General features: G+C 59.9%; 56 protein-coding genes and 1 riboswitch (2 of these 57 cut by a window edge). Of the genes, 24 read left to right on the top strand and 32 right to left on the bottom strand.

Annotation, left to right across the window (positions count from 1 at the left end; genetic code table 11):
* The 14 genes in view from cobT to btuB are tightly spaced (at most 43 nt apart) and all read right to left on the bottom strand, a layout consistent with a single transcriptional unit that may run on beyond the window.
* Window positions 1-539 carry the 5' portion of a nicotinate-nucleotide--dimethylbenzimidazole phosphoribosyltransferase gene (gene cobT, locus LN244_RS01060; RefSeq protein WP_239041015.1) on the bottom strand. It extends 499 nt beyond the left edge of the window, so only the first 539 of its 1,038 coding nucleotides appear in the window; its start codon is at window positions 537-539; the stop codon falls past the left edge of the window.
* Window positions 536-1,063, bottom strand: a complete 528-nt coding sequence (gene cobU / locus LN244_RS01055; RefSeq protein WP_239041014.1) for a bifunctional adenosylcobinamide kinase/adenosylcobinamide-phosphate guanylyltransferase — start codon at window positions 1,061-1,063, stop codon at window positions 536-538. Before cobU ends, cobT begins: the two co-directional genes overlap by 4 nt.
* A gap of 43 nt (window positions 1,064-1,106) precedes the next feature.
* Window positions 1,107-1,667 carry an LOG family protein gene (locus LN244_RS01050; protein WP_239041013.1) on the bottom strand — a complete coding sequence of 187 codons (561 nt, stop codon included), beginning with the start codon at window positions 1,665-1,667 and terminating at the stop codon, window positions 1,107-1,109.
* Complete coding sequence (gene bluB / locus LN244_RS01045; RefSeq protein WP_239041012.1) at window positions 1,664-2,341, bottom strand: 5,6-dimethylbenzimidazole synthase; 678 nt, start codon at window positions 2,339-2,341, stop codon at window positions 1,664-1,666. The genes LN244_RS01050 and bluB overlap by 4 nt, the downstream gene beginning before the upstream one ends.
* A 43-nt stretch (window positions 2,342-2,384) precedes the next feature.
* A complete protein-coding gene (locus LN244_RS01040) occupies window positions 2,385-3,116 on the bottom strand; it encodes an ABC transporter ATP-binding protein (protein WP_239041011.1) in 732 nt (243 codons plus the stop codon).
* Window positions 3,107-4,081 carry a FecCD family ABC transporter permease gene (locus tag LN244_RS01035; protein WP_239041010.1) on the bottom strand — a complete coding sequence of 325 codons (975 nt, stop codon included), beginning with the start codon at window positions 4,079-4,081 and terminating at the stop codon, window positions 3,107-3,109. Before LN244_RS01035 ends, LN244_RS01040 begins: the two co-directional genes overlap by 10 nt.
* Window positions 4,078-4,884 carry an ABC transporter substrate-binding protein gene (locus LN244_RS01030; protein WP_239041009.1) on the bottom strand — a complete coding sequence of 269 codons (807 nt, stop codon included), beginning with the start codon at window positions 4,882-4,884 and terminating at the stop codon, window positions 4,078-4,080. The genes LN244_RS01035 and LN244_RS01030 overlap by 4 nt, the downstream gene beginning before the upstream one ends.
* Window positions 4,881-6,371: a cobyric acid synthase gene (locus LN244_RS01025; RefSeq protein WP_239041008.1), complete on the bottom strand. Its 1,491-nt coding sequence runs from the start codon at window positions 6,369-6,371 to the stop codon at window positions 4,881-4,883. Before LN244_RS01025 ends, LN244_RS01030 begins: the two co-directional genes overlap by 4 nt.
* A complete protein-coding gene (cobD, locus tag LN244_RS01020) occupies window positions 6,364-7,458 on the bottom strand; it encodes a threonine-phosphate decarboxylase CobD (protein WP_239041007.1) in 1,095 nt (364 codons plus the stop codon). The genes LN244_RS01025 and cobD overlap by 8 nt, the downstream gene beginning before the upstream one ends.
* Window positions 7,458-8,354: an adenosylcobinamide-phosphate synthase CbiB gene (gene cbiB, locus LN244_RS01015; protein ID WP_239041006.1), complete on the bottom strand. Its 897-nt coding sequence runs from the start codon at window positions 8,352-8,354 to the stop codon at window positions 7,458-7,460. Before cbiB ends, cobD begins: the two co-directional genes overlap by 1 nt.
* Before the next feature lie 7 nt (window positions 8,355-8,361).
* On the bottom strand, window positions 8,362-9,663 hold the full coding sequence (locus LN244_RS01010; RefSeq protein ID WP_239041005.1) for a cobyrinate a,c-diamide synthase: 1,302 nt from the start codon (window positions 9,661-9,663) through the stop codon (window positions 8,362-8,364).
* 2 nt (window positions 9,664-9,665) lie between these two features.
* Window positions 9,666-10,274 (bottom strand): cob(I)yrinic acid a,c-diamide adenosyltransferase, encoded by a 609-nt coding sequence (cobO, locus tag LN244_RS01005; RefSeq protein WP_239041004.1) that lies wholly within the window; start codon window positions 10,272-10,274, stop codon window positions 9,666-9,668.
* On the bottom strand, window positions 10,271-10,843 hold the full coding sequence (locus LN244_RS01000; protein WP_239041003.1) for a hypothetical protein: 573 nt from the start codon (window positions 10,841-10,843) through the stop codon (window positions 10,271-10,273). Before LN244_RS01000 ends, cobO begins: the two co-directional genes overlap by 4 nt.
* 28 nt (window positions 10,844-10,871) lie before the next feature.
* On the bottom strand, window positions 10,872-12,716 hold the full coding sequence (gene btuB, locus LN244_RS00995; RefSeq protein WP_239041002.1) for a TonB-dependent vitamin B12 receptor: 1,845 nt from the start codon (window positions 12,714-12,716) through the stop codon (window positions 10,872-10,874).
* A 130-nt stretch (window positions 12,717-12,846) separates the two neighbouring features.
* Window positions 12,847-13,078: riboswitch (cobalamin riboswitch) on the bottom strand.
* A 343-nt stretch (window positions 13,079-13,421) separates the two neighbouring features.
* Between btuB and bfr (LN244_RS00990) the strand changes: the two genes are divergently transcribed.
* Together bfr (LN244_RS00990) and bfr (LN244_RS00985) are read left to right on the top strand one after the other, a co-directional pair.
* Window positions 13,422-13,895: a bacterioferritin gene (bfr, locus tag LN244_RS00990; RefSeq protein WP_239041001.1), complete on the top strand. Its 474-nt coding sequence runs from the start codon at window positions 13,422-13,424 to the stop codon at window positions 13,893-13,895.
* A 4-nt stretch (window positions 13,896-13,899) separates the two neighbouring features.
* Window positions 13,900-14,367, top strand: coding sequence for a bacterioferritin (bfr, locus tag LN244_RS00985; RefSeq protein WP_239041000.1), 468 nt, complete (start codon window positions 13,900-13,902; stop codon window positions 14,365-14,367).
* A 55-nt stretch (window positions 14,368-14,422) separates the two neighbouring features.
* Here the strand turns inward: bfr (LN244_RS00985) and LN244_RS00980 are convergent, their stop codons facing one another.
* On the bottom strand, window positions 14,423-14,842 hold the full coding sequence (locus LN244_RS00980) for a hypothetical protein (protein ID WP_239040999.1): 420 nt from the start codon (window positions 14,840-14,842) through the stop codon (window positions 14,423-14,425).
* 198 nt (window positions 14,843-15,040) lie between these two features.
* Complete coding sequence (locus LN244_RS00975) at window positions 15,041-17,335, bottom strand: TonB-dependent receptor (protein ID WP_239040998.1); 2,295 nt, start codon at window positions 17,333-17,335, stop codon at window positions 15,041-15,043.
* Window positions 17,336-17,920: 585 nt separating this feature from the next.
* Between LN244_RS00975 and LN244_RS00970 the strand changes: the two genes are divergently transcribed.
* The 4 genes from LN244_RS00970 to LN244_RS00955 all read left to right on the top strand — a co-directional run bounded on the left by LN244_RS00970 (window position 17,921) and on the right by LN244_RS00955 (window position 24,997).
* A complete protein-coding gene (locus tag LN244_RS00970) occupies window positions 17,921-21,469 on the top strand; it encodes an indolepyruvate ferredoxin oxidoreductase family protein (protein WP_338037888.1) in 3,549 nt (1,182 codons plus the stop codon).
* Between the two features lie 80 nt (window positions 21,470-21,549).
* Window positions 21,550-22,641 carry a Leu/Phe/Val dehydrogenase gene (locus LN244_RS00965; RefSeq protein ID WP_239040996.1) on the top strand — a complete coding sequence of 364 codons (1,092 nt, stop codon included), beginning with the start codon at window positions 21,550-21,552 and terminating at the stop codon, window positions 22,639-22,641.
* 105 nt (window positions 22,642-22,746) lie between these two features.
* Complete coding sequence (locus LN244_RS00960; protein WP_239040995.1) at window positions 22,747-24,153, top strand: sodium-dependent transporter; 1,407 nt, start codon at window positions 22,747-22,749, stop codon at window positions 24,151-24,153.
* Between the two features lie 94 nt (window positions 24,154-24,247).
* A complete protein-coding gene (locus LN244_RS00955; protein WP_239040994.1) occupies window positions 24,248-24,997 on the top strand; it encodes an SIR2 family NAD-dependent protein deacylase in 750 nt (249 codons plus the stop codon).
* Between the two features lie 30 nt (window positions 24,998-25,027).
* On the opposite strand, the gene LN244_RS00950 is transcribed toward LN244_RS00955, so the two are convergent.
* Both LN244_RS00950 and LN244_RS00945 read right to left on the bottom strand, forming a co-directional pair.
* The gene (locus tag LN244_RS00950) at window positions 25,028-25,390 is read right to left on the bottom strand and encodes a gamma-glutamylcyclotransferase family protein (protein WP_239040993.1); all 363 of its coding nucleotides are present in this window, start codon (window positions 25,388-25,390) and stop codon (window positions 25,028-25,030) included.
* Window positions 25,391-25,400: 10 nt separating this feature from the next.
* A complete protein-coding gene (locus tag LN244_RS00945) occupies window positions 25,401-26,204 on the bottom strand; it encodes a DODA-type extradiol aromatic ring-opening family dioxygenase (RefSeq protein ID WP_239040992.1) in 804 nt (267 codons plus the stop codon).
* A 256-nt stretch (window positions 26,205-26,460) separates the two neighbouring features.
* Here LN244_RS00945 and LN244_RS00940 point away from each other — a divergent pair, with 256 nt between their 5' ends.
* Window positions 26,461-26,973, top strand: coding sequence for a lipocalin family protein (locus LN244_RS00940; RefSeq protein ID WP_275424701.1), 513 nt, complete (start codon window positions 26,461-26,463; stop codon window positions 26,971-26,973).
* Between the two features lie 40 nt (window positions 26,974-27,013).
* Here LN244_RS00940 and metE read toward each other — a convergent pair whose 3' ends face one another.
* A complete protein-coding gene (metE, locus tag LN244_RS00935; RefSeq protein ID WP_239040991.1) occupies window positions 27,014-29,314 on the bottom strand; it encodes a 5-methyltetrahydropteroyltriglutamate--homocysteine S-methyltransferase in 2,301 nt (766 codons plus the stop codon).
* A 102-nt stretch (window positions 29,315-29,416) separates the two neighbouring features.
* On the opposite strand from metE, the gene LN244_RS00930 reads away from it, so the two are divergent.
* From LN244_RS00930 to ahpF, 8 genes are all read left to right on the top strand, one after another.
* The gene (locus tag LN244_RS00930; RefSeq protein WP_239040990.1) at window positions 29,417-30,310 is read left to right on the top strand and encodes a LysR family transcriptional regulator; all 894 of its coding nucleotides are present in this window, start codon (window positions 29,417-29,419) and stop codon (window positions 30,308-30,310) included.
* A gap of 15 nt (window positions 30,311-30,325) precedes the next feature.
* Window positions 30,326-31,165: an NAD-dependent protein deacetylase gene (locus tag LN244_RS00925; protein ID WP_239040989.1), complete on the top strand. Its 840-nt coding sequence runs from the start codon at window positions 30,326-30,328 to the stop codon at window positions 31,163-31,165.
* 81 nt (window positions 31,166-31,246) lie between these two features.
* The gene (locus LN244_RS00920) at window positions 31,247-32,050 is read left to right on the top strand and encodes a glycerophosphodiester phosphodiesterase family protein (protein WP_239040988.1); all 804 of its coding nucleotides are present in this window, start codon (window positions 31,247-31,249) and stop codon (window positions 32,048-32,050) included.
* A gap of 225 nt (window positions 32,051-32,275) precedes the next feature.
* Window positions 32,276-33,301 (top strand): threonine ammonia-lyase IlvA, encoded by a 1,026-nt coding sequence (gene ilvA, locus LN244_RS00915; RefSeq protein WP_239040987.1) that lies wholly within the window; start codon window positions 32,276-32,278, stop codon window positions 33,299-33,301.
* A gap of 784 nt (window positions 33,302-34,085) precedes the next feature.
* Window positions 34,086-34,304 carry a hypothetical protein gene (locus LN244_RS00910; protein WP_239040986.1) on the top strand — a complete coding sequence of 73 codons (219 nt, stop codon included), beginning with the start codon at window positions 34,086-34,088 and terminating at the stop codon, window positions 34,302-34,304.
* Window positions 34,305-34,335: 31 nt separating this feature from the next.
* Complete coding sequence (locus LN244_RS00905) at window positions 34,336-35,112, top strand: HNH endonuclease (protein ID WP_239040985.1); 777 nt, start codon at window positions 34,336-34,338, stop codon at window positions 35,110-35,112.
* 182 nt (window positions 35,113-35,294) lie between these two features.
* Complete coding sequence (gene ahpC, locus LN244_RS00900; RefSeq protein WP_425542800.1) at window positions 35,295-35,852, top strand: alkyl hydroperoxide reductase subunit C; 558 nt, start codon at window positions 35,295-35,297, stop codon at window positions 35,850-35,852.
* A 308-nt stretch (window positions 35,853-36,160) separates the two neighbouring features.
* A complete protein-coding gene (ahpF, locus tag LN244_RS00895; protein WP_239040983.1) occupies window positions 36,161-37,699 on the top strand; it encodes an alkyl hydroperoxide reductase subunit F in 1,539 nt (512 codons plus the stop codon).
* A gap of 60 nt (window positions 37,700-37,759) precedes the next feature.
* Here the strand turns inward: ahpF and LN244_RS00890 are convergent, their stop codons facing one another.
* On the bottom strand, window positions 37,760-38,644 hold the full coding sequence (locus tag LN244_RS00890) for a LysR family transcriptional regulator (RefSeq protein WP_239040982.1): 885 nt from the start codon (window positions 38,642-38,644) through the stop codon (window positions 37,760-37,762).
* A gap of 315 nt (window positions 38,645-38,959) precedes the next feature.
* On the opposite strand from LN244_RS00890, the gene LN244_RS00885 reads away from it, so the two are divergent.
* The 3 genes from LN244_RS00885 (at window position 38,960) to fghA (ending at window position 41,430) form a co-directional block, all read left to right on the top strand.
* Window positions 38,960-39,313 (top strand): RidA family protein, encoded by a 354-nt coding sequence (locus tag LN244_RS00885; protein WP_239040981.1) that lies wholly within the window; start codon window positions 38,960-38,962, stop codon window positions 39,311-39,313.
* A gap of 141 nt (window positions 39,314-39,454) precedes the next feature.
* Window positions 39,455-40,570 carry an S-(hydroxymethyl)glutathione dehydrogenase/class III alcohol dehydrogenase gene (locus tag LN244_RS00880; protein ID WP_239040980.1) on the top strand — a complete coding sequence of 372 codons (1,116 nt, stop codon included), beginning with the start codon at window positions 39,455-39,457 and terminating at the stop codon, window positions 40,568-40,570.
* A gap of 8 nt (window positions 40,571-40,578) precedes the next feature.
* Complete coding sequence (gene fghA / locus LN244_RS00875; protein ID WP_239040979.1) at window positions 40,579-41,430, top strand: S-formylglutathione hydrolase; 852 nt, start codon at window positions 40,579-40,581, stop codon at window positions 41,428-41,430.
* A gap of 33 nt (window positions 41,431-41,463) precedes the next feature.
* Here the strand turns inward: fghA and LN244_RS00870 are convergent, their stop codons facing one another.
* From LN244_RS00870 to LN244_RS00860, 3 genes are all read right to left on the bottom strand, one after another.
* Entirely contained in the window at window positions 41,464-42,015 is a 552-nt protein-coding gene (locus LN244_RS00870; protein ID WP_239040978.1) for a cytochrome P460 family protein, read from the bottom strand.
* Between the two features lie 189 nt (window positions 42,016-42,204).
* Entirely contained in the window at window positions 42,205-42,681 is a 477-nt protein-coding gene (locus LN244_RS00865) for a peroxiredoxin (protein ID WP_239040977.1), read from the bottom strand.
* Window positions 42,682-42,758: 77 nt separating this feature from the next.
* Entirely contained in the window at window positions 42,759-43,112 is a 354-nt protein-coding gene (locus LN244_RS00860; RefSeq protein ID WP_239040976.1) for a YacL family protein, read from the bottom strand.
* Between the two features lie 95 nt (window positions 43,113-43,207).
* Between LN244_RS00860 and LN244_RS00855 the strand changes: the two genes are divergently transcribed.
* Together LN244_RS00855 and LN244_RS00850 are read left to right on the top strand one after the other, a co-directional pair.
* A complete protein-coding gene (locus tag LN244_RS00855; protein WP_239040975.1) occupies window positions 43,208-44,551 on the top strand; it encodes an ABC1 kinase family protein in 1,344 nt (447 codons plus the stop codon).
* On the top strand, window positions 44,548-45,309 hold the full coding sequence (locus LN244_RS00850; RefSeq protein WP_239040974.1) for an SDR family NAD(P)-dependent oxidoreductase: 762 nt from the start codon (window positions 44,548-44,550) through the stop codon (window positions 45,307-45,309). The genes LN244_RS00855 and LN244_RS00850 overlap by 4 nt, the downstream gene beginning before the upstream one ends.
* Window position 45,310: 1 nt before the next feature.
* On the opposite strand, the gene LN244_RS00845 is transcribed toward LN244_RS00850, so the two are convergent.
* On the bottom strand, window positions 45,311-45,619 hold the full coding sequence (locus tag LN244_RS00845; protein WP_239040973.1) for a 3D domain-containing protein: 309 nt from the start codon (window positions 45,617-45,619) through the stop codon (window positions 45,311-45,313).
* Window positions 45,620-45,795: 176 nt separating this feature from the next.
* Here LN244_RS00845 and LN244_RS00840 point away from each other — a divergent pair, with 176 nt between their 5' ends.
* Window positions 45,796-46,458, top strand: coding sequence for a 2OG-Fe(II) oxygenase (locus LN244_RS00840; protein WP_239040972.1), 663 nt, complete (start codon window positions 45,796-45,798; stop codon window positions 46,456-46,458).
* Between the two features lie 7 nt (window positions 46,459-46,465).
* Here the strand turns inward: LN244_RS00840 and LN244_RS00835 are convergent, their stop codons facing one another.
* Window positions 46,466-47,455, bottom strand: coding sequence for a serine/threonine protein kinase (locus LN244_RS00835; RefSeq protein WP_239040971.1), 990 nt, complete (start codon window positions 47,453-47,455; stop codon window positions 46,466-46,468).
* Between the two features lie 174 nt (window positions 47,456-47,629).
* On the opposite strand from LN244_RS00835, the gene LN244_RS00830 reads away from it, so the two are divergent.
* Together LN244_RS00830 and LN244_RS00825 are read left to right on the top strand one after the other, a co-directional pair.
* Complete coding sequence (locus LN244_RS00830; RefSeq protein ID WP_239040970.1) at window positions 47,630-48,088, top strand: YbjN domain-containing protein; 459 nt, start codon at window positions 47,630-47,632, stop codon at window positions 48,086-48,088.
* Between the two features lie 210 nt (window positions 48,089-48,298).
* On the top strand, window positions 48,299-50,182 hold the full coding sequence (locus tag LN244_RS00825; RefSeq protein WP_239040969.1) for a methyl-accepting chemotaxis protein: 1,884 nt from the start codon (window positions 48,299-48,301) through the stop codon (window positions 50,180-50,182).
* Here LN244_RS00825 and gcvA read toward each other — a convergent pair.
* Window positions 50,172-51,074, bottom strand: coding sequence for a transcriptional regulator GcvA (gene gcvA / locus LN244_RS00820; RefSeq protein WP_275424714.1), 903 nt, complete (start codon window positions 51,072-51,074; stop codon window positions 50,172-50,174). The two genes, LN244_RS00825 and gcvA, sit on opposite strands and share 11 nt — an antisense overlap.
* Before the next feature lie 138 nt (window positions 51,075-51,212).
* Here gcvA and LN244_RS00815 point away from each other — a divergent pair, with 138 nt between their 5' ends.
* On the top strand, window positions 51,213-51,398 hold the full coding sequence (locus LN244_RS00815; RefSeq protein ID WP_239040968.1) for an RSP_7527 family protein: 186 nt from the start codon (window positions 51,213-51,215) through the stop codon (window positions 51,396-51,398).
* A 35-nt stretch (window positions 51,399-51,433) separates the two neighbouring features.
* Here the strand turns inward: LN244_RS00815 and LN244_RS00810 are convergent, their stop codons facing one another.
* The 6 genes from LN244_RS00810 to LN244_RS00785 form a co-directional block, all read right to left on the bottom strand.
* On the bottom strand, window positions 51,434-52,825 hold the full coding sequence (locus LN244_RS00810) for an HD-GYP domain-containing protein (RefSeq protein WP_239040967.1): 1,392 nt from the start codon (window positions 52,823-52,825) through the stop codon (window positions 51,434-51,436).
* A 58-nt stretch (window positions 52,826-52,883) separates the two neighbouring features.
* Complete coding sequence (locus LN244_RS00805; protein WP_239040966.1) at window positions 52,884-53,762, bottom strand: DMT family transporter; 879 nt, start codon at window positions 53,760-53,762, stop codon at window positions 52,884-52,886.
* A 65-nt stretch (window positions 53,763-53,827) separates the two neighbouring features.
* Entirely contained in the window at window positions 53,828-54,259 is a 432-nt protein-coding gene (locus LN244_RS00800; protein WP_239040965.1) for a YceK/YidQ family lipoprotein, read from the bottom strand.
* A gap of 9 nt (window positions 54,260-54,268) precedes the next feature.
* Window positions 54,269-54,544, bottom strand: a complete 276-nt coding sequence (locus LN244_RS00795; protein ID WP_239040964.1) for a hypothetical protein — start codon at window positions 54,542-54,544, stop codon at window positions 54,269-54,271.
* Window positions 54,545-54,847: 303 nt separating this feature from the next.
* Window positions 54,848-55,912, bottom strand: coding sequence for a class II fructose-bisphosphate aldolase (gene fba / locus LN244_RS00790; protein ID WP_239040963.1), 1,065 nt, complete (start codon window positions 55,910-55,912; stop codon window positions 54,848-54,850).
* Window positions 55,913-55,946: 34 nt separating this feature from the next.
* Window positions 55,947-56,145: the 3' end of a phosphoglycerate kinase gene (locus LN244_RS00785; protein WP_239040962.1), read on the bottom strand. It continues 968 nt past the right edge of the window; the window shows 199 of its 1,167 coding nt (coding positions 969-1,167); its start codon lies beyond the right edge, outside the window; the stop codon is at window positions 55,947-55,949.

The raw sequence follows: 56,145 nt of genomic DNA, 5'->3' as shown, positions 1-56,145 counted from the left end.
GCCGTTGCCGCCGTGGTATTGCCGATTCCCATCTCACCGCCGATAAACAGATCCGTCGGCGAACGCAGCACCGCTTCGCGCCCCGTATCCAATGCCTGCTGCAACTGAGCTCCGGTCATTGCCGGCTCATGCAACAGGTTGCTGCTCTGCGGTGCAATGATCCTGGACTCAACCCCCGGCAGCGTTTCCAGTGCCACTACAGTGCCCAGGTTCCAGACACTCAGCTCGGCACCCAATGCCCGGGCTGCTACGCTGATGGCTGCGCCACCACGGGCAAAGTTGCGAATCATTTCGGCTGTCACGGCCTGTGGATACGCGGACACGCCCTCGGCCGCGACACCGTGATCAGCGGCGAACACGGCAATACTGACCGATTCCAGCCGCGGACAAACCCTGCCCTGCATACCCGCCAGACGAATGGCGAGCTGCTCCAGCACACCCAATGCCCCTGCCGGCTTGGTTAGCTGCTGCTGGCGCTCCTGCGCCGCTCTCTCTGCAGTTCTATCGAGGGGTTTAACCGCCTGCTCAAGCCAGCTCATCGACCGACCTCCAGTGCCGGTCCCTTGATCACCATCGGAATACCCGCCACCATCAGTACCACCTGATCGGCCAGAGCCGCCACCGACTGGTTGAGCCAGCCCGCCTCGTCACTGAAACGGCGACTCAGCTCGCCCATGGGCACCACCCCCATGCCGGTTTCATTACTGACCAGAATGACCTCGCCACGCGCATTGCCAAGCGCCGCACAGAGTGCCTCCCGCTCGGCCTGAAGGTCAGCGCCATCCAACAGCTGATTGGTCACCCAGAGGGTCAGGCAGTCGATCAGCAGGCACCGATCCGGTGCCTGCTGCGCCAGTATGGTGGCCGCCAGTTCAAGCGGCTCTTCAACTGTTTGCCAGTGAACGGGACGCTCTTCACGATGACGCTCAATGCGCTGACGCATCTCGTCGTCATGGGCCTGAGCCGTGGCGATATAGAAAACGTCACGTCCGGAAGCAAGCGCGAGCTGCTCCGCCTGCCGGCTTTTACCGGAGCGTGCGCCGCCGAGGATCAGTCGAATCACAGAGTTCTCCACCGGGGTTGATTAGAGATTGGGCTGACCTGAGTCAGGACCATTTGGCGCTCGGTGCCTGATACGCCTGCAGTACTTTCAGTAATGTCTCAGGCGTGTCCACCACCTGCAACATCTCGACATGCTCCGGTTTCAGAAAGGCTTCATCCTGCATCCGCTCGACAAAAGCCAGCAGCGGATCGTAAAAACCGTTGACGTTATAGAGCACCACCGGCTTGGCATGATGGCCCAGCTGCCCCCAGGTCCAGACCTCGAACAGCTCTTCCAGCGTGCCGATACCGCCGGGCAAGGCGACAAAGGCATCCGCCAGTTCCGCCATCCGCGCCTTGCGCGCATGCATGTCCGGGACCACTTCCAGCGCCGTCAGGCTATCATGGGCCAGTTCTTTCGACTGCAGGTATTCCGGAATCACCCCATGGGCGCGGCCGCCCGCGTCCAGCACGGCATCGGCAATGGTTCCCATCAGCCCCACATGACCGCCGCCAAATACCAGTTCGATCTGCTGTTCGGCAAAGAAGCGTCCCAGCTCGACTGCAGCCTGTTGATAAACGGGGGCGGCGCCGTGACGGGCACCACAGAATACGGTAATTTTCATCTCTGGAACTCCTCCTCATTGTCCTGCTCCGGCCAGCGGTTTTCCGCCAGCAGGGCCGCCAGCGGTTGCGCCTCGGCCCACCCCTCCTGCTCCAGCATGGGACGGTCATAGAACCTGTCCACAGGGCCGATGCAGAGGATAGCGATCGCCTTGCTGCCGGCGGGCATCTGTAACAGGTCACCCAGCGCATCCGGATCGAACAGCGATACCCACCCCACGCCAACGCCTTCGGCGCGGGCCGCCAGCCAGAGGTTCTGAATGGCACAGGACACCGAGGCCAGGTCCATCTCGGGCAACGTACGGCGACCGAAAATATGTTTTTCGCGCTGATCCATCAATGCCACCACCAGCACCTCGGCGCACTTGTCCATGCCTTCCACCTTGAGGCGCAGGAATTCGGCTTCGCGTTCGTTCATCGCATCAGCCGTGGCCTGACGCTCCTGCTCCACCAGACCTCGAATGCGTTCGCGCAAACGGGTATCGGTGATGCGGATAAAGCGCCAGGGCTGCATCAGCCCTACGCTGGGGGCCTGATGGGCGGCCTGCAGCAGGCGCTTGAGAATTTCGGGGTCCAGCGGTTCGCCGCTGAAATGGCGCATGTCGCGGCGCTCACGGATGGCGCGATAAACCGCTTCCCGCTCGGCATCACTGAACTGCCAGAGATTATGACTCATCTCAGTCTCCTGTCTGGACCTGTTTCGCGGCTGCTTCCAGCCGTCATCCCAACACCCGGATCAAGGGGCGTTCGCCACTGAAATCAACCTGCGCCTCGACCTGATACACCTGCCGGATCGACTCCGGGGTCAGCACCTCCTGCGGCGTGCCCAAAGCGTGCACGCGACCGCTGTCGAGCAGCACCAGCCGATCACACCAGTGCGCTGCCAGATTCAGATCGTGAATCGACAGGATAACACTGCGCGGCCCCTGAGCATGTTGGCGCAACAGCTCCAGTACCCGCTGCTGATAATGCAGATCGAGACTGGCCAGAGGTTCGTCGGCGAGGATGATCTCAGGCTGACCGGCCAGTACCCGGGCCAGCCAGACTCGCGCCTGCTCACCGCCGGACAGATGATCGACACGGGAGTCCAGCCATTCGGCCACGCCGGTCTGCTCCGCAGCCTGTGCAATCAGCCCCGCATCTTCATCGCCCCAGGGCAAACGTCCGAGTGCGATCACATCGGCCACCTTCAACGCCCAGGCGCTCTGACACCGCTGCGGCAACAGCGCCACACGCCGTGCCCGTTTCAGGCCCTGACAACGGCTGATGTCTTCGCCGTCCAGTGCAATGCGACCGCCATAGGCCTGCAGCCCGGCGATGCATTCCAGCAACGAGGACTTGCCTGCCCCGTTGGGACCGATGACGCCCAGCAGCTCACCCGGCTTGAGGGAGAGAGTGATGCCCGCCAGACGGCTGTCCAGCTGCAGCTGTTCAATTGAAATCAGAGCCATCGTTTGCGCTCCTGCCACACCAGCCAGATAAACAGTGGCGCACCGATCAACGAGGTCAGTACCCCCAGTTTGAGCTCACGCCCCGGCGGTAAGCCTCGCACAACGATATCCGCCAGACAGACCAGAATGGCGCCGGCCAGTGCCGCCGGAATCAGAATACGATCGGGCCGGTTGCGCACCAGCGGCCGCACCAGATGGGGCACCAGCAGGCCGACAAAACCGATGGCACCCGCCACCGCCACCGAAGCACCGACCAGCAGTGCCGCGCCGAGAATGATCAGCCGGCTGCCTCGGGTGTAGGACAGTCCCATGCTCTGGGCCACCTGTTCGCCCAGACTCAAACCCAGCAGCAGACGGCGCTGACTCCAGATCAAACCGCCGCCGATCAGCAGTGCTGGCAGCAGGATACCCAGATGATCCAACCCGCGTTCGGACACGGAGCCAAGCAGCCAGAACACCAGCTCGGACAACGCAAAGGGGTTAGGGGCAAAGTTGAGCACCGCCGCCAGCAGCGAGCCGGTCAGGGTGGAAATCGCCAGCCCCGCCATGATCACCATCGCCTGTCGCGAAGGGCCCGCCAGCAGCAGCATCAGCGACATGGCGATACCGGCGCCGATCAACCCCGCCAGTGCCGGAGCTGCGGCTCCCGCCGCTGGAAAAAGGCCAAAGTAGAACACGCTGGCCGCACCCAGCGCCGCGCCCTGACTGGCCCCGGTCAGCCCCGGGTCTGCCAGCGGGTTGCGCAGCAGCCCTTGCAGTGCGGCACCGCTGAGGCCCAGCGCGGCTCCCACCGTCAGTGCCAAAAGAGTGCGCGGCAGACGGATTTCGCCAATGACGATGGCGGCGGCGCTGTCGGTGCCGTTCAGCCACTGCCAGAGTCCGTCCAGCACGGCGATATCGGTGGAGCCCACATGCAGCGATACCAGTGCGGTCAGCAGCATCAACAGGGTCAGTACGGGGGTCATCTCATCCTCTTATTGTTTGGAGGGCGTGGTAACGCTTGTTGCAACTGTTCGATCAGCTCCCAGGTCCACGGGCCGGGGCATTGCCAGCGCCAGTTTTCCTTGGGCAGCCAGTGCTCCGCCGTCAGGCTGTGGCGCAACGCCAGGTGATCGGCAAAACGGGTTGCCAGTGCTTCGGCATCCGGGCTGTGCCAGAGAATGGCATCCGGTGGGTCCGCCACCACGCGTTCCAGATCCAGCCGCTCATAGCGTACCCCGGTGAGATAATTGCGCCAGCCCGCCTGTCGGATGACCTCGTCTTCAAAGGTGTTCGGCCCGGTACCGATACCGTTGGGCCCAAGCAACAACAGGCGTGGCGCATCGGTGGCCGGTTCACGCGGCTCGGGTGCCGGCTGGGCGTCCGCGGGGTTGCGCCCGATCAGGTTCAGTACCCGGCGTTCGTAGGCTTCGATATCGCTCAGACTGCGTGGCAATGTCACCAGTTGAACCGGCTGCTGCAGGGTTTGCAAGCGCTTACGCAACATCAGCGCATTGTGCTGACCGACCAGAATCAGATCCGGTTTGAGGCTGAACACCTGCTCCAGCGAACCGTCATGGCTGGGCCAGCCTTCCAATGGCCAGGGCAACGGGAAGCGCAGGTGCATCGGTGACAGCGCGGCCACCTGCTCGCGGTCAGCATGCAGCGCCAGCATCCGGTCCATGCACAGATCCAGCGACACCACACGCTGGGGCCGTGATTCGGCCAGCACCGGCATCGCCAGCAGGCAGGCCAGTAACAGACCACCGGTGCGCAGCCACGCCGTCATGCGCCCGCCTTCTCCCGCGGCAGATCCAGCATCGCCAGCACCGCATCCAGATCCAGATGCTGCTCCAGAGTATCGGCCAGGCGGTTGATACCCTCCTCACGCAGCTGGTGATAGTCCAGCGCTTCGGCCCCCTCCAGCCCGGCCCAGCGCAACACCAGCTGAGTCACCGCAGGGGTTTCGAACAGACCATGCAAGTAAGTACCTACTACCTGCTCATCCGCGGAGCAGGCGCCATCAGGTCCATGTTGCAGATTCACCAGCACGGGGCAGCCCTCAGCCACCTCGGTCACGCCACAGTGGATCTCGTAACCGCTGACCGGCACAGTATCCCCCACCAGCGTCAGCAGGCCGGTCACGTTGCGCAGCGCCTTTTCGCCTTCAAGGGTGGTTCGGGTCGGCAGCCAGCCGAGCCCTTCGCTTTCCCCCGCTTCGCCCTCGAGCCCAAAAGGGTCGGCGATCCGCTGGCCGAGCATCTGATAGCCGCCGCAGATACCCAGCAGCTTGCCGCCGTAGCGCAAGTGGCGTTGCAGGTAGTCTTCCCAACCCTGAGACCGCAGCCAGTGCAGGTCGGGCCTGACCGCCTTGGAGCCGGGCAGAATCACCAGATCGGCAGGCGGCTTGGGCTGATCGGGACCGACAAAATGCAGCCGTACCTGCGGGTGCAGCCGCAGCGGATCGAAGTCGGTATGGTTGCTGATATGCGGCAACACCGGCACCACCACATCCAGCACCCTGTCGGCACGCTCGATATCGGGGTCTTCGCTGATGGCGTCCTCGGCTTCCAGATGCAGACCGTGCAGATAGGGCAGCACGCCCAACACCGGCTTGCCGGTATAGTCTTCCAGCCAGTCCAGACCGGACTGCAGCAGCGCAATGTCGCCACGGAAACGGTTGATGACGAAGCCCTTGATGCGCGCCTGCTCGGTCTCGCTCAGCAGCGCCAGGGTGCCGACCAGATGAGCAAAGACCCCGCCCTTGTCGATATCGGCGATCAGGATCACCGGGCAATCCACCCGCTCGGCAAAGCCCATATTGGCGATATCGCGATCACGCAGATTGATCTCCGCCGGGGAGCCGGCCCCTTCCACCAGCACCGCTTCGTAATGGTCGCACAGGCGCTGGTGCGACTCGGCCACCGCCTGCCAGGCGATGGCTTTATAGTCGTGGTAGCGCCTGGCTTCCATGTTGTCCACCGCGCGACCGTGGATGATCACCTGAGCACCGGTATCACTGCAGGGCTTGAGCAGTACCGGGTTCATATCCACATGGGGAGGTAATCCACAGGCCTGAGCCTGAACCGCCTGAGCGCGGCCAATCTCGCCCCCCTCGGCGGTGACGGCACTGTTGAGTGCCATGTTCTGCGGTTTGAACGGCGCCACCGCGATGCCACGTCGCTGCAGTACCCGGCACAGGCCGGCCACCAGAGTGCTTTTGCCGGCATCGGAGGTGGTGCCCTGCACCATCAGAGTCTTCTGTCGATCAGTCATGTCGAATCTCGTTGAGTACGCTTTCCAGCCGCTGCCATTCACCCTCATCTCCGGGCAACCCAAAGCGCAGCGCCGCCGGCTGCTCAAACCGCCTGACAAGGATACCCGCCTGAGCACAACGCTGCTCGATCAGGGGTGCCTGTTCGGTCAAGACGGTCGCAAACAGCGCCGTGCTGCTGACCGCTGCCACCTTCTCGCCCAGCGTATCGGTCAGCAGGGCCTGCAACCGCGCCTGCTGCCATGCCAGCTGTGCCCGCATGGTCTGCTGCCAGACATTATCGGCCAACGCCTGCCTTGCCAGCCAGCGAGCCGGGTGGCTGAGCGCCCAGGGGCCTATTCGATGTGCCAGCGCATCGCGCACCTCGGCATGGGCACAGACCGCACCGACCCTGAGCCCGGCCAGCCCGAAAAACTTGCCCAGTGAGCGCAGGATAATCAATCCGGCGGGCATGGGATCACTGATCAGGCTTTGCTCGGGGGTGGCATCGATGAAGGCTTCATCCACCAGCAGCCAGCCGCAGCGCTTTACCAGCCGCGCATGCCAGTCAAGCAGCTGCTGGTACGAAAAGGTCCTGCCGCTGGGGTTACAGGGGTTGATCAGTACCAGTACGTCCAGCCGGTCCAGCCGGGCCTCGATCTGCCCGGACTCCAGCAGACTGACCCTGTGCCCCGCCTGCTGCCAGCGAAAGGCGTGCTCGGCATAGCCGGGGTAGAGCACACCGACCTCGGCCCGACCCGACCGGGACAGGCGCAACTCGGGCAACGCCTGAATCGCCGCCTGGGAGCCCGGCACCAGCAGCAGGTCCCGGCTGCCATAATACTCGCTGGCCACCGACTGCAGGCCGTCGTCCTCTTCCGGCAGACGGTTGAATACCTCTGCCGGGATCGGCGGCACCGGCCAGCTCTCGGGATTGATGCCGGTGGAGAGGTCCAGCCACTGCTCGCGCGGGATACCGTACTGCGCCACCGCCGCGTTCAGGCGGCCACCATGCAGAGGCGCTGGGGATACGTTTTCGGAGTATTGTTTATCAACAGCCGCAATCGACGCAGTCCGGCTGTGCATATCTTGAATCGGTCGCTTCGTCATCACAGCCCCCCTGCCACCGACAGCAGCACTATCACGCTTATCCACAGCCCCAGTGCCCGATCGACCAGATGCAGGGCACGGGACAGATCACGCGGCTGCGCCTTGTCTCCTTCACCCAGCAACGGCTTCTCGACCCAGACACCGCGATAACAGGTCAGACCGCCCAGTTCCACACCCAACGCACCGGCCCCCGCTGCCATTACCGGACCGGCATTGGGACTGTCATGCAACGGCGCCTGTGTCCGCCAGCAATGCAATGCCCGGCGGGTGTGGCCGCACAGAGCGTAGCTCAGCGCCGTCAGCCGTGCCGGAATCAATCCGACCAGGTCATCCAGCCGTGCGGCGGCCCAGCCAAAGTGAAGAAAACGTTCGCTGCGATAGCCCCACATGGCATCCAGCGTATTGATCAGGCGGAACGCCAATGCCCCCGGCGCACCGGCAATACAGAACCAGAAAAGGGCACCGAAGACCGCATCGCTGCCATTCTCCAGCACGGACTCCACCGCGGTGCGCTCCACATCCAGCTCCGCGGCATCGCGGCTGCAGATCCAGGAGGTCAGCCGCCGCGCCTCGGGCATATCACCGCGCAACAGCGCCCGCAGGATCGGCTGGATATGCCGCTTCAGGCTTTCCAGCCCGAGCGCAAACCAGAGCACCAGCACGGCGATCCACTCACCGATAATCGGTATCTGGGTCAGCACGGCAATCAGCAGCACCGGGGGCACCACCAGCAACACCACCAGCAACAGGCCTTTCAGGCGGCGCGACTCACCGTAATTACAGCGCGCTTCCAGCCAGTTGGCACAACGGCCGAATCCCACCAGCGGATGCCAGCGGGCCGGTTCGCCAAGCCAGCGGTCAATCAGGAGAGCAGCGATCAGTTGCAGCGCCAGCATGGCAGGTTCAGGGCCGGAACAGCTGGGCCACAGCCGCCGGGTTGGAAGGGAAATAGAAGTGAATATAGGACGCAGTCAGGCGATCCAGGCGGTAGACCGGCTCGGCTGCACGGCGACCGTTGGGGCACTCGCCACGGGCAATCGGCTCCAGTTCAGTCTCGGTGACCGAATGGTGGAAGGTGTGGCCGCGCAGCTCTTGACCATCCAGCAACAGCCGCTGCAGCCCCAGCGCGGCAAAACGTTGCTGCATCCGCGCCCTGACAGGCAGCAAGCCGCAGAGTCTCGCCGACAGACCGTCCAAAGCCGTCAACTCTTCACCCAGCCAGAGCATGCCTCCGCACTCGGCCAGTATCGGCTTTCCGGCCTGATAGTGAGTCTTCACATCCGTCATCAATGCGGTATTGGCTGCCAGCGTTTGCAGATGCAGTTCAGGGTAACCACCCGGCAGCCAGAGCGCATCCACCTCGGGCAATCGCGCATCAACCAACGGCGAGAAAAAAACCAGCTCCGCGCCCAGTCGCTGCAGGGTATGCAGGTTGGCCGGATAGATGAACGAGAAGGCCGCATCACGGGCAATCCCGATACGGACACCCTGCAGCAGCGGTTCGATGGCCGCGAACGGCTGGGGCTCAAAGACGATGGCCGGAGGCAGCTCAGCGCCCGCACTCTGTTCCAGGGCCTGGGCAGCGGTTTCGATGCGCTGCTCCAGATCGGCAATTTCGTCGCCCTGCACCAGCCCCAGATGGCGGCTGGGCAGACTGACCGCCTCGTCACGCGGCAGTGCGCCGTACCAGTGCAGATGAGCGGGCAAGGCCTCGGCCAGCATCTGCCCATGGCCGACACTGCCGACCCGGTTACCCAGCACACCGCTGAACGGCAGGCCGGGACGGAAACTGGCCAGACCGTGGGCCAGCGCAGCAAACGTCTGCGCCATGCCCCCGGCATCGATCACCGCCAGCACCGGTATACCAAACAGTTCGGCCAGATCAGCACTGGACGGATTGCCGTCGAACAGCCCCATCACGCCTTCAATCAGGATCAGATCCGCTTCACCGGCCGCTTCCCAGAGCTGCTGCTTGCACAGCAGCGGCGAGCCCATGAACAGATCCAGCTGTTCAACCTCGCAGCCAGCGGCGCGGCTCAGAATCATCGGGTCGAGGAAGTCCGGGCCGGTCTTGAATACGCGGACCCGGCGGCCCCGGTTGCGGTGCAGCCGGGCCAGTGCCGCCGTCACCGTGGTCTTGCCCTGCCCCGAGGCCGGCGCGGAGATCAACAGCGCCGGACAGCGCCGCACCTCCGCCCGCTCCATGTTCACAACTCCACGCCCTTCTGGGCACGGATACCATCCTTGAACGCATGCTTGACCACCTGCATCTCGGTGACCGTATCGGCGGCCTCGATCAATGCCTGGGGCGCACCACGACCGGTCACCACCACATGCTGCATTTCAGGGCGATTGCGCAGCGCGTCCAGCAGTTCGTCCAGATCGACGTACTGGTATCTCAGTGCGATGTTGAGTTCATCCAGCACCACCAGCGATATTTCGGGGTCGGCCAGCAGCTCGCGCGCCTTGTCCCAGGCGGCTGCCGCCGCCTTGAGGTCACGTTCACGGTCCTGGGTTTCCCAGGTAAACCCTTCACCCATGACGTGGTAGCGCACCTCGGGGAAGCGACGGAAGAAGGCTTCTTCACCGGTGCTGAAGCTGCCCTTGATGAACTGTACCACCCCGACCTGCATGCCGTGACCCAGTGCCCGCGCCAGCATGCCGAAAGCGGAGCTGCTCTTGCCCTTGCCATTGCCGGTCAGTACCAGCAGTACGCCCTGATCTCGGTCGGCGCGGGCGATCGCCTGATCGACCACTGCCTTCTTGCGCTCCATCCGCGCCTTGTGGCGCTCGTCACGGGTCTGGTCATCACTCATGTGCGGATCAACTCCTGATAGGTTTTGAACTGACGGAACAGGGTATACAGCATGGCCGCCATGCCGGTATACCCCAGCAGTGCGGGCAGTTTACCCGGGAAATACTGCTCGATGCGCCCCCAGAGACCGGCCAGACTGGTGGTTTCGAAGTTGCCCGAAAAGAAGTAGTAACCGCCGCTGGAGAACAGGTTGCTGACAAAGGCTCCCACCAGCAACGTCAACAGCAGCGGCGCCAAGGTGGACAACCGATCCTGATGCAGGCGCGCATACGTACGACCGGCATACCAAAGGGTGGCGTAGGCCGGGACCAGCAGCGCATAGGCGGGAGTGATGCAGTGAGCGGCAGCGCCACTCCAGCCGTAATAGCTCACATCCAGCAGCACCGCTTCAAGAAACAGCAGTGGAAAGCTCCACAACGGACGCAGGAACACACCGGCGAGGAAAAACACCGCCCAGGACGCGCTGGGCAGGTGTTCAACCGAGGCAAAGTGATGTCCCCGCGTCAGCGCCAGCAGCAGAATCAGGCCAAGGCCGCTGACCAGTTGGGCGCGTGACGACAGGTTGATCATGATCGTTATCCTTTATCTTGGCAGGCGGTTAAGGAGCGTAATGCAACGACAGCCAGTAGGTGCGGTCCGGCTGGTTGTAGCCGCGCGCCGTCTGGTAGTCCTCGTCGAGCAGGTTTTCGACCTTGGCCTTCAGCGACCAGTCGTTCCCCAGCGCGTAACTGCCGCGCAGATCGACGGTGGTGTAGCCGGCGAGACGAACATTGGTTTTCGGATGGATCTCATCATGGCGAACACCTATAGCCTGCAGAGTGCCACCAAAGCTATAGGCTCCAAAATCTCGATCCGCAGAGAAACGGAACACCTTGCGTGCGCGGCGCAGCAGCAGATCCTTCTGCGTTGGTTCAATATCGTTGGCAAGATTTTTCGGGTCCATCAAGTCAAGACCTGCGGAAACATTCCAACCAAGCAACTGAGTCGATGCTGCAAGCTCTAAGCCACGGATACGGGCCTCACTGACATTGGCAGGTGGCCAACCACTAATCAGGCTTTCAATATCAGTCTGGTAAAGGTTTGCAAACCACTGAACTCCAGCATGGTCGCCCGACAAACCGATTTCAATCGATTCTGACTCTTCAGGTTCGAGGTCTTCATCACCCGCATTTGGCCAATACAGGTCATTAAAGGTCGGCGCACTGAACGCTGTGCCATAGCTAGCAGTTAGACGGAAATTGCGCGGCAGTTCCACACCCCAGGCAACAGAACCCGTCGTATGCTCACCAAACTGCTCGTTATTATCATGGCGCAAGCTAAAGGCTAAATCATGCTGTCCCAAATACAGCTGATAAAGACCGAATACCCCTTTGTTGTCACGGCTGGTGACATCGTAGACGGTACTCTCACTGGATACCTTATCCTGCTGATAATCTACCCCCCACGTCAGCTGACTTGTTTGCGAAATCAGGTGTTCGCTTTGCAGTGATACCGTGTCTCGCTCAGTCTCATAGTCGTATTGATAAACTCCGTGATCATAGTGCTTTTGCACATCAGTGGTACGACCGCCGGACAGTTTCACATTCCAACCATCAAGAGGCGTAAGAATCAGGCTGCCTCCCAATGACTGGACACGACTTTTATCGTTCCAGTTCGTCATTGGCTCAGCTTCAGGCGTCGAAGAATAATCATAGTAAGAGTCGTAGTCGCTATCTCCGCGACTCTGGCTCCAGTGCAACTGTGCTTCCACCATTTCATTGAAACGGTAGCCACCACTCAGGGTATAAGAACGATTATCATAGCCATCATCATCAGGTTCATGGCTTGAAATATCTGCGGTTTTAACATCGATTCCATCCGTCGAGTAATCACTCACGCCCAGGTTGTACCAGCCCTGGTCATTACCACCGGAGACACCCAACGTCACTTCGCGGCTATCATCACTGCCTGCTCCCACACTAAAGCGAGGTTTGAAGCCTTCCTTACCTTTACGGGTAAAAATCTGGATAACACCACCGACCGCTTCAGAACCGTACAGGGAAGAGCGCGGACCACGCACGATCTCGATACGTTCGATCTGATCCGGTGACAGATGCTGGAACGAAAAGCCGCCACTAGTCGCCGAACCGGCTTTAACCCCATCGATCATCACCAACAGGTGATCAGAGCTAGTACCACGTAGGAAAATAGATGTGTTTTTACCGCGACCGCCATTGTTGGTCACAACCACCCCCGGCGTCTGCGCCAGCAGTTCGGTGACGGTCTGGGCCTGCTTGCGTTCGATCTCTTCGCGATCGATCACGGTGACCGAAGCCAACGCCTGATCGGCAGTCTGCGCGGTGCGGGTTGCCGTCACCAACAGAGTATCGGGATTGGTTTGGGCCTGAACGGCCATAACGGAAGTGCCCAGCAGCAATGCGACCGGGATAGAAAGCTGTTTCATGATGTGTCTGTCTGATTCCTGTGCGCGCCCACCCGCACGCATTTCGGGTTAACGGTCACGGTGATGACACAATACAGACAGACAGCGGCTATGGAGGATGACGCCGTCAGTGCTGATCGCCCACCGCGATACCGACTGCTTGCTTCGGGCCGGTCTCCGGGCTCAGGCGGCAGGCTTGTCAGCCAGGAGGGACGACACCTTCCCATATCCGCGGATACAGTGGCCTTTTGTCGTCGCCTCACGCCTCTACCGTTGCGGGGGCAGCGTCGGCATTGCGCCGGATTCGTCTGAACCGGCTACGCACCGACTTCCCGATTAAGTCCTGAACAGCTGTTCAGCACACCGGAAGCACGCGCGGATGATAGGCAGTCACCGGGGAGAGGTCAAACGGAGACTGTTCAAGTGAAGATGAACAGAAGCGAACAGGAAAAAAAAACGCCACCCTCCGGGGGAGTGGAGAGTGGCGCCAATCACTTTGGGCACTGTCTTTTGCGTACTATCAGCCATGCCTTCAGTGAGTCAGACCTGTCAATGAACAGAACCAACTGTAAAGCGAATCATTCTTATTTGCAACACCGTATTTCAATTTCCCCTTTCAACCTGCCTCCGTCAGCAGAATCATGTATCCACGACTAGACTCTAGGTGTTTTCGAAGACGCCTGGCGCTGGCCAGCACCTCATTAACACCATGACGAGGGACCTTTCATGAAACACGATCAGACATTGGTTCAACAGTTGAACAGGGTGCTGACGCTGGAACTCACTTCCATCAACCAGTATTTCCTGCATGCCCGCATCTTCAAGAACTGGGGACTGGAAAGGCTCAACCACAAGGCCTATGGCAAGTCGATCCTGGATATGAAGCAGGCCGACCGGCTGATCGAACGCATCCTGTTTCTGGAGGGGCTGCCCAACCTGCAGCACCTTGAGCGCCTGCGTATCGGAGAGGACACCGAAGAAATGCTGCAGGGTGACCTGAGCCTGGAGCAGGAGCAGCTCAGTCTGCTTCGCGAAGTGATCGCCCAGTGCGAAACGGGCCGGGACTATGTCAGCCGCGCCCTGCTGGTGGAGATCCTGGATGAGGAAGAAGCACACGTCGACTGGATCGAAACCCAACAGCATTTGATCCGCGAGATCGGCATCCAGAACTATCTGCAATCCGCCATCGAGGAGGACTAGCACGATGAAAGGCAATCAGACGATCATCGACGCACTGAACAAGCTGCTGGCTGGCGAACTGGCGGCCATGGATCAGTACTTCATCCACTCGGAGATGTATGCCGACTGGGGGCTGCACAAGCTGCACGCACGTATCGCGCACGAATTCGAGGACGAAAAGGGCCATGCCAGGCTGATGATCGAGCGCATCCTCTTCCTCGAAGGCACGCCCAACCTGTCCAAGCGCGATCCTATCCAGGTGGGCAAGACCGTGCCGGAAATGCTGCAGCATGATCTTGATGTCGAGTACCGTGTCGCCCACAACCTCAAGCAGGTAATCGCCCTGTGCGAGCAGGAACAGGACTTCCAGACACGCGAGATGTTGCGTCAGCAGCTGGCCGACACCGAGGAAGACCACGCCTACTGGCTGGAACAGCAGCTCGGCCTGATCAATCGGGTGGGTTTGCAGAACTACCTGCAGTCACAGATGTAACCCTCTGCCTGCATCGGGGTCCACAGTGCCGGACCCCGGCAAGGCAGCCGTTCCATCAGGGGATATATTCACAGACCAGCGCCCCGAGGCTGTCACTCGCTCTGAGGCTGATCAGAATGCGCTCGACTTGAGCCTGCCCGACCGGTGGTTCCACTCTCTGCCGATGATACTGGAAGGCCGCATCGGCATTACCCATCGCCGCATATTCAAACGGCAATGTGCGTGACTGCTCAAGCCAGTATGCCTGCTGGACATTAGAAGCTGAAGCATCAATATAAAGATTTGCAAGTTCAGGCGCTTCTTCAAGTTTTTGCAAAACCCAGACATCCGGCTCATCCGTCCAGCGAAATGCAAAATGGTGCTCCAGCAATGACAATTGCAACACCCTGCCCTGAATGACCACCACGCCGCCAAGCATTTCCAGGTGCTCCACGGCGTTGCTTCGGGTCATCGGCTCAGACTCCCAGATCAGCATCTTCTTCTCCCCTGCGCGACACACCATTATACGTCAGCTCGCGTCCGGCATCCTGCAGGTGATGCATGGACCAGGGAATCCGATCACCTGTGCTGACGGCACCGATGTCTGATCAACGCAAAAAAAGACTCCCTTAAACGGATGGTTGAGCCGCAAAGGGAGTCGAGGTGGGGGTTCTGTCAAGCCACCGATGATGACTTAAAACCTGAGGCGCATGCCGATGCGACCCGTGCGGGGTTTGCCGGGACCAACGAAATAGGGATCATCAATGCCTTCATCTTCCAGCACCTCATCCGATTCGCCATACAGACCGAAAGTCTCGTATTCGCGGTCAAAGACGTTATCCACTCGCAGGAAGAATTCCAGGTCCGGGTTGACACGATAGAGGCCCCGCAGGTTCACCAGGGTGTAGCCATCCACGGTTTCGTTCAGGTTGGCTTCGTCACCTCGGAACACCCGGTCGCTTTCCCAAACCAGATCGGCTCCGAGGGACAGTGCCTGGGTGGCGCTCCAGTCCGCGCTGAGCTTGATCATATGCTCCGGCAGTCCGGGCAGGCGATCCCCCTTCTCCACCGGGATCTGACCATCGGCATTGGCAGCCGGGTTGTTCGGGCTATTGGCGATAAACGGCGTCTGGAAGGTGGCATCCAGCCAGGTATAGGATGCGGCCAGACGCAGCTGATCGATACTGGTACTCAGTGCCAGCTCTACACCCTGACGACGAGTCTTGCCGACGTTGTCGAAGTAGCCTTCGCTGCTGAGATTGCCACCGTTGATGAACAGGATGTCATCATGGTTGACGCTGCGGAACACGCCGGCGCGCCATTCTGTCGCAGAATGCTGACCACGCAGCCCCAGCTCCCAGGTCTTGGCAACCACCTGTGCCAAGGGCGGGTCGGACAGGAAGGCATTCGGCAGCTTGCAGGGGGCGTCCGGGTCAGCACAGCTCAACTCTACCGGGGGGGGCGCGCGTGAGGCTTCACTGTAGTTGGCGTACAGATTCAGTTCCGGATTGATACGGTAACGCAGACCCGCAGCCGGGTTGAAACGGCTGAAGCGGTGATCACCATCCAGTTCGGTTCCATAGCCGTCGCGCATCTGGATGCTGGTGTAATTGTATCGGCCGGCCAGGGTGGCGCTGAGTCGATCGCTCAGATCGATGGTATCACTCACGTACAGGCCGTAATGCTCAACCTGGGACCTCAAGCGTACCCGGCTTTCGTCCACCAGCAGACCACTGCCCTGCGTACCGCGATCTTCGGTCAACTCCGCCAGCTCGGTATCGGACTTGAAATCGGTCCGTGCATAGTCGACCGAAACGCCGCCACTGAGCTGGTTGGGACGACCAAAGAGGTCGCGCGTGAAGGTCAGCTGCAGTGCAGTTCCCAGCCCCGTGGTGTCGGTGGCGCTGGTGTTATTGGTGGCTGAGGGCTCCTCGCCTGAAGGCAGCGTTGCACTGGCATTGCCGCCACCGATCAACTCAACCACTTCCTCGTCCGCGCCCGGCTCTTCACACAGAAGGCCGAGGTTGGCGGCCTGCTCGCAGGCCTCGTATTCGGTGTCGTCACCGTTGAAGGTATCGATCCGGTTGCGACGATAATAGATATTGCCGGCCAACTGCAGCTCATCATCCAGCCAGGTATCCCCGTTCAGCGCCAGCAGGTTCATGCGTGTTTCGGTCTGGTCAGGATGCGTAAACACCTGATCGCGACCAAAGCGCTCGAGCAGTGTACGCGGCGCTGCACCGTTGCCCAGCAGCTGGTTGTCATTGGCCGCCAGCAACAGGTTGATACGACCGCTGTCGTGCATCCAGCTCAGGTTGGCCAGCCCCTGGCGCAACTCCGAGGGTGAGTGCTGACGCCAGCCATCCTCTTCCAGATAGTTCCCGGTCAGGTACCAGGCAAAGTTCCCTTTCGATCCGCCGGAGCTGAGGCGGGTACTGCGCAGACCGTTTTCGCCCAGCATCACTTCCAGCTCACTGCCTTCGTGGGTAAAGCCGTTTTTCAGCTGCAGAGACAGAGCGCCCCCCAGCGTATTCTGACCGAACACCGGATTCGAACCGGGAAAGAGGTTTATCGAAGCGATGGCATCATCCGGCAGCAGATCCCAGTTCACCGTGTCGCCAAAGGGTTCGTTGAAGCGGATACCCTCGACATAGACCGAGAGGCCCTGTGGCAATCCCAGCAGCGGCGAGGCGGTAAAACCACGGAAACGAATGTCCGGCTGCCAGGGGTTATTCTGCGCCTCGTTGATGGTAACGCTGCTCAGGTTGAGACGCAGGTGTTCGGCCATGCTTAACGCCTGTCCCTGCTTCAGACTCTCGGCTGACACCGTCTGTACCGGCGTGGTCAACTGGTCTCGATAGAGGCCGGGTGCATGCAGCGGCAGCGGGGCTACCACTTCAATCATGGGCTGCCTGGACACCTCGGCGGCCGATACCATCAAAGCCGGCGCCAGCAAGACCAGACCTGTCGTCTTGGGGAGAAATTTCATCGTCGTGTCTCTTGTTATTGTTCATACAGAGAAATGTCGAGCGGAAGTATCCGAGCCAGACGGGAGTGCTGTCGTCATGTACAAGTCGAATAACCGGGGTACTTTGGTACCACTTCCCGCAAAAAGAGCACTTATCCCGGCTTTATCGGGAATTTTTCCCGACATCGACATTCCTTCTTTCCCAGTGCACCCTGGTCTGCCCCCCGTTCGCGCTCACGCCACGACCTGTAAAAGTCGGCTTCACTCCCCCCTGCGCTGAATTGTATTGGTCACAAAACAGCCATTGACCCGTCATAAAAAAGTCTCTAGCTTGAGTGCCAGTTCCCTCCCCCAAGAAGGGCAGGTGGACAATGAAATCGCCCAAGCGGCCAAAATCCGTACAACAAAAACAAGAGAGAAGCTGTCAGCGCCGTGATCCGGACAGGCAGCAGAGGATTTCACCATGACAATGCTCCAGGCCTCCCCGGCCAAACTGCGCCTCGGGCGCACTCCATCCGTATCGACTCCCGATTCATCTTTTTCCCCTGGGTTCACTGGCGCACTGACGCCTGAGCATCGGATCGGCTGCATCTGATCCGTTCCTGAATCCGTTCCGACTTATTTCGGTTCTCTGTCCGGCTCGGGCATGACATTGCCTGCGCCCGGCTCATCGAGGAAAAAGGTGACCCTATGCGTGATGTCAGTCTCAACGACGTTTGGGAACGCGAATCCGGCCCGGTTTACATGACCGGCAGCCAGGCACTGGCGCGACTTCCCCTGCTGCAAGCCAAACTGGATCAGCTCCATGGTCTGAATACTGCGGGCTTCATTTCCGGTTACCGCGGCTCGCCGCTCGGCGGCTTCGATAAGGTCCTGTGGCAAGCCAAGGACTACCTCAAACAGCACCGCATTCATTTCCTGCCCGGCGTGAACGAAGACCTGGGTGCCACGGCCGTCTGGGGCTCCCAGCAGGTGAACATGTTCGAAGGCGCCGAGTATGACGGTGTCTTTGCCCTCTGGTACGGCAAGGGCCCCGGTGTCGACCGCACCGGCGATGTATTCAAGCACGCCAACGCCGCCGGGAGCTCTCGCTTTGGCGGTGTACTGGCCGTCGCCGGCGACGACCATGCCTGCAAGTCCTCCACCCTGCCGCACCAGAGTGATTACGCCTTCATGGACGCGTCCATGCCCGTACTCAACCCCAGCGGCGTGCAGGAGATTCTCGACCTGGGCCTCTACGGCTGGGCCATGTCTCGCTTCAGTGGCTGCTGGATCGGCTTCAAGGCGTTGGCCGAAGTGATGGATTCCTCCATCACCGCCAACCTGGATCTGAGCCGCATCGACATCAAGATTCCCGAGCATTTCGAGCGGCCCTCCGATGGCCTCAATGCTCGCTGGCCGGACAAGCCACTGCAGCAGGAGGAGCGCCTGCACCGCTACAAGCTCGCTGCCGCCAAGGCATTCTGCCGCGCCAACCGTCTCGACAAGATCGTTCTGAACACCAGCCAGCCCCGCCTCGGCATCGTCACCACCGGCAAGTCCTATCTGGACGTGATTCAGGCGCTGGCCGACCTGGGACTGGGCGAGGCCGAGCGCGAAGCGATCGGTCTCTGCGTCTACAAGGTCGCCATGCCCTGGCCGCTGGAGCCGGAGGGGATGTTCGAATTCGCCGCCGGACTGGAAGAGATTCTGGTGGTGGAAGAAAAACGCGGCCTGATCGAAGAACAGCTCAAGACCCAGCTTTACGGCTGGCAGGACCAGTCACGCCCGACCATCATCGGCAAATGCGATGAAAAGGGTGCTGAGCTGCTGCCGTCCGTTTCCGAACTGACCCCGGCCATGGTGGCCCGTGCCATCGCCAGCCGCATCCGCGACCGCTACTGCAGCGACAAGCTGCGCCAGCGACTCGACTTCCTCACCGAGAAGGAGTCCAGTCTGGCGCAACCGAAGGAGCGCCTGGAGCGCACACCGCACTTCTGTTCCGGCTGTCCGCACAACACTTCCACTCAGGTACCGGAAGGCAGCCGCGCCCTCGGCGGCATCGGCTGTCACTACATGGCCACCTGGATGGAACGCGGTACCGACACCTTCACCCAGATGGGCGGAGAAGGCGTGACCTGGCTGGGTCAGGCACCCTTTACCCAGCAAAAGCATGTGTTCCAGAACCTCGGGGACGGCACCTACTTCCACTCCGGCCTGCTGGCGATCCGCGCAGCCATCGCTTCCGGTGCCAATATCACCTACAAGATTCTCTACAACGACGCCGTGGCCATGACCGGTGGCCAGCCCGTCGACGGCAGTCTCAGCGTGCAGCAGATCACCCACCAGCTCTACGGCGAGGGTGTGCGCCGCATTGCCGTGGTCAGCGACGATATCGACAAGTACCCGTCCCGGGCCGACTTTGCCGACCGCACCACCTTCCACCATCGTGACGACCTGGATGCGGTACAGCGCGAGATGCGCGAGATCGAAGGCTGCTCGGTGCTGATCTACGACCAGACCTGCGCCGCCGAGAAACGCCGTCGCCGCAAGCGCGGCAGCATGGTGGACCCGGACCAGCGCGTAATGATCCACGCCGATGTCTGCGAAGGCTGCGGCGACTGCGGCATCCAGTCCAACTGCCTGTCGATCCTGCCCAAGGAAACCGAACAGGGGCGCAAGCGCAGCATCGACCAGTCTGCCTGCAACAAGGACTTCAGCTGCGTACGCGGTTTCTGTCCCAGCTTCGTCACCGTTAAGGGCGGCACGCTCAAAAAGCCTGCGGGTGTCAGTCAGGCGGTACATTTCGATGCCCTGCCGGACCCGACCTTCGTGGGCGAGCATGATCCCTACAGCATCCTGCTGACCGGCGTCGGCGGCACCGGGGTGATCACCGTCAGCGCCCTGCTCGGCATGGCGGCTCATCTGGAGGGCAAGGGCGTAGCCGTGCTGGATCAGGCCGGTCTGGCGCAGAAATTCGGTGCCGTGGTCAGTCATATCCGGATCGGCAACCGTCAGGATGACATTCACGCCGTACGTATCCCCGCCGGCGAAGCCGATCTGATGCTGGCGTTCGATCTCATGGTCGCGGCCGGTGACGAGGCGTTGGCCAAGCTGGATAACCGTTTCTCGCGCAGCGTGGTCAACACCGAAGCGGCCATGCCGGCCGCCTTTACCCGCAACCCGGACCTCGCCTATCCGGGCGAGTCGATGGAAGCCTGCATCCGCGAAGCCTGCAAGACCGATGGCAGCTGGTTCTTCGATGCCGGTGCGCTGGCCAAGGCACTGATGGGTGACGGCATGGCCGTGAACCTGTTTACCGTTGGCTTCGCCTACCAGCAGGGGCTGTTGCCACTGAAGGCCGAGTCGATTGAGCGTGCCATCGAACTGAACAACGTGGCGGTGGACAAGAACAAGCTGGCCTTCCTCTGGGGCCGTCGCGCCGCCCATGATCTGGAAGCAGTCAAGGCACTGGCCTTCCCCGCGCCCAAGGGCAGCCCGTTGCAGATTCAGGAGTCGCTGGCACAGCTGATCGAGCGCAACAAGCATCACCTGACCGAGTACCAGAACGCCCGCCTGGCCCGACGCTACACGGCACTGGTCAGCAAGGTACAGCAGGTGGCGCAGGAAAAGCTGGGGGGCGATGCCATTCTGGTCCGTGCCGTGGCCGAGAACTACGCCCGAGTGCTGGCCTACAAGGATGAGTACGAGGTCGCGCGCCTGTTCAGCAACGGCAGTTTGCGCCGCCAGCTGGACGATGAATTCGAAGGCGACTACGAGCTGGAATTCAACCTGGCCCCGCCGCTGCTAAGCCGTGGCAAGGATGGCGCCCGCCCGCGCAAGATCAAGTTCGGTCCCTGGATGGAGCAGGGCTTCAAGCTGCTGGCCGGATTCAAATTCCTGCGCGGAACACCGCTCGACCCGTTTGGCTACACGGCCGACCGTCGTCTGGAGCGCCGCCTGATTCGCGAATACGAGGCCGATGTCCACTGGCTGCTGCAGCACCTGGAACGCGACCAGCTCGAGGCGGCACGCATGCTGGCCTCTCTGCCGAGCCGAGTTCGTGGCTACGGCCCGGTCAAGGAAAAGGCCTGTGAAGCAGCGCGACAGACACGTGAACAGCTGCGCAGTGCCCTTGGCGCCGAGGCATCGGATATGAGCGGCGCGGCCGCCTGATCACGGCACAACAAGAACCCGATTCAAGCCCGGGATATGCCAGCGCGCGCATCCCGGCAACCGAACAAGAAGGCAACAACATGAACGTATTTTCTCATCCTGAATTCGATAACCACGAACAGGTTTGCTTCTTCACCGATCCCAGGACCGGCCTCAAGGCGATCGTCGCCGTGCACAACAGCTCGCGTGGCCCGGCACTGGGCGGCTGCCGCATGTTTCCCTACGCCAGCGACGAGGAAGTCCTGCGCGATGTATTGCGCCTGTCCAAGGGCATGACCTACAAGTCAGCGCTGGCCAACCTGGATCTGGGAGGCGGCAAGTCGGTGATCATCGGCGACCCCCGCCAGCACAAGACCGAAGAACTGATGGAAGCCATGGGCCGTTGTCTGGAGCAGCTGGGCGGTCGCTATATCGCGGCGGAAGATTCCGGCACCAGCGTGGCGGATCTGAAGGTGATGGGCCGCTGTACGACTCAGGTGGCGGGGGTGTCCGCCCATATCGGCTTCGACGGCAAGCCCAGCGATGGCGATCCATCCCCGGCAACCGCCTACGGCACCTTCGTCGGCCTCAAGGCCGCGGTAGAGCATAAACTGGGGCGCAGCGACCTGACCGGGCTGAAGGTTGCCGTACAGGGTATCGGTAACGTGGGCTACCGTTTGGCGCGCCATCTTCACGAAGCCGGCGCCCAGCTCTGGGTCTATGACATCCATCAGGACCAGATGGACCGTGCCGTGAAGGAGTTCGGCGCCACCCCGGTCAGCGCCGACGAGATCCTGCGCCTGCCGGTGGACGTGGTTGCACCCTGTGCCCTCGGCGCGGTGCTCAACGACGCCAGCATCCCCCAGCTGCAGGCCAAGGTGGTCGCCGGTGCCGCCAACAACCAGTTGGAACGCCCCGACCATGACGCCCTGCTGATGCAGCACGGCATTCTCTACGCTCCCGACTTCGTCATCAACGCCGGCGGCATCATCGATGTCTTCCACGGTCGCACCGGCTATGAGCCCGACAAGGTGCGTGCCCATGTCGAAACCATCGGTGACACCCTGAACGAAATCTTCTCCCGCTCCGACCGCGATGGCCGCCCCACCGGCATCATCGCCAACGCGTTGGCGGAGGAACGCTTTGATCATATCCCGACACCGGGGGAGGCAAACCTGGCGAAAGCCGGCTGACCGACCCGGGTCAAAACCTGACCACTTGAGCCGATTCCGGTCTGCCCGACAGGCCGGTTCGGCTCCTGTCCCCCGAAAACAAGAAAACTCAAGCAGGAGACAGCTATGTCCTACTCTTCTTCCGCCACCGCAACCGGCGCTCAGGAAGGCGCCCTGACCAAACGCGGCTTCTGGTCCTCACGGCTGGCCTTCATTCTGGCCGCCACCGGATCCGCCGTCGGTCTGGGTAATATCTGGAAGTTCCCCTACATCACCGGCGAAAACGGTGGCGGGGCCTTCGTGCTGGTGTATCTGATCTGCATTGCGGCAGTCGGCATCCCGATCATGATGGCGGAAGTGCTGATCGGCCGCCGTGGCGGCCATAGCCCGGTCAACAGTTTGCGGCTGATCACCGAGCGGGACAGGCTCAATCCGCTGTGGAAATGGGTCGGCGTCATCGGCGTCTTGGCCGGCTTCCTGATTCTTTCGTTCTACTCGGTGATCGGCGGCTGGGCACTGTCCTACGTCGGCACCTCGGCCTCCGGCCAGTTCAGCGGCCAGACCGCCGACACGGTGGGTGCGATCTTCTCCGGCCTGCTCAGCGATCCAATGACCCTGCTCACCTGGCATACCCTGTTCATGGCACTGGTGATGGTCGTTGTCGCCCGCGGTGTGCGCTCCGGCCTTGAGCGTGCCACCAGCATCCTCATGCCGAGTCTTTTCGTGCTGCTGCTGATCATGGTGGGCTACGCCATGACCACCGGTCATTTCGGTGAAGCCGTCAGTTTCCTGTTCCAGCCGGACTTTTCCAAGCTGACCACCTCCGGTGTACTGGTGGCACTGGGTCACGCCTTTTTCACCCTCAGTCTGGGGATGGCCGTCATGATGGCCTACGGTTCCTACCTGCCGAAAAACGTTTCCATCACCAAGGCGTCGATCACTGTATCCGTCATGGATACCGGGGTCGCCCTGCTGGCCGGTCTGGCCATCTTCCCGATTGTATTTGCCAACGGCATGGAGCCGGGCGCCGGTCCGGGCCTGATCTTCCAGACCCTGCCACTGGCCTTTGGCCAGATGCCGATGGGCAGTCTGTTCGGCACCCTGTTCTTCGTCCTGCTGGTGTTCGCGGCCTGGACCTCCGGCATCTCGCTGCTGGAGCCGCTGGTGGAATGGCTGGAAGAGCAGAAAGGAATGAACCGCACCATCAGCACCCTGATCGCCGGTTTCGCCTGCTGGGTGCTGGGCATCGCCTCCATCCTGTCGCTGAACCTCTGGTCTGACGTCACCCCGCTGGGCATGTTCGCCCTGTTCGAGGGCAAGACCATCTTCGATCTGCTGGATTACCTGACCGCCAACATCCTGCTGCCGCTGGGCGGCCTGCTGGTGGCCGTTCTGGTGGGCTGGTTCATGTCGAAGCAGGCGCTGCAGAACGAGCTGTCCCTGTCCGAAGGCAGCTTCCGCCTGTGGTACTCCACGCTGAAGTTCATCACCCCGATCGCGGTACTGGTAGTGTTCTTCTACAACCTGGCCTGATCAGGTCTAAGCCGGCGACCAGGGGTCGCCGGTGCCCCCATCCTTACGTCGGGCTGGTACACTGAACGCAGCAACAACTGCGAGATCCAGACCCATGACCAACCTCACGAACCGACGCCTGATCATCTTCACCGGAGCCGGCACCTCGGCCGAGTCCGGTGTTCCCACCTTCCGCACCGGGCCCAACGGCCTCTGGCACAACCACCGCATCGAGGATGTCTGCCATATCGACACCTTCGAACAGAACTATGAGCTGGTGCATCAGTTCTACAACGACCGCCGCACTTCGTTGCAGGGCGTGGAGCCCAATGCGGCGCACCGTGCGATCGCCGAACTGCAGCAGCGCCACGGCGACCGGGTGACACTGATGACCACCAACGTGGATGACCTGCATGAACGCGCCGGCAGCCCCGAGGTCGTCCATATCCATGGCAACCTGCTGGAGCTGGTCAATCTGGCCGAAGGCCGCGTCGAGTCGATCGGCTACGAAGCCTTTGACTACGCCGCACACCCGCCTCGCTTCAAGCCCAACGTGGTGTTCTTCGGTGAAGTGGCGCCGGTCTATCGCGACCTGTTCAACCTGATGAATTCGTTGACCCGCCACGATCTGGTACTGGTGATCGGCAGCAGCGAGTCGGTGGTGCAGTTTTGCCTGGAAGCCTATAGCGGCAGTAACGGCGCGGCGACCATTCTGTATGTGGACCCGACCGAGACCTGTCCCTATGACCGCCTGCTGGGCCCGGGGCTCAAGCCTTATACCGAGCATTTCCGCATGGGTGCGGTGGAAGCGATGCATGCGCATTCCCCGGTCAGGAAATGGATTGATCGCTGGCTGGATAGCTGAAGTCGGTTCTCCAGAGCAGGATTCCGGCGGCTAGCCGCGACTGACCCAGTTGCCCGAAGCCAGCCGCTGCCGGGGCTGTACGCTCTCGTTGTACAGGTAGAGCCAGGCAAGCCCGAAGGGTGTGTCCACCTCGATGCGATCATAGAGACCGGTTGCCGGTGCTTCGGCGCAGTAGTCTTCCAGCTCATCCAGCGCGGCAAAGGTTGGAGCGTCAACCGCGTAAACCTCGACCTGGATCTGACCCGGCTCCCGTTTTACCGCCGGCCAGGGCCCCAGATCATAGAGCGCAAAGCCTTCCAGCTGTGCGGCTCCCAAGTACTGCGCACTGGCCAGGTAGTGATGGTTGCTTTGTCCCCGCTTCAAGGTGCCATAGACGGCAACCCGTGTGTGCATCTTCTGCCCCTCAACCGAACTGATAGCCCGACAGTGTAGTCTCCAGCACACGATCGGAGAATACATGACGCCCGCGATCCTCACCGGCAGCGCCAGCCACCACCATCAGCGGGATCAAGTGCTCTTCGGCACGCGGTGGATGACAGAGTCTGGCCATCGGAGCCCGCTCCCAGTGGCTCAATGCCTGCCAGCACTGTGCCGGATCAGATTCGACCGTCTGCTTGAGCCAGTCATCAAACTGATCCGAGACGGGACCGAAGCGCGCGTCGCGATAGCCCTGCATGTTATGAAAGCTCATGCCGCTGCCGACGATCAGCACGCCCTGCTCACGCAGGGACGCCAGCGCCCGACCGGCCTGCAGGTGAGTTTCGGGGTCCATATCGTAGCGCAGCGACAGCTGTACCACCGGAATATCGGCCTCGGGGAACATCAGCTTCAGCGGAATAAACATGCCATGATCGAAACCGCGCTCGTCATCGCCTGCGGCGGTCAACCCCGCATTGCGCAACAGTTCCACCACCTGCTGCGCCAGTGCCGGTGCTCCCGGAGCCGGATAGCTCAGCTCATAGGTATGGGCCGGGAAGCCGTAATAGTCGTAGATCAGCGCGGGGCGAGGCCCACTGGTGACGCGAAATTCCTTTTCCAGCCAATGCGCGGACACCATCAGGATCGCCTTCGGCCGCTCGGGCAGCTGATCACCAATGCCTCGCAGATACGCGGCCATCTTGTCCCAGGCATCGGCGGGGTGCCACTCCATGAAAAAACAGGGGCCGGCGCCATGGGGCACGAATACGGTCGGTTGGGTGGCAGACATGCAAGATACTCCATGGAAAAAGGTTCAGCCGCTGGCAGAGAGTGATTCACACGGCTGGCGGCCTGTGTCTCATATTCCTTCAGCCGCCGGTCACCATCAACCCTGCCTGGCTGATGGGTTTGATCGAAATACTGGTGATAAACCTGCCGCAGGCGCTCGCCGGGCGAGCGCGTCACCCTGCTCCATTCGGGCATGACTGCGTACAAGGGCTAAAGTTAAACCACACGCGACCACATCAACTGATCAAGGAGATCCCATGCGCCCCTTTTTTCTCGGCCTGATGTTACTGACCCTGACGGCCTGTACCAGTCTTCCTGACAGGGTCGAACCGGTAAAGAACTTTGAGCTGAGTCGCTATCTGGGAACCTGGTACGAGATCGCCCGTCTTGATCATTCCTTCGAGCGCGGCCTCAGTCAGGTACAGGCCCAATACAGCCTGCGCGACGATGGCGGGGTGAGCGTCATCAACCGGGGCTATGATGCGGCCAAGGGTGAGTGGCGGGAAGCCGAGGGCAAGGCGTACTTCGTCGAGGACAGCAACACCGGCTACCTGAAAGTCTCCTTCTTCGGTCCCTTCTACGGTGCCTATGTGATCATGGCACTGGACCACGAGGCGTATCAGTATTCGCTGGTCAGCGGTCCGGACCGGGATTATCTGTGGATCCTTTCACGCACCCCCGAGATGGCAGCGGATACTCTGGACAGGCTGATCACCCAAGCCCGTGAGGCCGGCTACCCGGTGGATGAACTGATCGTAGTGGAACATTGATCAACCGGAATGCCCGCCTGTACGGCGGGCACTCTCAGGATCAGGCGGCAGCCGCCTGGTCCTCACGCAACACCTGAGCCGCGGTCACCATATTCTGCAGCGCCGGAATCACTTCGCTCCACTGGCGGGTTTTCAAGCCACAATCCGGATTGACCCAGAGACGCTCAGCCGGGATACGCTGCGCCGCCAGACGCATCAGTTTCACCATCTGTTCCACCGACGGGATATTGGGGCTGTGGATATCGTAGACGCCCGGGCCGATCTCGTTGGGATAGTGGAAGGCATCGAACACATCCAGCAACTCCATGTCGGAACGAGAGGTTTCGATGGTGATCACGTCTGCATCCATGAGCGCGATCGCCTCGATGATGTCGTTAAACTCCGAGTAGCACATGTGGGTGTGGATCTGGGTAGTGTCGGCCACGCCGTTGGCGCTGATACGGAAGCACTCCACCGCCCAGTTAAGATATGTGGCCCACTGGGAGCGGCGCAGCGGCAACCCTTCACGCAGTGCGGCTTCGTCGATCTGGATGATGTCGATACCGGCACGCTCCAGATCCTGCACTTCTTGGCGGATCGCCAGCGCCAGCTGCTGGCAGCTGACCGAACGCGGCTGGTCATCGCGCACGAACGACCAGTTGAGAATGGTGACCGGACCGGTGAGCATCCCTTTCATCGGCTTGTCGGTCAGCGACTGGGCATACTGAATCCAGTCAACGGTCATGGCCTCAGGGCGGCTGATATCCCCGAACAGAATCGGCGGTTTCACACAGCGCGAGCCGTAGGACTGTACCCAGCCGAACTGGCTGAAGACATAGCCCTCGAGCTGTTCGCCAAAGTATTCCACCATGTCGTTGCGCTCGGCCTCACCGTGGACCAGCACATCCAGCCCCAGCGCCTCCTGCTGCTGTACGGCAAACTCGATCTCCTGCTTCATGCGGGTTTCATAGGCAGCCGCATCCAGCTCCCCCTTCCTGAACGCCAGGCGCGCCTTTCGGATCTCATGGGTCTGCGGGAAGGAGCCGATGGTGGTGGTCGGATAGAGCGGCAGCTTTAGCGTGTCGCGCTGCACGGCAATGCGCTCCGGGTAGGCGCTCTGACGCGCTCCCAGCGTCGCATCGATGGCCGCAACGGCCTTCTGCACTTCCGGGTTGTGCACCCGGGGGGAAGTACGTCGACTGTTCAGCGCTGCCAGATTTTCCGCCAGCTCCGCCGCGACGGATGCCCGGCCGTGATTCAGAGCACTGTGGACAACCCGCAGCTCATCCAGCTTCTGCTGTGCAAACGCCAGCCAGGATCGGATCTCGGCATCCAGTTTCTGCTCGCTGTCCAGATCCACCGGTACATGCAGCAACGAGCAGGAAGGCGCAAGCCAGAGACGCTCCCTCAGCTGATGGGCAACCGGCTCCAGCCAGTCCAGCAGCGCACTGAGGTCGGTTTTCCAGATGTTGCGGCCATTCACCACGCCCAGCGACAGAACCTGCTCAGAGTCGAGTGTCGCAACGACCCTTTCCACCTCTTCACGGGCGTTGACCGCATCCAGATGCAGACCCGCTACCGGCAGGCTGCAGGCCAATTCCAGGTTTTCACGCAACTGACCAAAATAGGTGGTCAGCAGCAGTTTCACGCCACTGCCGACCAGCGCGGCATAGGCAGTCCTGAAAGCGTCCTGCCACTCCGGCGCCAGCTCGGTGACCAGTACCGGCTCATCGATCTGCACCCATTCGATGCCGTTTGCGGCAAGCTGCTGCAACAGCTCGGCGTAGACCGGCAGCAACTGCGCCAGCAGGCTCAGCGGCCGGGTTTCGTCTTTCGCCTTGCCCAACAGCAGGTAGGTGATCGGGCCGACCAGAACCGGCTTGGCACGATGTCCCTGCGCCTGAGCCTCCGAGATCTGCCCCAGCAGGCGTTCGGCATTCAGGTTGAAGCGAGTGTTCACGCTGAATTCCGGCACAATGTAGTGATAGTTGGTATCGAACCACTTGGTCATTTCACCGGCGTGGACGCAGTTGCAGTCGTGGTCACCAGCGGAGCGGCCACGGGCAACACGGAAATACTGATCCAGCTCGCTGCCATCCAATCCCTGGACACGGGCCGGCAGGTTGCCCAGGGTAAAACTCAAGTCCAGGATCTGGTCGTAAAGCGAAAAGTCGCCCACCGGCACGAAATCCAGACCGGCCTGACGCTGCCAGTTCTGCTGACGCAGATCGGCCGCCTTGGCCAGCAACTCGGTTTCGGTTGTATCCCCCTTCCAGAAGGCTTCAACGGCAAATTTCAGTTCACGACGGGCACCGATACGCGGAAAGCCCAGATTGTGCAGACGGGTTTGGTTAAGGCTCATGTCTCTCTCCCTGATTCAATTCGGAGGAGATGCTAGCCCTTATGAATGATGAAAAATAATGGCATTATCTCATCAAACCATTAACTTGATTCATGGATCGAGATGCTTGAACGCCACCACCTGATGATTCTGCGTGCCGTCGACCAGCAAGGTTCGCTGACCGCCGCCGCCGATACCCTTTGCCTGACCCAATCGGCCCTGAGCCACTCGGTGCGCAAGCTGGAGCAGCAGCTGGGCACGCCGGTGTGGCAGAAGGAAGGCCGCCGTCTGCGCCTGACCCAGGCCGGTGAATACCTGCTGCAACTGGCGGAGCGGCTGCTGCCCCAGTTCGAGCATGCCGAAGCCCTGATGCAGCAGTTCGCCGCCGGTCTGAGAGGCACCCTGCGCATCGGCATGGAGTGCCACCCCTGCTATCAATGGCTGCTGAAGGTGGTCAGTCCCTACCTGAAACAGTGGCCGGATGTGGATGTGGACGTGCGGCAAAAATTCCAGTTCGGCGGCATGGGGGCGCTTTACGGCCATGAAATCGATCTGCTGGTGACACCGGACCCGCTCTACCGCAGCGGCCTTGTTTTCGAACCGGTATTCGATTACGAACAGGTATTGGTGGTCGGTCCCGAACACCCGCTCTTCGGGCAGGAACAGGTGACGCCGGAACAGCTGGGGCAGGACACCCTGATCACCTACCCGGTGGAGCCTGACCGGCTGGATATCTTCAGCCGCTTCCTCACACCGGCCGGCTGCAGCCCCCGCCGCCACAAACAGATCGAGACCACCGACATCATGCTGCAGATGGTCGCCGCCGGACGCGGCGTGGCTGCCCTGCCCCGCTGGCTGGTGGCAGACTATCAACAGCGGCTGCCGCTGCACCCGTTGCGGCTGGGCGCTGAGGGTGTGGATAAACAGATCTTCCTTGGCCTGCGTAAGGAGGATGTGGATACTGACTACCTGAACGCTTTTGTCGAACTGGCCCGTAGCCACAACCACCTGACCTGAACGGACCCGACACCCATGCTGCCGACTGAACCTCATCACGCGCTGAGCGAGTTTATCCACAATCACCCCCGCCTGCTGATACTCACCGGCGCTGGTATCAGTACCGATTCCGGCATTCCCGACTACCGCGATCGCAACGGCGAGTGGAAGCGCAAGCAGCCGGTACAACACCCCGATTTCATGCGTTGCGAGCACACCCGCAAGCGCTACTGGGGCCGTAGTCTGGTGGGCTGGCCGGTGATGCGTGATGCCCGCCCCAATCAGGCGCACGCGGCACTGGCACAGCTGGAGCAGCACGGTCATATCGAACTGCTGGTGACCCAGAACGTGGACGGCCTGCATCAGCGTGCCGGCAGTGCACGGGTGATCGACCTGCATGGCCGCTCCGACCGGGTGATCTGCATGAGCTGTGACTTCCACTGCAGCCGCGATGACGTTCACCAGCGCAGTGCCGAACTCAATCCGGCCTTTACTCGTTTCCGTGCCGAAACCGCGCCGGACGGCGATGCCGATCTTGAGGTGGATTTCAGCGGCTTCCATATCCCGGACTGCCCCCAGTGTGGCGGCATCCTCAAGCCGGACGTGGTCTTTTTCGGCGATAACGTGCCCAAGCAGCGGGTGATCGATGCCCTGGGTGCACTGGAGAGTGCCGACGGTCTGCTGGTGATCGGCTCCTCGCTGATGGTCTACTCGGGCTTCCGCTTTTGCCGGCGCGCCAGCGAATGGAACAAGCCGATCGCGGCGCTGACGCTGGGCAAAACCCGGGCCGATGAACTGCTCAGCCTCAAACTGGATGCGCCCATCGCGCCGGTATTGCAGGCCACACTCAAGACGCTCACCTCAACGCCGGGGTAGTACTCGACAGATCGCCGGTTTTTAACCATATTCAGTCCAGACCTCTGCCGCTTCCGGCCTCTCGGTTAACGGAGTACCTGAATGAACTCTGTGGACACCCCTTTCGAGCTTCCCGCCAGCATCATGGGCCATCGCGGCATCCCCAGTCTGGCACCCGAAAACACGCTGGGCGGCTTTCGCAAGGCCTCCGAGATCGGCACCACCTGGGTCGAACTGGATGTCACCCTGCTGGCCGACAACACTCCGGTGGTCTGCCACGATCCCGCCCTGTTGCTTGAAGGCGGCCAGAAACTGTTGCTGGCACACTCGACGCTGGACCAGCTGGCCCATATCAACATGGCCGACGACCACCCCGACTGGCCCCACGAACCCCTGCCACAGCTGTATGACGTGCTGCTGTTGCTGAGAGAGCTGGGCATGGGGGTCAACCTGGAACTCAAGGATTATGGCGCGGCACCGGACATCATCGCCGCACAGGTCGAAGCCGCACTGAGGACCACCGGATTTCCCAGTGGACGAGTCCTGATCTCCAGTTTCAGCGAAGCGATTCTCCAGGCCTGTCAGCTCAGCATGCCCCGCATCCGTCGAGGCCTGTTATTCGATGATCTGCCGCTCGACTGGCAGGAGAAAGCCCGAACACTGGAGCTGTTCAGCCTGCATGTGGACTGGCGCTACCTGAACCAGGCACGCACCCTGGCGATCAAGGAAGCCGGGCTGAAGCTTTACTGCTGGACCGCCAACTCACCCGCCGATATCGCCTCGCTCTGGCACTGGGGGCTGGACGGCGTGATGACCGATCATCCTCAGCTGTTCATGGACATCCCCCTTCCCCTGAACCCGGATAATCTCCCCAAGGCCTGCACCTCGGATGAAAACGGGGGTTGACTCCCGAAGCCGGCTCCCTGATAGTAGCTGAATACTTTTTAAACAGTTTGAGCACGTCAACGCGCATGTACCGAGTGAACTCCAGCAACATCATGATGATTATTCGCACTGGCAACCGCCTGGTGGGATAGTCCGTACGCGCACTTACGACTGCAAAGAACCCGCCACTCGGCGGGTTTTTTAATACCCGCCGTCCGTGGCCACACCCAAAGGAAAGGTGAAACCATGACGACAGCCGCCTCAGCACTCCCCCCACACTCGACAACTGTCCTGCCGACCACGGCCGACATCATTGCTGCGGCTGCCCGTATGGAAGGGATTGTCCGCCATACCCCGCTGCAACGATCCGAGTTCCTGAGCCGATTTTTTGGCGCCAACATTCTGCTCAAGCGTGAAGACCTGCAACCGGTGCGCTCGTTCAAGATTCGCGGCGCTTACAACCGCATGGTGCAGCTGTCCAGGGCCGAACGACAGCGTGGCATCGTCTGCGCCAGTGCCGGCAACCACTCGCAGGGCGTCGCCTTTGCCTGTCAGGCACTCGGCATCAGCGGCACTCTGTTCATGCCCGCCAGCACACCGGCACTGAAGGTCAACAAGGCGCGCCAGTTCGGCGGCCAACAGGTGCGCGTGGTCTTGACCGGCTATACCTTCGATGACGCCTGTGCCGCCGCCCGCGAGTTCGAGCGCCAGCAGGGGGCCACCTTCATCCACCCCTTTGATGATTTCGATGTGATCTGCGGTCAGGGCACGCTGGGACTCGAAGTGCTGGCCGACCAGCCCGAGAGTATCGACTACCTGTTTATCCCGGTCGGCGGCGGCGGACTGGCCAGCGGTCTGGGCACGGTGTTCCGTGAGCAGTCGCCGGATACCCGTCTGATCGGCGTGGAGCCAGTCAATGCCGCCGCGCTGAAGCACTCGCTGGCGGCCGGCGACAATCAGACACTGGCACAGATCGATCCCTTTGTGGACGGCGCCTCAACACGGCGGATCGGGGAGCTGGGCTTTGAGATCTGTCGCCAGACGCTGGACCAGGTCGTCGCCGTGGACGATGCCGATACCTGCCGGGCACTGATCAACCTCTATCAGGAAGAAGCGATTGTTGCAGAGCTGTCCGGCTGCCTGAGCATCGCCGCACTTGAAGGGTTCAGGGAGGAGATCGCCGGCAAGACCGTGGTGTGCCTGCTCAGTGGCGGCAACAACGACTTCCATCGCTTTGCCGAAATCGCTGACCGGGCCTCCGCCCAGAGCTGAACCCCAACCGGGCAGAATGGGGAGCGGTGCAAGAGACAGACACGGCTCCCCCTGTTCCCTGGGCATCAGCGTGTCCGCGGCATACAGACCTGATCGCCGTAGTAGTTGTTAGTGTAGTTGCAGTGCTGACAACTTTGCTCCCGGGACGCTGTGGTCTGAACAGACGCCGGGCGTGCAGCAGATGCAGATGATTCAACGATGTAACGTGCGATGTGGGCCATGATGTTGTCCTCCTGTTTGATATGAGGCGAGATTAACCGGGAGAAACACTTTGTTGAAATTTATCTTTTAACTCGTATTGATTGATTTAAACAATCAATATGAGAGTCAAACCTGTCACCGACTGTCTTCCTGACGCCTTCGCCAACTCAGACAAGCGATGTTCACAATTTGCCCAGCAAAAAATCCATTAACAGGATATTACACAGGGTGCCACATGGTTACTCACAGGCTGTGAGACTCTGGCCAATACGCTAACCCACACTCAAGGTATTTTTGTTCAGGCAAATGGGTGATCGCTGACCAGTTTTCAAAAGCGCATAGTACAAGGGCTTAAGCGAGAGGTGCGGACCTGTTGTCCGGAGCTTATCCACAGAACTATTCAGGGGTTCTGGGGGTAAATTCAGTAAACTGCAATGCTCAAGAACGGAACAACACTGACACTGCAAGCAAAATACTCACAGGATTGAAAATATAAGCCCTTGTGCATAACTAGGCTGTGGAGATCGTGACAGACTCGTTCTACCTGGCTAAAGTCACGGAAAACAGTGGCAGGCACAGCCCTATGACCAACACTCAAAACCAAAACGCTGAACACCAGTGGCAAGTCTATTGCGATGCCGTTGCCTCGCTGGCTCAAAGGTTGTTCGGTTTGACACTGGACGACCTTGCAGACGAGCTGCAATTGCGGGAGGGTTTTCAAAGTAACGAAAGCCCCCGCATGCTCGTGGAGCGTTTAGGGGTAAAATATGACTTAGTGCGTATCGATAGCACCGACTGGTAAATCGACAAGTACAATCGAATGGAGCGCCACAATGTCAGGGAACTGGACACCGGAACAGGTCAAACTCGCATTCCACCTCTACTGCCAACTCCCCTTCGGACGCTTGCATCATAGTAATCCCGAAATTATCGCGCTGGCTGAATTGATCGGCCGCACACCTTCTGCGGTCGCAATGAAACTGACCAACCTCGCCAGCCTTGATCCAGCCATCATCGCTTCAGGCCGCAAGGGCCTGAGCGGAGCCTCAAATCTCGACCGTGCCATTTGGGATGAATTTCATGCCGACTGGGAAGGCCTGGTAATTGAGTGCACGCACATTCGCTCAAAATTGGAAGGCAGTCATGACTCAATGCCTGAGATTGAGCCACTCCCTATCAGCACGCCTGACGATTTCACCGGCGAGACGCGCACACAAACCGTACAACAGCGGATCAAGCAATCTTTCTTCCGCCGTGCCGTTCTGGCAAGCTATGGAAACCGTTGCTGCATTACTGGATTGTCAGAGCCTCGTTTGCTGATCGCCAGCCATATCGTGCCTTGGAGCCAGGATAAAGCGAACCGGCTCAATCCTAGTAATGGCCTGTGCTTGTCCGCGCTCTATGATCGGGCTTTCGATCAGGGACTAATGACGTTCGATGAAGATTGGCGGGTTGTTCTCTCAAGCCAACTACAACGTCAGCCACAATCCATATTTGAGCAATGGTTTAAAGCCATTGAAGGCCAGCCAATCCAGTTACCCGAGCGCTTCATGCCTGACGCTTCGTTGATGCGAAAACACCGAGAAACCCTTTTCTTGGATAACCACTAAACTTCAGGCCTCATTTTTTTGATCACTAACGGCGAATTGAGCAGGCAGACTAAATCCATCAATAGCCAAATCCTATTAACTCAATCGAAATGATCAATTTCTAAAATTCAAACCCGCTCGTTAACATCATTCTCGAATTTGAAATCAATGACTCGAACGTCAAGGAGATCCACGCAATGGGTATCGTCAACACCGAGATCAAACCGTTCAAAGCGACTGCATTCAAACAGGGTGAGTTCGTTGAAATCACCGAAGCAGACGTAAAAGGCAAGTGGGCTGTCTTCTTCTTCTACCCGGCCGACTTCACTTTTGTTTGCCCGACCGAGCTGGGTGACCTGGCTGACAAGTACGAAGAGCTGCAGAAGCTGGGCGTTGAAGTCTACTCCGTGTCCACCGACACGCACTTCACCCACAAGGCATGGCACGATACGTCCGACACCATCGGCAAGATCAACTACTACATGGTTGGCGACCAGACCGGCACCATCACCAACAACTTCGGTGTGATGCGTGAAGGCCAGGGCCTGGCAGACCGCGCGACTTTCCTGATCGACCCGGAAGGCATCATCCAGGCGGTTGAGATCACGGCCGAAGGTATCGGCCGTGACGCTGACGACCTGATGCGCAAGGTGAAAGCCGCTCAGTACGTCGCGTCTCACCCGGGTGAAGTGTGCCCGGCGAAGTGGAAAGAAGGCGAAGCCACTCTGGCACCGTCTCTGGATCTGGTTGGCAAGATCTAAGACCCACAGGTTCTCGCCGGTTGGCACTGACCGGCAAGACTGTTCGGCAGAGCGCACCTGAAAGCGACTGCCCATACGCCGCCCCTCGGGGCGGCGTTTTTGTTGGTGGCTGGGATACAACATCGGCCCAGTCAATCATTAAACAAAGCTATCAACCCATTGATTACGATTAATTTCTCACATGGAAATCCGCTCGCTAAGATAGTTCCATATTCGGAATGAGCACGACCGCCGCGACAGGAGATCCACAGGGCGGGCCGCCATTCGATCACTTTGACTGTAATTTTGGCACTGAGGGAATACTCGCTATGTTGGATGCAAACCTGAAACAGCAGCTGAACACTTACCTGCAGAACATCGTCAGCCCGATCGAGCTGACCCTGACCACTAATGACAGCGCCAAATCCAGGGAACTGGCGGATCTGACAAACGAGATCGCCGAGCTGTCTGACAAGATCAGCGTGAAGGACGGCAACGATCGCCGCGCCCCGAGCATGGCCGTGGGCGCCGCCGGTGAAGCGCCGCGCATCAACTTTGCCGGTATTCCCATGGGTCATGAGTTCACCTCGCTGGTACTGGCCCTGTTGCAGGCCGGCGGTCACCCGTCCAAGGCCGATGCCGAGCTGCAGGAACAGATCCGCAGCCTGAAGGGCGAGTTCCACTTCGAGACCTACATCTCGCTGTCGTGCCAGAACTGCCCGGACGTGGTTCAGGCGCTGAACCTGATGGCGGTGCTGAACCCGAATATCACCCACACCATGATCGACGGCGCCCTGTTTCAACAGGAAGTGGATGAACGCCAGATCATGGCCGTGCCCTCCGTGTACCTGAACGGTGAGCACTTCGGTCAGGGCCGCATGACGCTGGCCGAGATCGTCAACAAGCTGGATACCGGCGCCGCCGAGAAGAAAGCGGCTGAATTGAACGAGCGCGAGCCCTACGAAGTGCTGGTCGTCGGCGGTGGCCCGGCCGGTGCCTCTGCCGCCATCTACGCCGCGCGCAAGGGCATCCGCACCGGTGTAGTCGCCGAGCGTTTTGGTGGCCAGGTGATGGATACGGTGGGTATCGAGAACTTCATCTCCGTGCCCTACACCGAAGGCCCCAAGCTGGTCGCGAGCCTGGAGCAGCACGTCAAGGAGTACGAGGTTGAGGTCATCACCGAGCAGTCCGCAGCCAAACTGAAGAAAGGCGAACTGATCGAAGTGGAGCTGGCCAGCGGTGCGACACTGAAAAGCCGCAGCGTGATCCTGGCCACCGGTGCCCGCTGGCGTGAAATGAACGTACCAGGCGAGCAGGAATACCGCGGCAAGGGCGTGGCCTACTGCCCGCACTGTGACGGCCCGCTGTTCAAGGGCAAGCGCGTGGCGGTGATCGGTGGCGGCAACTCAGGCATCGAAGCGGCGATCGACCTGGCCGGACTCGTCAAAGACGTGACTGTACTGGAATTTGCCGACACCCTGCGCGCCGACGATGTACTGGTGAAGAAGGCCGAGTCCCTGCCCAACATCACCATCATCAAGCAGGCGATGACCACCGAAGTGCTGGGCGACGGCAACAAGGTGATCGGACTGAAGTACAAGGATCGCCGTACCGACGAGACACATGTACTGGACGTGGCCGGTATCTTCGTTCAGATCGGTCTGGTGCCGAACAGCGAATGGCTCAAGGACACGCTGGAACTGACCGAGCGTGGCGAGATCGTCATCGACGGCCACGGTGCGACCTCCATGCCGGGCGTATTTGCCGCCGGCGACGTGACCCACACGCCGTACAAGCAGATCATCATTTCGATGGGGTCAGGCGCGACCGCCGCGCTGGGTGCCTTCGATCACCTGATCCGCAACTGAAACTGACGTTTCCTCTCTCTTCCTTTTGCCGCCCTTCGGGGCGGCTTTTTTGTGCCATCGCTACCAGGGCAGACCACCCCTGAATCGCTCGATCAGAAAGTCGCACAGCAGCTGCAGGCGCGGGGAACGTTGACGCGCCTGAGGATACACCAGCCAAACACCGCTGTACGGATAACGGTACTGCTCCAGCATTGAGATCAGCTCACCCCGCTCCAGTGCAGGCTCGACGTAATAGTCTGGCAACTGGGCGATCCCCAGTCCCTTGGTGACCGCATCCAGCAACGCAGGCCCCGAGTTGGAACGCCAGTTGCCAGTGACCTTCAACTCACGGCGTTGTCCGTTCTCGCTGAACAGCCAGAAGGTGTTGGAGCCGAGCAGGCAGTTATGCCGACTCAGTTCGGGCAGTGTATGCGGCATCGGATGGCGCTGCAGATAGTCCGGGCTGGCACACAGATACTCGCGTCGGTCACAGAGCCGCCGCGCCAGCAACGAGGAGTCTTTCAGGGTACCCATGCGAACGGCCAGGTCATAGCCCTCGGCGATCAGATCGGTCTGGCGGTTGGTGAGGTGCAGATCCAGGCTGATCTTGGGGTACTGCAGCATGAAGTCGTTCAGTTGCGGCGCAAGGAAACGCTCACCGAAGGTGGTGGCGCAGGTGACCCTGAGCGTACCCGAGGGCTCGGACTGAAAGCTGGCCAGCTCCTCTTCGGCTGCCGAGAAACCGTGCAACAGTTCGCGGCAGTGCTGGTAGTAATGCTCGCCCGCTTCGCTGAGACGAAACTTGCGCGTGGTGCGATACATCAGTGGCGTGCTCAGATCGGCTTCGAGCCGGGAGACCAGCCGACTGATATGCGAAGGCGAAACCTTGAGCTTCTGCGCAGCGGCCGAAAAGCTGCCCTGCTCGACCACCTCAACAAAGGCTTCTATTGCATCCCAGTTTCTCATCACCTGCTCCCAACACCCGTGCACAATCCAGCTGGACTCTTGCCAAGCAACAACAATACTACAGGTTATTTGGCTGCGACCACGCCGATCAGAGCTGACCCCAGGACCAGAGAGTCCCTTTCACGGGCCGAACTCAGGCCACAGGCATGACATGCCAGAGCCCCGCACGATTGGAAGAATATTCTGATAATAAGGCCAAAAAAAGGATGATTTAACCTGACATTTGCTTTTGTGACAGTGGAAAATAAACAGCATCACCCCCTGTCGCCTGAAAGGGCTACTGTCCGATCAATCCGAGCTTACAAGGAGCCAAACATGTCCATTGAGCGCATCCATTCCACTGATCGCATGAGTCGTATCGTCAAGCATAACGGCACCGTTTATCTGTGTGGCCAGACTGCCGGGCAGGCCGAATGGGACATCGCCGAACAGACCCGCCAATGTCTGGCCAAGATTGAAGGCCTGCTAGAGGAGGCTGGCAGCAGCAAGGCGTCCATGCTGTCGGTGACCATCTATATTCGCGACATGAAAGACTTTGCCGCCATGAACGCCGTCTGGGATGGCTGGGTCGCCGACCTGCCCAAGCCGGCCCGAGCCTGCGTTGAAGCCCGCATGGCCCGCCCGGAAATTCTGGTCGAAATGTCGGTGATCGCGGCCGTGGAAGCCTGATTGCCGATCGGCCTGTGGTCGCTCCACAGGCCAGCCCCGCCTTATTATTGCTGCTCAGCAAAAATACTTTTCGATTGGTGCCATTATCACTGGCCTTGACCGGGTCTAGACTGTGTTCAAACCGAATACAGGAGACCCACGATGAAATCACGCGCTGCCGTTGCCTGGGAAGCAGGCAAACCGCTCACTATTGAAGAAGTCGACGTTCAGGGCCCCAAGGCGGGCGAGGTCCTGGTGCGCATCGTTGCGACCGGCGTCTGCCACACCGATGCCTTCACCCTGTCCGGTGCTGACCCGGAAGGGATCTTCCCGTCCATTCTCGGCCATGAGGGTGCGGGCGTAGTCGAAGAAGTCGGCCCGGGCGTGACCACGCTGAAACCGGGTGACCACGTAATCCCGCTGTACACCGCCGAGTGCGGCAAGTGCAAATTCTGTCTCTCCGGCAAGACCAACCTGTGCCAGGCGGTTCGCGCCACTCAGGGCCAGGGCCTGATGCCGGACGGTACCAGCCGCTTCTCCCTGAACGGCAAGACCCTCTACCACTACATGGGCACTTCGACCTTCTCCGAGTACACCGTGGTGCCGGAAATCTCGCTGGCGAAGATCAACATCGACGCCCCGCTGGAGAAGGTCTGTCTGCTGGGCTGCGGCATCACCACCGGTATCGGCGCGGTACTGAACACTGCCAAGGTTGAGCCAGGCTCTACCGTGGCGATCTTCGGTCTGGGCGGCATCGGTCTGTCCTGCATCCAGGGCGCGCGTATGGCCGGTGCCGAGCGCATCATCGCCATCGACATCAACGAAGACAAGTTCGAGATGGCTCGCCAGTTCGGCGCTACCGACTGCGTCAATCCGAAGGACTACTCCGACCCGATCCAGCAGGTGATCGTCGACATGACCGACGGTGGCGTGGATTACTCCTTTGAATGTATCGGCAATGTACAGGTGATGCGTCAGGCGCTGGAGTGCTGCCACAAGGGCTGGGGTGAGTCGATCATCATCGGCGTGGCCGGTGCCGGCGAAGAGATCTCCACCCGTCCATTCCAGCTGGTGACCGGTCGTGTCTGGAAAGGCTCTGCTTTCGGTGGCGTCAAGGGCCGCAGCCAGCTGCCCGGTTACGTGGACGATTATATGAACGGCAAGATCGAGATCGATCCGTTCATCACCCACACCATGGGGCTGGAAGACATCAACAAGGCGTTCGATCTGATGCACGAAGGCAAGAGCATCCGTTCGGTGATCCTTTTCGATCAGTGAGGTCCAGCATGTCCTATACAGCCCCCGAGCTGATCGCCAGCAACAAGTGCTTCGATGGCTGGCTCAAGCGCTACAAGCATGCTTCGACTGCGACCGGCACGGAGATGGTCTTTGCCATCTACCTGCCGCCGCAGGCACAGACGCAGCCGGTACCGGTGCTGTACTGGCTCTCCGGCCTGACCTGCACCGACGAGAACTTCATGCAGAAGGCTGGTGCTCAGCGCATCGCCGCCGAGCTGGGGATCGCCATCGTTGCTCCGGACACCAGCCCTCGCGGCACCGACTTCCCGGGCGAACATGACAGCTACGACTTCGGCTCTGGCGCCGGGTTCTACGTCAACGCGACGCAAGCGCCCTGGTCGGCCAACTATCGCATGTACGACTATGTGACCGACGAGCTGCCGGCGCTGATCGAGCAGCACTTCCCGGTTACCGACAAGCGTGCCATCAGCGGCCACTCCATGGGCGGCCACGGCGCTCTGATCTGTGCCCTGAAGAATCCGGGGCGCTACACTTCGGTATCGGCCTTTGCGCCGATCAGCAACCCGAGCAACTGCCCCTGGGGTGAAAAGGCCCTGTCCGGTTATCTGGGCGAGGAGCGTGAAACCTGGAAGGGCTGGGACAGCTGTGAACTGATCGCCCACGCGGAAGAGAAGCTGCCGATTCTGGTCGATCAGGGAGAGGCTGATGACTTCATGACCGAGCAGCTGAAGCCCGAAGCGCTGCAGGCAGCCTGTGACGCGGCCGGACATCCGCTGGAGCTGCGACTGCGTCCCGGTTATGACCACAGCTACTTCTTCATCGCCAGTTTCATTGAAGAGCACCTGCGATACCACGCCAGTGCCCTCGAGGCCGGTTAACCTCAGCACCGGCCTGATGGCCGGTGCACCCGCCTATTTATAGCGGTCGTGGTTGAAAACAAAATCACTACCCTCAGCCGCCTGATGGCAGGCGATACAGCCAGTTGGCATACCCTTGGCCACGCGTCCGGCCAGGGCTATGCCCTTGGGGTTCTTCATCACGTTGCCACGAGCATCGTACTTGACGTAAAACCAGTCACCGTTATCAGCATCGTAGCCGGCCTCGCGTTTGAGCATGATGGTAACCGCCTGCAGGTAACGCGCAGGATCATTGATGACATCATCCACACTGATCCCATCCCCACCGTAATTCCGCTTCACAATCAACGGCCCGGATTGACCATGCAACTTCACCGGTGTTTCGATCAGTTCCAGAATCATGCCGTGTGGGGGCATACCCTTGTAGGGCCGCGTCATAACGGCGTTGTCACCGGCCAATCCCTTGTATTCCATCAGAGCCCATAGTGATGTCGCCAGTTCCAAATCATCCTTGTTGCCGAAAGGAGCTTCGGCCAGTGACGGCATTGCCAGCCCCAGTGAGCTGCCAAGAACCAGCGCCGAAATCAATTTGCGTAAAGGTTTCATAGTAACTCCCGCCTTTGGGATTGAATGACTCCCAGATCGTGCTGAAAGTGCCTTCAGTATTGTTCAGCGAGGCGAGGTATGCCGACCATCACAAGATTGATCGGTTATGAGGGTAGTCCGAGGGGTTACAAGGGGCCACAAGAAGCAGCCCCGGACGGTGCAGCCAATGTGAGCTGCCAGAGCTATGGATTAGAGCGCGGCGAGAATGGTGTCGGCGCTGCTCTTGTCGATTCCCTTCTGGTCTACGTTGAGCAGCTCCACCACACCGTCATTGACGATCATGGCGTAACGCTGACTGCGCTTGCCGAACTGGACGCCGGACAGGTCCTGATCCAGCCCCATCGCCGAGGCAAACTCGCCGATGCCGTCGGCCAGCATGGTGATCGCTTCGGCATTCTGCGCCTTGCCCCAGGCATCCATCACGAACACGTCATTCACAGAGGTACAAATGATGGTGTCCACGCCCTTGGCCTTGATCTCGTCGGCCTTGACCACGAAACCGGGCAAGTGAGTCATGGAACAGCCCGGCGTGAACGCACCCGGTACCGCAAACAATACCACTTTCTTACCGGCAAAAAGGTCTGCCGTGTGAACGGCTTCCGGGCCTTCCGCGCCCATCACGCGCAGCTCTACATTGGGAATGCGATCACCGATCTGAATGCTCATGCTGTACTCTCCAGGGAGTCTATAGTTGACTAATTCACTCGGGATTGTAGCAGGGAATTTTCCTCCCTGCCTAGATCTCATACCTGCAGATATTCGATCCAGCCGCGCAGCAGATCGATAAAGTCTTCCAATCCCGCTTCGCAGGCTTCATCCGCAAGGCCGTAGCCCTCCTCCAGAGCATCCAGCTCCCCTTCTGCCTGCAGCCAAACCCGGGCACTTTCACAGTCCAACTGCAGGCTGATCTCGTGGCCGTGCCAGTCAAACTGACCACGACGCTCTGCCAGCAGCCTGTCCGCCTGTTGCAGAATACGTTGCGCCTCGACCCTGTTGTCACCCAGCTCTTCACTGAGCCAGCGTCCAAACAGAGCCTGTTCCATTTCCACAGTCGCTTCCGGCTGGTCATACAGGTCACGCCTGAACTCATATTCCACGTTTTTACACCTCAATCATGCACCGTTCGCGCTCAGGGCGCGTAAGCTCACATGATACATCAGCCCTCTGGAAGGCCGGAGCCTTGGAAGCACAGATGACCGACACCGATTACAAGTCACGCCGCTCGGCGGCCGTCCCCAGCAGCCGCCTCTCACGCATGGCCAGCCTGACCGGCCTGGCCGGACGCGTTGCCGGCAATCTGGTGGCCGAAGGAAGCAAACACTGGCTCCGCGGACAGCGTCCCGCCATGTCCGAATTGCTGCTGAGCCGCAAGAACCTGGAACAGGTGGCTGATCGTCTGGCGCGCATGCGCGGTGCCGCAATGAAACTGGGCCAGCTGATCTCCATGGACTCCGGCGCCCTGCTGCCGCCCGAAATGGCGCAGATACTGGAGCGCCTCAGGGATGACGCGGTGATCATGCCGGCAGCCCAGCTGGTCAGCGTTCTGGAAGAGAACTGGGGCAGCGACTGGGATCAGCGCCTGGCCCAGTTCAGCTTTGAGCCCGTCGCCGCGGCCTCCATCGGCCAGGTTCACAAGGGTCGTACTCATGGCGGACGGGAGCTGGCGATCAAGATCCAGTACCCCGGTGTGCGCCGCAGCATCGACAGCGATATTGATAACGTGGTCTCCCTGCTGCGACTCAGCGGGTTGCTGCCACGGGATATGGATATCGATCCGCTGGTGGCAGAGGCCAAGCAGCAGTTACGCCTGGAAACCGACTACCTGCATGAGCAGCGCCAGCTATTGGCCTATGACGCGGCGCTGAAAGACTTCCGTCACTATGACGCACTGGCGTTGCCCGGCGTTGACCCGGACCTGTCCACCGAGCAGCTGTTGTGCATGGACTTCCTTGACGGAGTCAGCCTGACACAGGCTGCCGCACAGCGACCTGAACTGCAGCACCAGATACCGGCGCTGCTGCTGGAGATGTTTTTCTGCGAGCTCTTTCAGTTGCGTTCGGTGCAGACCGACCCCAACCCGGCCAACTATCAGTACAGCCTGCAGCAAGACCAGCTGATTTTGCTGGACTTCGGCGCGGTGCGTCATTTCCCGACCGAGTTTGTCCGCCACTATCACAGCGCCATCTGTGCCGCCACCGACCGCAATGCCGCTGCACTGGCCGGGGCACTTGAGGCTCTGGGCTTCTTCAGCCAGAGACATGATGCCGCCAACCGAAAGGTGGTACTGGAGATTTTCATGGAGGCGACCGAGCCGCTGCGCACCCCCGGCCCCTATGATTTTGGTGGCTCCGACCTGGCACGTCGTATCCATGAACGCGGCATGGCAATCAGCAGCGACCCCGATGCCTGGCACACCCCCCCCGCCGATGTGCTCTTCCTGCACCGCAAGATGGGAGGTCTGTTCATGCTCGCGGCACAGCTCGGTGCCCGCGTGGATGTCCATGCCATTTTCAGCCATTACCGGGAAATGCCATGAGCCTGCTCGCATCGTTCAACTCACCGATTAACGTTGTACTGGTTGGCGCCAGCGGCGGTATCGGTCAGGCACTGCTGCACGCCCTGCTGGCCGATCCGGGCATCGCAGGGGTGCATGCCCTGTCCCGCTCTACACCGGAAACGCTCGTCAGTCTGGTCGCCCAGCATCCGCAACGTCTCAGCTGCGATACCATCGACCTGAACGACGAGTCTGCCATCGCCACTGCGACTGAGCGGCTCGGTGATCTGGCACCTGATCTGGTACTGGTAACAACAGGGCTGTTGCATGATGGCGGCAAGATGCCGGAAAAAAGCTGGCGTGCGCTGGAAACGGATTATTTTCATCAACAGATGCAGATCAACGCGCTGGCTCCGGCACTACTGGCCAAGCACCTGATCCCGCGGATGCCAACGGCACGACGTGCCGTGTTTGCGGTACTCTCGGCACGGGTGGGCAGCATCGGCGATAACCGTTTGGGCGGCTGGTACAGCTACCGCGCGAGCAAGGCCGCGCTGAATATGCTGCTGCGCTGTACAGCCATCGAGGCGAAACGGCGATGGCCACAACTGGTCGTTGCCGGCCTGCACCCCGGCACCGTCGATACGGCACTTTCACAGCCCTTTCAGGGGCGTGTCCCCGAGGGCAAACTGTTTACGCCGGCCTTTGCAGCCGAGTCATTACTGAAAGTGATAGACGGCCTGACTCCGGATCAGAGCGGTCGAGTCTTTGCCTGGGACGGCCAGGCGATTCCACCCTGATTCACTCCTCCTCGTCCGGTGTCCAGCGGATGGTCACGTCACGCACACCCCACGCCCGCGCGGCCTCGATATCCTCACCCATGTAGATGTCGATCTTGCGCTGCCAGCGCTTGTTCATCTTGTCCAGCACCCGGTATTGGCCGGGCAGTCCTTCAATCTCGATCAGCGTGTTGTGACTCAACCCTTCCCGTATCAGGTCGCGTGAGACGGCCACCGCCTTCATGCCCGGTTTCAGGGTGTCGCCCCAGGCGGCTAATGTAGGGTTGTCGTTGGTCTGAGCTTCGACCGAATTATATGCACTCGCCTGCACGGTCAAGCTGCGCGTTTCCGGAACGGCCTCGCCGCATCCGGCCAACGCGGACAGCGCAAGAAGAAACAACCACTTAAAGGGAGAAGCTGTCATTTATCACCATAATGCAAACTTTTTCGTGACTTTTCACACGCCCAGCAGTATATAGCATCATCCTGTAATGAGAGGATGCCGTCGTGTATTCACCCCCTGAACTCGCCCTTGATCTGCAACAGAGTCTGTTTGACAAGATCGCGGACGCCCTGGTCGACACCGGTTACATTATCCTGCCTTCGGCCTTGCCGGAAACCCTGACCACAGATCTCTATCAGCACCTGCAAGCGCTCAATGATCAGCAGTTTCAGCGGGCGGGAGTCGGGCGTGAACAGGATCACCAGTTGCACGGCGGTATCCGCCGCGACCAGATCCGCTGGCTGGGGCGTCAGTCTCCCGTTGAAGCCCAGTACCTGGACTGGATGGAGCAGCTCAGAGAGGGGATGAATCAACGCCTGTTCATGGGGCTGTTCGACTACGAAGCCCACTTTGCGCACTACCTTCCGGGCGCCTTCTACAAACGCCATCTGGATGCCTTTCGTGGCCAGACCAACCGCGTCCTGACCACGGTACTCTACCTCAACCCGGACTGGGACGAGCATCAGGGTGGCGAACTGCTGATCTGGCCGGAACCGGACAGCGATCAGGTTATGGAGCGGGTGGTGCCCCAGATGGGCACCCTGGTGATTTTCCTCAGCGAACGCTTCCCGCATGAAGTCCTGCCAGCCGCGACGGATCGCTACAGTATTGCCGGCTGGTTCAGGGTCAACACCAGCATCAATAATCAGATCGATCCGCCGCGCTGAGCGGCTATCACAACAGCTGTAGCGGCGGTTGCTGCAACGCACTCAACTGTTCGCGCAGCTGCAGAATGTGCTCTCCCCAATACCGCTCGGTATTGAACCATGGGAAGTTGCGCGGGAAGGCCGGGTCCTGCCAGCGCCGCGCCAGCCATGCGCTGTAATGCATCATGCGCAGGGTACGCAGCGCTTCTACCAGGTGCAGTTCGCGCGGATCAAAGTCGCCAAATTCATTGTATCCCTCGATGACTTCCGACAGCTGCAACTGCTGTTGCTGTCGATCATCGCCGGTCAACAGCATCCACAGATCCTGAATCGCCGGCGCCATGCGCGCATCATCGAAATCGACGAAGTTGGGCATATCGTCTCGCCACAGAATGTTGCCGCCATGGCAATCGCCATGCACCCGGATGGACCGCACATCGCCAGCTGCCTGGTAGCATGCCTCAATACCGGCCAACAGATCTGCGGTCAGGCTGACGTAGGCCTCACGCAGGGAAGATGGAATGAAATCTGCGGCGATCAGTTCGACGCTGTCGCGTCCATAACTCTGAATATCCAGTGCCGGTCGGGTCTCAAAGGGGTGCATGCCACCAACCAGATGAATACGCCCCAGCGTCTGACCCAGCTGGTACAGGTGATCCGGGTCACCCAGTTCAGGGGCTCGGCCGCCACGACGGGGGTACAACGCAAAACGGTAGTCTTTGAAGTGAAACAGGCTTTCACCTGAATCATTGAGCATCGGCGCCACGACCGGTAGCTCCTGTTCGGCCAGTTCGAAGCAGAACCGATGTTCCTCGTGAATCTGAGCATCACTCCAGCGGCCGGGACGGTAAAATTTGGCGATCAGCGGCTCACGCTCGTCAAGCCCCACCTGATACACCCGGTTTTCATAGCTGTTCAGCGCCAGTATGCGGCCGTCACTGAGATGGCCGAGGGACTCTACCGCATCGATGACGGTATCGGGCGTAAGCTGATAGAAAGGCTGATCGTGATCCGGCATGGCGCACCTGCAGAGTGAACAAACCCCTATTCTAGCCCTGCCCCTGCCTTCGGCTCCAACTATTCATGCAGCAGACCCACTCCGCGCCCCAGATCAACGCAGCCGTGGTTCGGGGTACCCTGTCATGCTCATATGCGCAATAATGGCGGCAGACATCAACACATGGAGCGACCGATGAAAGCGATACCGACCATGCTGCTCGCAGCGGGACTGAGTGTGACGAGTGTACAGGCAGCACCCCTGATCGATGCCACCGACCCGGAAAAACTCGTACAGCTGGTGCGAGGCTTCGGCTCAGCGACTCTGGAAAAGGATGACTACGGTGATCCGCTGATCACGGGCCGTATCAACGGCAGCAAATACGGCATCTACTTCTATGGCTGCAACGACAGCCGTAACTGCAATGACGTTCAGTTTTCCGCCGCCTGGTCCGGCTATAACGTCTCCATGAGCCGCATCAACGAGTGGAATCAGACCAAGCGCTACGGCAAGGCCTATCTGGACAGCGATGGCGATCCCAACATCGAGATGGTAGTCAACCTCAAGTACGGCGTCAGCCGCGAGAACTTCGATGACACCATCGACTGGTGGATGCTGACCATGAAAGAGTTCGAACAGCATATCGACAACTGATCGCTGTCAGCTCTCAGGACGAGCCACCCATCCTCGGCTCGTCCACCTCTCCCTTCCTCCTACCCTGCTGCCGCAAGTCGCCCGCCTGAAAGTCTCGGCCTAACCCTGCCCATATTTTACGAACTCTCACTTTTGACATACATTTTCTGAAGAAGTCTGTTCAGGGACGAGCCACCCATACCCATTTGCTGCTACAGAGGTTATTCCAACATGAAAGTAGCTCATAAGGTTGCATTGGCGGCGTCCCTGGTTGTGATTATCGCCTTCACTGCTTTCTCAATTTTCCAGTACAACTCGGTGCGCTCGGCGCTTTACACCAAGGCCGAAGACAGTGTCAGAGAGGCGTCCACCTCGCTCAGCCATGAGGTCAGTTACTGGCTCAACGCCAAGCTCGATCTGATCAACCTGATGGCAGAAACCATCTCGGCCGATTTCAGTCAGGACAGCATCGACTGGATGTTCGCCGCCCCGGTGCTGAAGCAGCAGTTTTTGCTGGTTTTCGGAGGTCTGGAGACTGACGGCAAGGCGATCAAGAATGATGACAGCTGGAACCCTCCCCCGACCTGGGACGCTCGCCAACGCCCCTGGTACCCGGTCGCCAGGGATAATAATGAAGCCGTACTCACTGCACCCTATGCCGACTCCGAAACCGGCAATATCCTCATCTCGGCGGTTGCCCGATTGACTGACAAGGGGCAGTTTGTAGGAGCCATTGGCGGGGACATCAGCCTCACCTCCGTCGCCGAAACCATTAATGCAATCAACTTCAACGGCACGGGCTACGCCTTTCTGGTCAGCCGAGACGGCAACATCATCAGCCATCCGAACACCGAGCTCAACGGCAAACCACTGGCAACGCTTCTGGGGCAGAAACCCTCCAAATTCAACGCCCGTCTGCAGCCGATCGAGCTGCAGGGCAGCACTCAGTTACTGGCGTTCCAGCCGGTAGCGGACCTGCCCGGTCGTGACTGGCTGATCGGTGTAATGCTGGATGAGAGCAAGGTCATGGCCGACGCCAACGAATTCGGCCTCTGGGCCATCGCCGGTGCGGTATTAAGTACTCTATTGAGCTGTGTCGTCCTCTACCTGCTGATGCAGCGTATTCTGGCACCACTGGGACGCCTGACCCAGGCGCTGGGTGAAATCAGTCAGGGCGGCGGCGACCTGACTCAGCGCCTCAACCTGGAGTCCAGAGATGAGTTCGGCGGGCTTGCCAAATCCTTCGACAGTTTCATCTCCTACCTGCAGAGTCTGATCAGCGAGATCAAGCGGGAAGCCGCGAGCATGCAGGAAAAGGCGGCCAATACAGCTGACTCTGCCGCCACCTCCACCTCGCACATTCGCCAGCAGCTGGACGAACTGGACCAGTTGGCCACGGCGATGCATCAAATGTCAGCGACCGCCCACCAGGTTGCCCAAAATGCCCAAACTACCGCAGAGGCCGCACAAGAAGCAGATCGATCCGCTCAGGACGGTGCCCGGGTCGTTGAACAGACCCGCAATGCCATCGACTCACTGGTGGCGGACATGAATCATGCCATGGCCAACATCAACCAGCTCACTCTCTACAGCAATAACATCGAGTCGATTCTGACCACCATTGTGGATATCTCCGAGCAGACCAATCTGCTGGCCCTGAATGCCGCCATCGAGGCCGCACGCGCAGGTGATCTGGGTCGCGGTTTTGCCGTTGTCGCAGATGAGGTCCGGGCACTCGCGTCCCGCACCCAGCAGTCCACCACCGAGATTCGCGGCATGATCGAGCAGCTGCAACAGGGAGTCGCCAACGCCGAAAGCAGCATCCGCGACAACACGGATCGCGCGTTGGAGACCCAGAGTTACGCCCAGAAAGCCAGTGAGTCTCTGGCCAGCATTCGTGACAGCATCCGCTCCATCAACGAGATGACGGTGCAGATCGCTACCGCGGCTGAAGAACAGAGTTCAACCACTGAAGAGATCAACCGCAACACCACCAACATTCGGGATCTGAGCCAACAGGTGTCCAATGGCGCCGAACAGCAGACCGAGCTGTGTCAGACCATGAACACCCTCAGCCAGCAGCAGAGCCAGCAGCTGGGGCGCTTCAAGGTGTAGTGCCCTCTCCGCCAGCCGGTGTCAGATCCTGCTGCATTTCAGCCAGGATCCAGTCACGAAACGCCTCCATGCCATAGGTCAGGGGGCGTTTTTCCTGATACACCAGATAGAATCCCTTGGGCTTGTCCAGGGTGACATCGAACGGGATCACCAGCTGTCCCGAGTCCAGTTCCCGCTGCACCAGCGCCCTGTCCGCCAGGGCAATACCGATACCTTCAATAGCCGCGGACACTGCCAGCGCCGTGCTCGAGAACGACATGGTACGCGTCAGTGCAGTGGCACGAATGCCCAGCTGGTTCAGGATCTGCGGCCACTCCTGACGTCGTCCGCTGACATGAATCAGGGTCTTGTTGAGCAGGTCCCGCGGCTCAACTAACCCTTGCATCAGCGCCGGGCTGCACACCGGCGTCGACACCAGATGACGCAGGAAGTGAATATCCACCCCCTTCCAGTCGCCTTCGCCGTAATACACCGCCATGTCCGTATCGGAGTGTTCGAAGTCCACATAGCCGGTGGTGGCACTGAACCTGAGCTCCACATCGGGATACTGTTCCTGGAAGCGGGAGATTCGCGGCACCAGCCAGCGACTGAGAAACGCCGGGGCCACACTGATGTTGACCGCACTGAGGTTGGGAGACGTCATCAACCGTCGCGTCGCACTTTCGACTTCGTCCAGCGCCAGCTGGACCGACGGCAAATACCGTTCACCGGCAGCGGTCAGGCTCACCTGCCGGCGTTCGCGACGAAACAGCTTCAAGCCCAAGAATTCTTCAAGTGACTTGATCTGATGACTGATCGCAGAAGGCGTCACGCACAGCTCCTCCGCGGCCTCGTTGAAGCTCTGATTGCGGGCGGCAGACTCGAAACTGCGCAGGGCATTGAGGGGTGGCAGGCGACGAATGGGATGTCTCCTCTGACTGTTTAGTTTTTCTCAACTATAGCCTGAAAATCTATCCTTTGTCGCCCACATCTTTAGACCTTAGTATTAGCCCCGTCAATTAACTGCCCACTTAAGGAGCTCTACTCTAAAATGTCCGACTTCAACCGCATGGTAATGACACAGAATGGTCTGGTAGACGTGGATTACTATGTTGAACAGGCTCGCCGCGAGCGCGCCGAATTCATCGCGAACGGCATCAAGTCTCTGGTTCGCAACATCGCTCGCATGGTCAAGCCACGCCGCCCTCTGGCCGGCGCTTCAGCACTGGTACACTGAGTAGACGCAGGGGCGGCATCTATTGGTCCGCCCCTTCAGTCGATCAGCGCCAACACACCTTCCTGCTCACCCGTCGCTACCCTTTCCAAGGCCTGCTGCAGCGCTTCAAAGCAGCGCAGATCAATCGCGGAATGCAGATTCTCGGCCATCATTTCCAATGCTCTGGGCACTGGAATGGCACCCCTGTAGGGTCGTTCGGCCGTAATGGCATCAAAGATGTCGGCCGTTGTGATGATCCGGGTTTCCAGTGAGATTTGTTCATCCTTGAGTCCACGGGGATAGCCCTTGCCATCCATTCGCTCATGGTGGGCACCGGCAACCTGTGATAGCTCCGCAAACGCCGCAATACGTGACAAGATTTCTTCCGTGAAGCGGGCATGGTTTTGCACCTGCCGCCACTCGTCCTCATCCAGTTTGCCCGGCTTGTCCAGGATACTGTTACTGACCCCCAGCTTGCCGATATCGTGCAGCAGAGCCCCTCGCCGCAACCAGCGCCGTCGCTCATCCGGCAAACCCAGCTGCACCGCGATAAGGTCCGTGTACAGTGCGACCCGCTCACTGTGTCCAGCGGTATAGGGACTCTTGGCGTCCACCACCTGGCCGAAGGCGGCTGCGATCCGATCCAGACAATCATCGTCCACCAGCCACTCATGATCTGCCGGGGGCAGCGTCAAAATCTGCTCCATCAGGTCGTCGCTGGCGAGTGAGGACCAGAAGTCAGGGCGAGCCGCGACCCGTTCCAGTGCATCCACCAGTTCAGGATCAAACCAGTGTCCTCGCCGCTCACGAGCCTCTGTCAGTGCGGCCTCGGGGCCTGCTGCGGTATAAAACACATCCACCACCTGCGCCAGCAGGGCAATACGTGCATACAGGGGTATGGCGTCACCGGCCAGTCCCTCGGGACGACCGCTGCCGCTCCAGTGCTCGTCCAGACTGTGGATACCGCTGGCCACGGCTTCACTGAAACCCAGATCACGCGCAATGGCGGCACCGCGCTCACAGCGGGTTCTGGTTAACTCTGTCGCCAGGGTCTTGCCATCACGCACCACACGCAGCAAGCGCTTGAATTGCTCGGCAATACCCTGATCCCGGCCGGTATGCCTGAGCAGGAAACTGACCACCTGACCCAGACTGCCGTTGACCCATTTGAAGTCCCGTTTGAAGCTCAGGTCATCGGTGCCGTACAGTTCGCAGATGCGTGCCGCATTGCTGCTGCACCCCAGATCCTTGAGCAGCAGGGTGTAATACAGCTCCCAGCGGGCATCGGCATCCAGCCCCAGCGGTTCGGCCAGTTGCATGCCGATCCAGCAACAGCGCACGCAATGCCCCGGAGGCTGTCCCTCGGTCATGTCCAGCGCATGGGATAGCGCACTGATCAACTCTGACAGTTTCAACCCGCTGTAACGGGTGGTGCTCCAACGCTCCATACGCTATCCCCTGTTCAGGCGTACTTTTTCCACTATAGGATAATTATCGATGGCCGGATCATGCCCACCGGGTACCACGCGGAAACCAGCGTGGCCAGGCCGTGTTAAGCCAGATGGAAGCCAGAATGACACCACCCCCAATCAGCAGACGGGGCAGGTCCGCGTCGCGATTCCAGATCAGCAGATTGACCACCAGCCCGGCCGGGATCAAGGCATTGTTCATGATACCCAGCGTCCCCGCATCCACCAGGGTTGCACCACGATTCCAGAAGAAGAATCCAAGGCCCGAAGCTACCAGGCCCAGCCAGCCCAATACGCTCCAGTGCACAGTCGTCTGCGGCAGCTTGGCCATATCGCCCAGCAGCAACCAGGCGGGCAGCACCAGCAGAAAGGCACCGATAAAAAAGAAACCAAAACTGTGCCAGCTCTGGCGACCGCTTTGGTCATAGTGCCGGATCAGATGTGCATAGCCGACCTGGCCCGCCGCAAAGGTCAGATTGGCCAACTGAAGCAGCAAAAAGCCGCGCACAAAGTCATCACTGACCTGATCGTAACGAATGATGGCCGCACCAATGACCGCAACCAGCGTCGACACCAGCGGGGCAATACTGAACCGCCGCTGCAGCAGATTATCGATCAGGGCCACGTAAAGCGGTGTGAAAATGGTGAACAGCAGTACTTCAGGCACACTGAGGTACTCGAAGGAGAGGTAGAGACAGATATAGGTCAGACCGAACTGCAAGGCTCCGACCCCTGTCACGCCCAGCATCAGGCCTGCGGGTAATCGCGCGGGTCGCAAAAGCGGGAGAAAAAGAGCACCGGCAAGAACCACGCGGGTCAGCACGGCAAAGTAACTGTCGACCTGACCGGCAAGATATTCGCCGATCAGGCTGAATGACAGGGCCCACAGCAGGGTGACCGCTATCAGGTAGGGCATGATAAATCCTTTCAGCTGAGCAAACAGCCTAGCATACCCCGTCAGCCGGTTGGCGACACTGCCGTTTAGAGGATCAAGGACGCGGGGGCCTTACCTTGCTGGCCGGTACTGCCATGCAGGGCAAGATACTGATCGGGGGTCAGCACCAGCGCCCGATCCAGTTCTACTTCAATACCCGCCTGAGACTTGAGCAGACGTTCCAGCTCATCCCGGTCCGGGTGTCCCTCAAAGCTGATCTGCCGGCTGCTGTCCGGACTACCCGCATCGGCGCTACGCCCACCCGGCAGGTAGATGGTGCCGTTGCTGAAATCCACGGCAAAAGCAATGACACCCGGTACGAAAAAGAATAACAGGCCGATACCATCCAGGACCGCCACACCAGGATCAATGCGGCCACTGACCTGCCCTTTGCGCTCGGGGTGCATGATAGTGCCACAGCCACTCAGCACCAGTGACAGGCTCAATATGGCAACGCTCAACGTGCGCGTGTTCATCATCGAACCTCCTCAGCTCTGGCTGTCGGTGATCAACTGCTCGGCATAGGGCTGAAGCTGGCTCAACTGTGGGCCATTAAGCTGCTCCGTGGGCAACAAGGCTTCAGGTTGCTTGAGCGGCACCGGCAGCTCGACATGTTCACGAGCATCCGGGTTGATGACGTAGGGTTCTTCACCGCTGGTGAGAATCACCAGACGCGGCTCATTGTTCGGCAACAACGGCTTCAGGGCTTCCGGCAACCCGATCACCGCCAGCATCACGGTCAATACCAGTGTCAGACGTACCATCCTGTTTACTCCTTTCTATGACAGCTAGCCTGATTAAACAAATACTGTGCCAAATTTAAATTTAATTTTTAAAAACATACACTTAAAAGAAAGCCTTCCCGTTTGAGCCGATAACCTGGACCCAGGAACAACAACAAGTGTCGCCATTTGCCTGATTCATCCTGCATTCATATTCGCGCCCTATATAAATCAATGACTTATACAGTCTCACTTAAGCGACATCATATCCTCTCTGAACAACAGGCAGAAAAAAACCCGGCTGGACCCTGAGGTCCACGCCGGGTTTTCAGACAAGCCGACCGATCAGTTGATCTTGGCGTCCAGCTCACCGGTCATGTAACGCTCAGCCATGTTCTCCAGCGAAATCGCCTTGATCTTGCTGGCGTGGCCGGCGGTACCGAAGGCTTCATAACGAGCGATACAGATGTCGCTCATCGCCTGCATGGTGGCCTTGAGGAACTTGCGCGGGTCGAATTCGGACGGATTTTCCGCCAGGAAACGACGTACGGCACCCGTAGACGCCAGACGCAGGTCAGTATCGATGTTGACCTTGCGCACACCGTACTTGATGCCTTCAACGATCTGCTCAACCGGCACACCGTAGGTTTCCGGAATCTCGCCACCGAACTGGTTGATCACCGCCAGCCACTCCTGAGGTACGGAGGACGAACCGTGCATGACCAGATGAGTGGTCGGGATGCGCTCATGGATCGCCTTGATGCGATCGATCGCCAGAATGTCACCTGTCGGCGGCTTGGTGAACTTGTAGGCACCGTGAGAGGTACCGCACGCGATCGCCAGGGCATCCACGTTGGTCGCCTTGACGAAATCAGCCGCTTCGTCGGGATCGGTCAGCATCTGGTCGTGGGTCAGGATACCCTCGGCACCAATACCATCCTCTTCACCGGCCTGTCCGGTTTCCAGTGAGCCCAGGCAGCCCAGTTCACCTTCCACGGAGACACCACAGGCATGCGCCATTTCAACGGTGCGACGTGTCACGTCGACGTTGTAGGCATAGTCGGTTGGGGTCTTGCCGTCTTCACCGAGGGAGCCGTCCATCATCACGGACGAGAAACCCATGGCGATTGAACGCTGGCACACCGCCGGGCTGGTGCCATGATCCTGGTGCATGCACACAGGCACATCCGGAAACTCTTCGATCGCCGCCAGAATCATGTGGCGCAGGAAGTTGGAGCCCGCGTACTTGCGCGCACCGGCAGAGGCCTGAACGATCACCGGAGAGTCGGTCTTGGCCGCCGCTTCCATGATCGCACGCATCTGCTCCAGGTTGTTGACGTTGAACGCCGGAATGCCGTAGCCATATTCGGCGGCATGGTCCAGCAGCTGACGCATGGAGATCAGAGCCATGGTTTCACCCTTTGAATTGGTTAATCAAAAAATCTTACTTCGCCGCGCGCGCTTCCAGTACGGCTACTGCCGGCAGCACCTTGCCTTCCACAAACTCAAGGAAAGCACCGCCGCCGGTGGAGATGTAGGAAATCTTATCAGCGATGTCGTATTTATCCACCGCGGCCAGGGTGTCACCACCGCCGGCGATGGAGAAACCGGCACTGTCGGCAATCGCCAGCGACAGGGCCTTG

This window comes from Marinobacterium sediminicola (assembly GCF_022343685.1).
In the GTDB taxonomy this organism is placed as follows: domain Bacteria; phylum Pseudomonadota; class Gammaproteobacteria; order Pseudomonadales; family Balneatricaceae; genus Marinobacterium; species Marinobacterium sediminicola.
The sequence above is the reverse complement of the archived record's forward strand: the minus strand, read 5'-3'. Positions and strand labels throughout refer to the sequence as shown.

What these genes read in the sequence shown, in the direction of transcription:
- LN244_RS01050 (WP_239041013.1), bottom strand. Translation starts at nt 1,667, where the DNA reads ATGAAAATTACCGTATTCTGTGGTGCCCGTCACGGCGCCGCCCCCGTT.
- bluB (WP_239041012.1), bottom strand. Translation starts at nt 2,341, where the DNA reads ATGAGTCATAATCTCTGGCAGTTCAGTGATGCCGAGCGGGAAGCGGTT.
- LN244_RS01040 (WP_239041011.1), bottom strand. Translation starts at nt 3,116, where the DNA reads ATGGCTCTGATTTCAATTGAACAGCTGCAGCTGGACAGCCGTCTGGCG.
- LN244_RS01035 (WP_239041010.1), bottom strand. Translation starts at nt 4,081, where the DNA reads ATGACCCCCGTACTGACCCTGTTGATGCTGCTGACCGCACTGGTATCG.
- LN244_RS01030 (WP_239041009.1), bottom strand. Translation starts at nt 4,884, where the DNA reads ATGACGGCGTGGCTGCGCACCGGTGGTCTGTTACTGGCCTGCCTGCTG.
- LN244_RS01025 (WP_239041008.1), bottom strand. Translation starts at nt 6,371, where the DNA reads ATGACTGATCGACAGAAGACTCTGATGGTGCAGGGCACCACCTCCGAT.
- cobD (WP_239041007.1), bottom strand. Translation starts at nt 7,458, where the DNA reads ATGACGAAGCGACCGATTCAAGATATGCACAGCCGGACTGCGTCGATT.
- cbiB (WP_239041006.1), bottom strand. Translation starts at nt 8,354, where the DNA reads ATGCTGGCGCTGCAACTGATCGCTGCTCTCCTGATTGACCGCTGGCTT.
- LN244_RS01010 (WP_239041005.1), bottom strand. Translation starts at nt 9,663, where the DNA reads ATGGAGCGGGCGGAGGTGCGGCGCTGTCCGGCGCTGTTGATCTCCGCG.
- cobO (WP_239041004.1), bottom strand. Translation starts at nt 10,274, where the DNA reads ATGAGTGATGACCAGACCCGTGACGAGCGCCACAAGGCGCGGATGGAG.
- LN244_RS01000 (WP_239041003.1), bottom strand. Translation starts at nt 10,843, where the DNA reads ATGATCAACCTGTCGTCACGCGCCCAACTGGTCAGCGGCCTTGGCCTG.
- btuB (WP_239041002.1), bottom strand. Translation starts at nt 12,716, where the DNA reads ATGAAACAGCTTTCTATCCCGGTCGCATTGCTGCTGGGCACTTCCGTT.
- bfr (WP_239041001.1), top strand. Translation starts at nt 13,422, where the DNA reads ATGAAACACGATCAGACATTGGTTCAACAGTTGAACAGGGTGCTGACG.
- bfr (WP_239041000.1), top strand. Translation starts at nt 13,900, where the DNA reads ATGAAAGGCAATCAGACGATCATCGACGCACTGAACAAGCTGCTGGCT.
- LN244_RS00980 (WP_239040999.1), bottom strand. Translation starts at nt 14,842, where the DNA reads ATGCTGATCTGGGAGTCTGAGCCGATGACCCGAAGCAACGCCGTGGAG.
- LN244_RS00975 (WP_239040998.1), bottom strand. Translation starts at nt 17,335, where the DNA reads ATGAAATTTCTCCCCAAGACGACAGGTCTGGTCTTGCTGGCGCCGGCT.
- LN244_RS00965 (WP_239040996.1), top strand. Translation starts at nt 21,550, where the DNA reads ATGAACGTATTTTCTCATCCTGAATTCGATAACCACGAACAGGTTTGC.
- LN244_RS00960 (WP_239040995.1), top strand. Translation starts at nt 22,747, where the DNA reads ATGTCCTACTCTTCTTCCGCCACCGCAACCGGCGCTCAGGAAGGCGCC.
- LN244_RS00955 (WP_239040994.1), top strand. Translation starts at nt 24,248, where the DNA reads ATGACCAACCTCACGAACCGACGCCTGATCATCTTCACCGGAGCCGGC.
- LN244_RS00950 (WP_239040993.1), bottom strand. Translation starts at nt 25,390, where the DNA reads ATGCACACACGGGTTGCCGTCTATGGCACCTTGAAGCGGGGACAAAGC.
- LN244_RS00945 (WP_239040992.1), bottom strand. Translation starts at nt 26,204, where the DNA reads ATGTCTGCCACCCAACCGACCGTATTCGTGCCCCATGGCGCCGGCCCC.
- LN244_RS00940 (WP_275424701.1), top strand. Translation starts at nt 26,461, where the DNA reads ATGCGCCCCTTTTTTCTCGGCCTGATGTTACTGACCCTGACGGCCTGT.
- metE (WP_239040991.1), bottom strand. Translation starts at nt 29,314, where the DNA reads ATGAGCCTTAACCAAACCCGTCTGCACAATCTGGGCTTTCCGCGTATC.
- LN244_RS00930 (WP_239040990.1), top strand. Translation starts at nt 29,417, where the DNA reads ATGCTTGAACGCCACCACCTGATGATTCTGCGTGCCGTCGACCAGCAA.
- LN244_RS00925 (WP_239040989.1), top strand. Translation starts at nt 30,326, where the DNA reads ATGCTGCCGACTGAACCTCATCACGCGCTGAGCGAGTTTATCCACAAT.
- LN244_RS00920 (WP_239040988.1), top strand. Translation starts at nt 31,247, where the DNA reads ATGAACTCTGTGGACACCCCTTTCGAGCTTCCCGCCAGCATCATGGGC.
- ilvA (WP_239040987.1), top strand. Translation starts at nt 32,276, where the DNA reads ATGACGACAGCCGCCTCAGCACTCCCCCCACACTCGACAACTGTCCTG.
- LN244_RS00910 (WP_239040986.1), top strand. Translation starts at nt 34,086, where the DNA reads ATGACCAACACTCAAAACCAAAACGCTGAACACCAGTGGCAAGTCTAT.
- LN244_RS00905 (WP_239040985.1), top strand. Translation starts at nt 34,336, where the DNA reads ATGTCAGGGAACTGGACACCGGAACAGGTCAAACTCGCATTCCACCTC.
- ahpF (WP_239040983.1), top strand. Translation starts at nt 36,161, where the DNA reads ATGTTGGATGCAAACCTGAAACAGCAGCTGAACACTTACCTGCAGAAC.
- LN244_RS00890 (WP_239040982.1), bottom strand. Translation starts at nt 38,644, where the DNA reads ATGAGAAACTGGGATGCAATAGAAGCCTTTGTTGAGGTGGTCGAGCAG.
- LN244_RS00885 (WP_239040981.1), top strand. Translation starts at nt 38,960, where the DNA reads ATGTCCATTGAGCGCATCCATTCCACTGATCGCATGAGTCGTATCGTC.
- LN244_RS00880 (WP_239040980.1), top strand. Translation starts at nt 39,455, where the DNA reads ATGAAATCACGCGCTGCCGTTGCCTGGGAAGCAGGCAAACCGCTCACT.
- fghA (WP_239040979.1), top strand. Translation starts at nt 40,579, where the DNA reads ATGTCCTATACAGCCCCCGAGCTGATCGCCAGCAACAAGTGCTTCGAT.
- LN244_RS00870 (WP_239040978.1), bottom strand. Translation starts at nt 42,015, where the DNA reads ATGAAACCTTTACGCAAATTGATTTCGGCGCTGGTTCTTGGCAGCTCA.
- LN244_RS00865 (WP_239040977.1), bottom strand. Translation starts at nt 42,681, where the DNA reads ATGAGCATTCAGATCGGTGATCGCATTCCCAATGTAGAGCTGCGCGTG.
- LN244_RS00855 (WP_239040975.1), top strand. Translation starts at nt 43,208, where the DNA reads ATGACCGACACCGATTACAAGTCACGCCGCTCGGCGGCCGTCCCCAGC.
- LN244_RS00850 (WP_239040974.1), top strand. Translation starts at nt 44,548, where the DNA reads ATGAGCCTGCTCGCATCGTTCAACTCACCGATTAACGTTGTACTGGTT.
- LN244_RS00835 (WP_239040971.1), bottom strand. Translation starts at nt 47,455, where the DNA reads ATGCCGGATCACGATCAGCCTTTCTATCAGCTTACGCCCGATACCGTC.
- LN244_RS00830 (WP_239040970.1), top strand. Translation starts at nt 47,630, where the DNA reads ATGAAAGCGATACCGACCATGCTGCTCGCAGCGGGACTGAGTGTGACG.
- LN244_RS00825 (WP_239040969.1), top strand. Translation starts at nt 48,299, where the DNA reads ATGAAAGTAGCTCATAAGGTTGCATTGGCGGCGTCCCTGGTTGTGATT.
- LN244_RS00815 (WP_239040968.1), top strand. Translation starts at nt 51,213, where the DNA reads ATGTCCGACTTCAACCGCATGGTAATGACACAGAATGGTCTGGTAGAC.
- LN244_RS00810 (WP_239040967.1), bottom strand. Translation starts at nt 52,825, where the DNA reads ATGGAGCGTTGGAGCACCACCCGTTACAGCGGGTTGAAACTGTCAGAG.
- LN244_RS00805 (WP_239040966.1), bottom strand. Translation starts at nt 53,762, where the DNA reads ATGCCCTACCTGATAGCGGTCACCCTGCTGTGGGCCCTGTCATTCAGC.
- LN244_RS00800 (WP_239040965.1), bottom strand. Translation starts at nt 54,259, where the DNA reads ATGATGAACACGCGCACGTTGAGCGTTGCCATATTGAGCCTGTCACTG.
- LN244_RS00795 (WP_239040964.1), bottom strand. Translation starts at nt 54,544, where the DNA reads ATGGTACGTCTGACACTGGTATTGACCGTGATGCTGGCGGTGATCGGG.
- fba (WP_239040963.1), bottom strand. Translation starts at nt 55,912, where the DNA reads ATGGCTCTGATCTCCATGCGTCAGCTGCTGGACCATGCCGCCGAATAT.